Source organism: Allomuricauda ruestringensis DSM 13258 (genome assembly GCF_000224085.1).
Lineage (GTDB): Bacteria > Bacteroidota > Bacteroidia > Flavobacteriales > Flavobacteriaceae > Flagellimonas > Flagellimonas ruestringensis.
In genome coordinates, this window is the sequence record NC_015945.1 from 2,373,910 (window position 1) to 2,431,580 (window position 57,671).

The 57,671-nt window shown below is 41.3% G+C and carries 53 protein-coding genes (1 of these 53 running past the window's edge); 37 read left to right on the forward strand and 16 right to left on the reverse strand.

Annotated features, from left to right (window positions below; all coding sequences use genetic code 11):
* Together rpoC and MURRU_RS10715 are read left to right on the forward strand one after the other, a co-directional pair.
* Positions 1-1,477, forward strand: partial view of a DNA-directed RNA polymerase subunit beta' gene (rpoC, locus tag MURRU_RS10710; protein ID WP_014033485.1) — the final stretch only. It extends 2,822 nt beyond the left edge of the window; only the last 1,477 of its 4,299 coding nucleotides appear in the window; its start codon lies off the left edge, out of view; the stop codon is at positions 1,475-1,477.
* Between the two features lie 53 nt (positions 1,478-1,530).
* Positions 1,531-1,842, forward strand: a complete 312-nt coding sequence (locus tag MURRU_RS10715) for a DUF3467 domain-containing protein (protein ID WP_014033486.1) — start codon at positions 1,531-1,533, stop codon at positions 1,840-1,842.
* Between the two features lie 153 nt (positions 1,843-1,995).
* Here MURRU_RS10715 and MURRU_RS10720 read toward each other — a convergent pair whose 3' ends face one another.
* Both MURRU_RS10720 and MURRU_RS10725 read right to left on the reverse strand, forming a co-directional pair.
* Positions 1,996-2,427 carry a hypothetical protein gene (locus tag MURRU_RS10720; protein WP_014033487.1) on the reverse strand — a complete coding sequence of 144 codons (432 nt, stop codon included), beginning with the start codon at positions 2,425-2,427 and terminating at the stop codon, positions 1,996-1,998.
* Between the two features lie 107 nt (positions 2,428-2,534).
* A complete protein-coding gene (locus MURRU_RS10725; RefSeq protein ID WP_041801466.1) occupies positions 2,535-4,124 on the reverse strand; it encodes a peptide chain release factor 3 in 1,590 nt (529 codons plus the stop codon).
* Between the two features lie 396 nt (positions 4,125-4,520).
* Here MURRU_RS10725 and MURRU_RS10730 point away from each other — a divergent pair, with 396 nt between their 5' ends.
* The 10 genes from MURRU_RS10730 to MURRU_RS10775 all read left to right on the forward strand — a co-directional run bounded on the left by MURRU_RS10730 (position 4,521) and on the right by MURRU_RS10775 (position 18,534).
* On the forward strand, positions 4,521-8,309 hold the full coding sequence (locus MURRU_RS10730; RefSeq protein WP_014033489.1) for a gliding motility-associated C-terminal domain-containing protein: 3,789 nt from the start codon (positions 4,521-4,523) through the stop codon (positions 8,307-8,309).
* A gap of 12 nt (positions 8,310-8,321) precedes the next feature.
* On the forward strand, positions 8,322-9,269 hold the full coding sequence (locus MURRU_RS10735; protein WP_014033490.1) for a PorP/SprF family type IX secretion system membrane protein: 948 nt from the start codon (positions 8,322-8,324) through the stop codon (positions 9,267-9,269).
* Between the two features lie 11 nt (positions 9,270-9,280).
* A complete protein-coding gene (locus MURRU_RS10740) occupies positions 9,281-11,230 on the forward strand; it encodes an OmpA family protein (RefSeq protein WP_014033491.1) in 1,950 nt (649 codons plus the stop codon).
* 414 nt (positions 11,231-11,644) lie between these two features.
* The gene (locus MURRU_RS18155) at positions 11,645-13,261 is read left to right on the forward strand and encodes a DUF7151 family protein (RefSeq protein WP_014033493.1); all 1,617 of its coding nucleotides are present in this window, start codon (positions 11,645-11,647) and stop codon (positions 13,259-13,261) included.
* Positions 13,262-13,284: 23 nt separating this feature from the next.
* Positions 13,285-15,312, forward strand: a complete 2,028-nt coding sequence (locus MURRU_RS10750; protein WP_014033494.1) for a T9SS type B sorting domain-containing protein — start codon at positions 13,285-13,287, stop codon at positions 15,310-15,312.
* Positions 15,313-15,336: 24 nt separating this feature from the next.
* A complete protein-coding gene (locus tag MURRU_RS10755; RefSeq protein WP_417870658.1) occupies positions 15,337-16,269 on the forward strand; it encodes a PorP/SprF family type IX secretion system membrane protein in 933 nt (310 codons plus the stop codon).
* Between the two features lie 56 nt (positions 16,270-16,325).
* Positions 16,326-16,859, forward strand: a complete 534-nt coding sequence (gene idi / locus MURRU_RS10760) for an isopentenyl-diphosphate Delta-isomerase (protein ID WP_014033496.1) — start codon at positions 16,326-16,328, stop codon at positions 16,857-16,859.
* Entirely contained in the window at positions 16,856-17,263 is a 408-nt protein-coding gene (locus tag MURRU_RS10765; protein WP_014033497.1) for a 6-pyruvoyl trahydropterin synthase family protein, read from the forward strand. Before idi ends, MURRU_RS10765 begins: the two co-directional genes overlap by 4 nt.
* Before the next feature lies 1 nt (position 17,264).
* Positions 17,265-18,233, forward strand: coding sequence for a type I phosphomannose isomerase catalytic subunit (locus tag MURRU_RS10770; protein ID WP_014033498.1), 969 nt, complete (start codon positions 17,265-17,267; stop codon positions 18,231-18,233).
* Between the two features lie 28 nt (positions 18,234-18,261).
* Positions 18,262-18,534 carry a hypothetical protein gene (locus MURRU_RS10775; protein ID WP_014033499.1) on the forward strand — a complete coding sequence of 91 codons (273 nt, stop codon included), beginning with the start codon at positions 18,262-18,264 and terminating at the stop codon, positions 18,532-18,534.
* Here the strand turns inward: MURRU_RS10775 and MURRU_RS10780 are convergent.
* From MURRU_RS10780 to MURRU_RS10790, 3 genes are all read right to left on the reverse strand, one after another.
* Entirely contained in the window at positions 18,531-19,232 is a 702-nt protein-coding gene (locus MURRU_RS10780) for a DUF4369 domain-containing protein (protein WP_014033500.1), read from the reverse strand. The genes MURRU_RS10775 and MURRU_RS10780 overlap by 4 nt on opposite strands.
* A 42-nt stretch (positions 19,233-19,274) precedes the next feature.
* Positions 19,275-20,537 carry a DUF819 family protein gene (locus MURRU_RS10785; RefSeq protein ID WP_014033501.1) on the reverse strand — a complete coding sequence of 421 codons (1,263 nt, stop codon included), beginning with the start codon at positions 20,535-20,537 and terminating at the stop codon, positions 19,275-19,277.
* Between the two features lie 155 nt (positions 20,538-20,692).
* Positions 20,693-22,891 carry a DUF5916 domain-containing protein gene (locus MURRU_RS10790; protein WP_014033502.1) on the reverse strand — a complete coding sequence of 733 codons (2,199 nt, stop codon included), beginning with the start codon at positions 22,889-22,891 and terminating at the stop codon, positions 20,693-20,695.
* A 152-nt stretch (positions 22,892-23,043) separates the two neighbouring features.
* On the opposite strand from MURRU_RS10790, the gene MURRU_RS10795 reads away from it, so the two are divergent.
* On the forward strand, positions 23,044-23,814 hold the full coding sequence (locus MURRU_RS10795) for a S1/P1 nuclease (protein WP_014033503.1): 771 nt from the start codon (positions 23,044-23,046) through the stop codon (positions 23,812-23,814).
* Positions 23,815-23,819: 5 nt separating this feature from the next.
* On the opposite strand, the gene MURRU_RS10800 is transcribed toward MURRU_RS10795, so the two are convergent.
* Complete coding sequence (locus MURRU_RS10800) at positions 23,820-24,692, reverse strand: AraC family transcriptional regulator (protein ID WP_014033504.1); 873 nt, start codon at positions 24,690-24,692, stop codon at positions 23,820-23,822.
* A 215-nt stretch (positions 24,693-24,907) separates the two neighbouring features.
* On the opposite strand from MURRU_RS10800, the gene MURRU_RS10805 reads away from it, so the two are divergent.
* Complete coding sequence (locus MURRU_RS10805; protein ID WP_014033505.1) at positions 24,908-25,285, forward strand: hypothetical protein; 378 nt, start codon at positions 24,908-24,910, stop codon at positions 25,283-25,285.
* A 49-nt stretch (positions 25,286-25,334) separates the two neighbouring features.
* Here MURRU_RS10805 and MURRU_RS10810 read toward each other — a convergent pair whose 3' ends face one another.
* Positions 25,335-25,967 carry an MOSC domain-containing protein gene (locus MURRU_RS10810; protein ID WP_014033506.1) on the reverse strand — a complete coding sequence of 211 codons (633 nt, stop codon included), beginning with the start codon at positions 25,965-25,967 and terminating at the stop codon, positions 25,335-25,337.
* Positions 25,968-26,035: 68 nt separating this feature from the next.
* Positions 26,036-26,389 (reverse strand): DUF6249 domain-containing protein, encoded by a 354-nt coding sequence (locus MURRU_RS10815; protein WP_014033507.1) that lies wholly within the window; start codon positions 26,387-26,389, stop codon positions 26,036-26,038.
* Between the two features lie 134 nt (positions 26,390-26,523).
* Between MURRU_RS10815 and MURRU_RS10820 the strand changes: the two genes are divergently transcribed.
* Both MURRU_RS10820 and MURRU_RS10825 read left to right on the forward strand, forming a co-directional pair.
* The gene (locus MURRU_RS10820; RefSeq protein WP_014033508.1) at positions 26,524-27,102 is read left to right on the forward strand and encodes an RNA polymerase sigma factor; all 579 of its coding nucleotides are present in this window, start codon (positions 26,524-26,526) and stop codon (positions 27,100-27,102) included.
* Positions 27,095-27,505 (forward strand): hypothetical protein, encoded by a 411-nt coding sequence (locus MURRU_RS10825; RefSeq protein ID WP_014033509.1) that lies wholly within the window; start codon positions 27,095-27,097, stop codon positions 27,503-27,505. Before MURRU_RS10820 ends, MURRU_RS10825 begins: the two co-directional genes overlap by 8 nt.
* 164 nt (positions 27,506-27,669) lie before the next feature.
* Here MURRU_RS10825 and MURRU_RS17395 read toward each other — a convergent pair whose 3' ends face one another.
* The 3 genes from MURRU_RS17395 to htpG form a co-directional block, all read right to left on the reverse strand.
* Positions 27,670-29,169: an Ig-like domain-containing protein gene (locus MURRU_RS17395; protein ID WP_014033510.1), complete on the reverse strand. Its 1,500-nt coding sequence runs from the start codon at positions 29,167-29,169 to the stop codon at positions 27,670-27,672.
* A gap of 99 nt (positions 29,170-29,268) precedes the next feature.
* Positions 29,269-29,628: a DoxX family protein gene (locus MURRU_RS10835; RefSeq protein WP_014033511.1), complete on the reverse strand. Its 360-nt coding sequence runs from the start codon at positions 29,626-29,628 to the stop codon at positions 29,269-29,271.
* 62 nt (positions 29,629-29,690) lie between these two features.
* Positions 29,691-31,577: a molecular chaperone HtpG gene (gene htpG, locus MURRU_RS10840; RefSeq protein WP_014033512.1), complete on the reverse strand. Its 1,887-nt coding sequence runs from the start codon at positions 31,575-31,577 to the stop codon at positions 29,691-29,693.
* Positions 31,578-31,912: 335 nt separating this feature from the next.
* Here htpG and MURRU_RS10845 point away from each other — a divergent pair, with 335 nt between their 5' ends.
* The 3 genes from MURRU_RS10845 (at position 31,913) to MURRU_RS10855 (ending at position 34,991) form a co-directional block, all read left to right on the forward strand.
* The gene (locus MURRU_RS10845; RefSeq protein ID WP_014033513.1) at positions 31,913-32,569 is read left to right on the forward strand and encodes a TetR family transcriptional regulator C-terminal domain-containing protein; all 657 of its coding nucleotides are present in this window, start codon (positions 31,913-31,915) and stop codon (positions 32,567-32,569) included.
* Positions 32,570-32,574: 5 nt separating this feature from the next.
* The gene (locus tag MURRU_RS10850) at positions 32,575-33,885 is read left to right on the forward strand and encodes an ABC1 kinase family protein (protein WP_014033514.1); all 1,311 of its coding nucleotides are present in this window, start codon (positions 32,575-32,577) and stop codon (positions 33,883-33,885) included.
* A 95-nt stretch (positions 33,886-33,980) separates the two neighbouring features.
* Positions 33,981-34,991, forward strand: a complete 1,011-nt coding sequence (locus MURRU_RS10855) for a 3-oxoacyl-ACP synthase III family protein (protein ID WP_014033515.1) — start codon at positions 33,981-33,983, stop codon at positions 34,989-34,991.
* 121 nt (positions 34,992-35,112) lie between these two features.
* On the opposite strand, the gene MURRU_RS10860 is transcribed toward MURRU_RS10855, so the two are convergent.
* Positions 35,113-37,563, reverse strand: coding sequence for a TonB-dependent receptor (locus tag MURRU_RS10860; RefSeq protein WP_014033516.1), 2,451 nt, complete (start codon positions 37,561-37,563; stop codon positions 35,113-35,115).
* Positions 37,564-37,912: 349 nt separating this feature from the next.
* Here MURRU_RS10860 and MURRU_RS10865 point away from each other — a divergent pair, with 349 nt between their 5' ends.
* A complete protein-coding gene (locus tag MURRU_RS10865; protein WP_014033517.1) occupies positions 37,913-38,272 on the forward strand; it encodes a CoA-binding protein in 360 nt (119 codons plus the stop codon).
* Here MURRU_RS10865 and MURRU_RS10870 read toward each other — a convergent pair.
* Positions 38,256-39,743: a sodium:solute symporter gene (locus MURRU_RS10870; RefSeq protein WP_014033518.1), complete on the reverse strand. Its 1,488-nt coding sequence runs from the start codon at positions 39,741-39,743 to the stop codon at positions 38,256-38,258. The two genes, MURRU_RS10865 and MURRU_RS10870, sit on opposite strands and share 17 nt — an antisense overlap.
* Before the next feature lie 76 nt (positions 39,744-39,819).
* Here MURRU_RS10870 and recR point away from each other — a divergent pair, with 76 nt between their 5' ends.
* From recR to MURRU_RS10935, 14 genes are all read left to right on the forward strand, one after another.
* Positions 39,820-40,440 (forward strand): recombination mediator RecR, encoded by a 621-nt coding sequence (recR, locus tag MURRU_RS10875; protein ID WP_014033519.1) that lies wholly within the window; start codon positions 39,820-39,822, stop codon positions 40,438-40,440.
* Positions 40,441-40,519: 79 nt separating this feature from the next.
* A complete protein-coding gene (locus tag MURRU_RS10880) occupies positions 40,520-41,881 on the forward strand; it encodes a dihydrolipoamide acetyltransferase family protein (RefSeq protein WP_014033520.1) in 1,362 nt (453 codons plus the stop codon).
* Between the two features lie 72 nt (positions 41,882-41,953).
* The gene (locus MURRU_RS10885; protein WP_014033521.1) at positions 41,954-42,727 is read left to right on the forward strand and encodes a 3'-5' exonuclease; all 774 of its coding nucleotides are present in this window, start codon (positions 41,954-41,956) and stop codon (positions 42,725-42,727) included.
* A gap of 29 nt (positions 42,728-42,756) precedes the next feature.
* A complete protein-coding gene (locus tag MURRU_RS10890) occupies positions 42,757-43,368 on the forward strand; it encodes a fumarylacetoacetate hydrolase family protein (protein WP_014033522.1) in 612 nt (203 codons plus the stop codon).
* On the forward strand, positions 43,368-43,706 hold the full coding sequence (locus tag MURRU_RS10895; RefSeq protein WP_014033523.1) for an Hpt domain-containing protein: 339 nt from the start codon (positions 43,368-43,370) through the stop codon (positions 43,704-43,706). Before MURRU_RS10890 ends, MURRU_RS10895 begins: the two co-directional genes overlap by 1 nt.
* Positions 43,707-44,957, forward strand: a complete 1,251-nt coding sequence (locus MURRU_RS10900) for a competence/damage-inducible protein A (protein ID WP_014033524.1) — start codon at positions 43,707-43,709, stop codon at positions 44,955-44,957.
* 74 nt (positions 44,958-45,031) lie between these two features.
* Positions 45,032-45,259 (forward strand): 50S ribosomal protein L28, encoded by a 228-nt coding sequence (gene rpmB, locus MURRU_RS10905; RefSeq protein WP_014033525.1) that lies wholly within the window; start codon positions 45,032-45,034, stop codon positions 45,257-45,259.
* A 28-nt stretch (positions 45,260-45,287) separates the two neighbouring features.
* The gene (gene rpmG / locus MURRU_RS10910; protein ID WP_014033526.1) at positions 45,288-45,470 is read left to right on the forward strand and encodes a 50S ribosomal protein L33; all 183 of its coding nucleotides are present in this window, start codon (positions 45,288-45,290) and stop codon (positions 45,468-45,470) included.
* Between the two features lie 38 nt (positions 45,471-45,508).
* Complete coding sequence (locus MURRU_RS17625) at positions 45,509-45,661, forward strand: DUF4295 domain-containing protein (protein ID WP_014033527.1); 153 nt, start codon at positions 45,509-45,511, stop codon at positions 45,659-45,661.
* Positions 45,662-45,834: 173 nt separating this feature from the next.
* Positions 45,835-46,791 carry a signal recognition particle-docking protein FtsY gene (ftsY, locus tag MURRU_RS10915; RefSeq protein ID WP_014033528.1) on the forward strand — a complete coding sequence of 319 codons (957 nt, stop codon included), beginning with the start codon at positions 45,835-45,837 and terminating at the stop codon, positions 46,789-46,791.
* A 5-nt stretch (positions 46,792-46,796) separates the two neighbouring features.
* Complete coding sequence (locus MURRU_RS10920; RefSeq protein ID WP_014033529.1) at positions 46,797-48,458, forward strand: amidase family protein; 1,662 nt, start codon at positions 46,797-46,799, stop codon at positions 48,456-48,458.
* A 116-nt stretch (positions 48,459-48,574) separates the two neighbouring features.
* Entirely contained in the window at positions 48,575-49,876 is a 1,302-nt protein-coding gene (gene rimO / locus MURRU_RS10925; protein ID WP_014033530.1) for a 30S ribosomal protein S12 methylthiotransferase RimO, read from the forward strand.
* Between the two features lie 322 nt (positions 49,877-50,198).
* Positions 50,199-50,678, forward strand: coding sequence for a DoxX family protein (locus MURRU_RS10930; protein WP_014033532.1), 480 nt, complete (start codon positions 50,199-50,201; stop codon positions 50,676-50,678).
* A complete protein-coding gene (locus tag MURRU_RS10935) occupies positions 50,675-52,291 on the forward strand; it encodes a Gfo/Idh/MocA family protein (protein ID WP_014033533.1) in 1,617 nt (538 codons plus the stop codon). Before MURRU_RS10930 ends, MURRU_RS10935 begins: the two co-directional genes overlap by 4 nt.
* Before the next feature lie 117 nt (positions 52,292-52,408).
* Here MURRU_RS10935 and MURRU_RS10940 read toward each other — a convergent pair whose 3' ends face one another.
* From MURRU_RS10940 to MURRU_RS10950, 3 genes are read right to left on the reverse strand one after another with little or no spacing between them, the layout of a single operon-like run.
* Complete coding sequence (locus MURRU_RS10940) at positions 52,409-53,542, reverse strand: serine hydrolase (protein ID WP_014033534.1); 1,134 nt, start codon at positions 53,540-53,542, stop codon at positions 52,409-52,411.
* A 10-nt stretch (positions 53,543-53,552) separates the two neighbouring features.
* Positions 53,553-53,810 (reverse strand): hypothetical protein, encoded by a 258-nt coding sequence (locus tag MURRU_RS10945; protein WP_014033535.1) that lies wholly within the window; start codon positions 53,808-53,810, stop codon positions 53,553-53,555.
* 4 nt (positions 53,811-53,814) lie between these two features.
* Positions 53,815-54,267 (reverse strand): SRPBCC family protein, encoded by a 453-nt coding sequence (locus MURRU_RS10950; RefSeq protein WP_014033536.1) that lies wholly within the window; start codon positions 54,265-54,267, stop codon positions 53,815-53,817.
* 117 nt (positions 54,268-54,384) lie between these two features.
* Between MURRU_RS10950 and MURRU_RS10955 the strand changes: the two genes are divergently transcribed.
* The 3 genes from MURRU_RS10955 to MURRU_RS10965 are packed head-to-tail and all read left to right on the forward strand — an operon-like array spanning position 54,385 to position 57,608.
* Positions 54,385-55,266 (forward strand): hypothetical protein, encoded by an 882-nt coding sequence (locus MURRU_RS10955; RefSeq protein ID WP_041801470.1) that lies wholly within the window; start codon positions 54,385-54,387, stop codon positions 55,264-55,266.
* Complete coding sequence (locus MURRU_RS10960; protein ID WP_245545034.1) at positions 55,250-56,650, forward strand: peptidylprolyl isomerase; 1,401 nt, start codon at positions 55,250-55,252, stop codon at positions 56,648-56,650. Before MURRU_RS10955 ends, MURRU_RS10960 begins: the two co-directional genes overlap by 17 nt.
* Positions 56,651-56,654: 4 nt before the next feature.
* Positions 56,655-57,608: an AAA family ATPase gene (locus tag MURRU_RS10965; protein WP_014033539.1), complete on the forward strand. Its 954-nt coding sequence runs from the start codon at positions 56,655-56,657 to the stop codon at positions 57,606-57,608.
* Positions 57,609-57,671 lie beyond the last annotated feature (63 nt).

Consider the following 57,671-nt stretch of genomic DNA (forward strand, 5'->3'; position numbering starts at 1 on the left):
GACCTTGCGTACCTTCCACGTGGGTGGTATTGCAGGTAACATTTCCGAGGACAACAAGTTGGAGTCCAAGTTTGATGGTATTGCAGAGATTGAAGACTTGAGACTTGTAAAAGGTGAAAACAGTGAAGGTGGTAAAACCGACATTGTAATTTCCAGAACGTCCGAGGTTAAGATAGTTGATCCAAAAACAGGAATCACATTAAGCACAAACAACATTCCTTACGGTTCTAAATTGTTCATCAAAAACGGTGAGAAAATTACAAAAGGAACCGTGATTTGTGAATGGGATCCATATAACGGTGTAATTGTTTCTGAGTTCTCTGGACAGATTGCCTACGAGAACCTTGATCAAGGTGTTACTTACCAAGTTGAAATCGATGAACAAACAGGTTTCCAAGAAAAAGTAATTTCTGAGACCAGAAACAAAAAGTTGATTCCAACCTTGTTGATCAAGGACAGTAAAGGCGAAACATTACGTTCTTACAATTTGCCTGTTGGTTCCCACTTGATGGTTGATGACGGCGAGAAAGTAAAAGAAGGAAAAACATTGGTTAAAATTCCACGTAAATCTGCCAAGGCAGGGGATATTACCGGTGGTCTTCCAAGGGTAACCGAGCTTTTCGAAGCACGTAACCCATCCAACCCAGCCGTTGTTTCCGAGATTGATGGAGTAGTATCCTTCGGTAAGATCAAGCGTGGTAACCGAGAGATTATTATCGAGTCCAAGACCGGAGATATCAAAAAGTACTTGGTTAAATTGTCCAACCAGATTTTGGTTCAGGAAAATGACTACGTACGTGCAGGTATGCCATTGTCCGACGGTTCCATTACACCAGAAGACATCTTGGCCATTAAAGGACCATCTGCCGTACAGCAATATTTGGTAAACGAAGTACAAGAAGTTTACCGTTTACAAGGTGTGAAAATTAACGATAAGCACTTTGAAGTTGTTGTAAGACAAATGATGCGTAAAGTTAAAATCCAAGATCCAGGAGATACCATCTTCCTAGAGAATCAATTGGTACACAAAGACGACTTTATCAACGAGAATGATGAAATTTTCGGCAAAAAAGTTGTTGAGGATGCTGGGGATTCCGAAAGATTGAAACCAGGACAGATTTTGACTGTACGAGAGCTGAGGGACGAGAACTCAATTCTAAGAAGAGAGGACAAGACCTTGGTAACCGCAAGAGATGCTGTGGCAGCAACTGCGACACCAATCCTGCAAGGTATTACAAGAGCATCGTTGCAGACCAAGTCCTTTATCTCGGCAGCATCGTTCCAGGAAACCACCAAAGTGTTGAATGAGGCCGCAGTAAGTGGTAAAATCGATACCTTGGAAGGATTGAAGGAAAATGTAATTGTAGGACATAAAATTCCAGCCGGTACCGGCATGAGGGATTATGACAGCATCATTGTAGGTTCCAAAGAGGAGTACGATGAAATCATGGCCCGAAAAGAGGAATTCAAATTCTAAATAAAAACAAACCCTGGCCTTTAGGTCGGGGTTTTCTTTTTAATATAAGTAACATGGCTGAAGAAAAGAAAAAGCAGAAGCAGATCAATATAGAGTTGGATGAAAAAACAGCAGAGGGAATATATTCCAATCTGGCGATCATCAACCATTCCGTATCCGAATTTGTAGTGGACTTTATTAGTTTGATGCCTGGCGCTCCAAAGGCAAAAGTAAAGAGCAGAATCATCTTAACACCACAGCATGCTAAAAAGCTGCTAAAGGCATTGAACGATAATGTGAGTAGGTTTGAAGCGGCCCACGGAACAATCCAAGATTACGAACAACCTGCGATTCCATTAAATTTTGGCCCCACTGGCGAAGCATAAAACTACTTTTGCAAAATTATGTGTGTCAGTCCGAGCTGTCATCCTGAGCGCAGTCGAAGGGGCAGACGATAACTTTATAATACACCACTTTATCTTCCATCTCGACTGCGCTCGACATTGACATAAAAACTTTCTTGTATAGGTCTTTAATTTTTACTTCAACCACCCTTTCTCAATCCCCTTTTTTGAAAAGAAAATGAGGTAGATGCCTATTATTATAATGATAGCTGGCATGGCGTAAGTAGAAGGTCCAAAAGCCTCAACAGCATTGGAAATAAACAGCCAATAGATAAATTGTGCCAGGGCCGCAATTAGTGAAATGACAAAAAGCGGACGAGACCATTTTTTTCGGAGCAACAGACCAATCGATGCCAAGGCTCCGGAAAAAACAGCGATAGCAAATGCGGCGGTTGCCCAAGCTGGGATTCCTTCAAAAACTTCTCGCTGTGCTTGATCCATACTTTCCAAAAGTGCCATTTGGTTAAAAGCTTGGTTCAGATAATTGGCAACGCCCATCAAATTCCATAGAAGAGCAATAACACTCACCACCCAGAACCAAGTAGTTGGTTTTACTGAAGTCGTCATAATATTTTATTTAATTGGTTATACTATCCAATGTACAAAAAAAATGACACGTGAAACTTGCAAAGTTCTAATATTCAGAATACTGTAGGATTCGGGTTGGTGGATTTTTACTCAAACTCCGAAGTGTAGTGCAGCTTTACCGAAGGGTATTTTTGTTGGGTCATTTGCAGGGAGAAAGGCGAATCTGCCAAAAACACCAACTGCCCTTTTTTGTCCGTCGCCAAAAACTTTTGCTTTACACGTTTAAACTCTTTGAACTCTTCGTTGTTTTCATCCTCCGCCTCTACCCAGCAAGCTTTGTGCACAGGAAAGTTCTCATAGGTGCATTTAGCGCCGTATTCGTGTTCCAATCGATACTGGATTACTTCATATTGCAATGCTCCAACCGTACCAATTACCTTTCTTCCGTTCATTTCCAAAGTAAAAAGCTGTGCTACCCCTTCGTCCATGAGCTGATCAATGCCCTTGTACAATTGTTTGGCCTTCATTGGGTCTGCGTTGTTGATGTACCTAAAATGTTCCGGCGAAAAGCTTGGAATGCCTTTATAGTGCAGTTCTTCACCACTGGTCAAAGTATCCCCAATTTTAAAATTTCCAGTATCGTGCAGACCAACAATGTCTCCTGGATAAGAAATATCCACAATCTCTTTTTTCTCCGCAAAAAAAGCATTTGGACTGGAGAATTTCAGTTTTTTGCCGTGTCGTACATGCAAATAGGGGGTATTTCTTTCAAACGTTCCCGATACGATTTTAACAAATGCCAAACGATCTCGGTGTTTGGGATCCATATTCGCATGGATTTTAAAAACAAAACCGGAAAAATCCTTTTCATCGGCCTTTACCAAGCGCTCCTCAGCTTTTTTGGGTCTAGGTGACGGTGCTATGTTCACAAAGCAATCCAACAACTCCCGCACTCCAAAATTGTTCAAGGCCGAACCAAAAAAGACAGGTTGAAGCTCACCTTTTAAATAAGCGTCCTTGTCAAAATCGGGGTAAACACCCTCAACTAGTTCTAAATTGTCGCGCAGTTCTTCAGCAGCATCGGCACCTATGATTTTCTCAAGTTCTGGATTGTCCAGATTGTCAAAAGCAATGGTTTCTTCGATGTTCTTTTTGCTGTTGCCGCTAAAAAGGTTGATGTTTTTTTCGTAGATGTTGTAAATACCTTTAAAATCGTACCCCATTCCTATTGGAAAACTTAGTGGGGTCACCGTTAAACCTAATTTTTGTTCCACTTCGTCCAAAAGGTCAAAGGCATCCTTGCCCTCACGATCTAATTTATTGATGAATACAATCATGGGGATGTTGCGCATACGGCAAACCTCCACCAATTTTTCGGTCTGTTCCTCAACACCCTTGGCAACGTCAATTACCACAATTACGCTGTCAACTGCGGTTAGGGTACGGAAGGTATCTTCAGCAAAATCCTTGTGCCCAGGGGTATCCAAAATGTTGATTTTTTTATCCTTATAAATAAAGGCCAAAACGGAAGTAGCTACGGAAATACCCCTTTGGCGCTCAATTTCCATAAAGTCACTGGTAGCCGATTTTTTTATCTTATTACTTTTTACCGCTCCAGCTTCTTGGATTGCACCTCCGAACAACAGTAACTTTTCGGTCAAGGTTGTTTTTCCGGCATCAGGGTGGGAGATAATGCCAAAAGTTCTTCGTTTCGCTATTTCCTTTTCAAATTCCATCAACAAAAATTTCGGCAAAAATAGGGGAATTATATGTTTTCCCACTCATTTTTAGTGTGATTCGAGATTGTTAATATAATTGGAAAAAAATAAGGAATTTAAACAAGCCAAAACCAAAAAGAAAGGTAATTTTCGCCGGTTTTAAATTTACGAGTCCTCCATAATAAGGATTATTCTTTTGTAAAACACACAATGAGGTAACTAATGATGAGGAAATCGCCTTTTATCGATAAAAATAGGAGGTAAATGTTAAATGGGTTAATTATGTGACCTGATTGTATCGAAGTGTGTCGAAAGGACCGGAGATATTAAAACCAATAAGAAAACCCCAATTTTCTTACAATTGAGAGAGCCACTTGTTGCCATGGTGATTAGTTGACCAAAACTTAATCATTTATGGAAAAAATTACTTTCTTGAATTTCAAGAAGAGCACACTACTATTGTTACTTCTATTTTTGGGATTGCCTATATATTCTTCTACCATTGTCCCGGCAATCAATCCAATGAAGAGTATAGCTGACTCCTATTTAATGAGTGGCAATACCGACTCTGATGGTGATGGCGTACCTGATAGTATCGATATCGACAGTGATAACGATGGTATATTGGACGTTGTGGAAGATGCAAACCTGGATGGCGATAACAATCCCGCTACCAACCCGACCGATTCCGATCGCGACGGTATCCCGAATTATCTGGATTTGGATTCCGATGGTGACGGACTGTTGGATAATTATGAAGCCCAAAACTTTGCAGACTTTCGGTTACCTTCCGGTGTGGATTCCGATGGAAATGGGTTGGATGATATTTATGAGGATTCCCCAGGTGCAGGAAATGGATTGACACCTATAGATACCGATAGTGATGATGTACCGGATTATTTGGATATGGATTCGGATAATGATGGGATACTTGATCAGAACGAATCCAGTGTGGTAAGTACAGATTTTGATTGCAGTACGGTTCCGAAACTAAATTTTGGAATGGAACCAACCCTGGAATCGGGCGATGCACTTTCCGAAGGCGCCGTTTATCGTTATCAAGGAGTTGAAGAAAGTTTGGATGCACTGGTTACGATTGAAAAAGTAGTGAATGGTGAGATTTTATATTTTGACCAGAATGAGACCGACGCAGAATTTTTTAAACCAGAAATTTATTTCACCACAACATCAGAAGAAAGAAGACCTTACGTAGATTTTAGGATCTCTTTTGTGGAACAGGGCACAAATACACCCGTTGTTTTAGAAGAATTCAGCGCAAATTTTATTGATGTTGATGGGAACGGGGACTATCAAGAATATAATCGATTCAATACACCGGCAAGTTATACCCTCGATGCCGATAATGAAATAACGGTTCAAAATACCACAGGTGGGTTTTTAGTGAATGGAGGTACCCGGGAATATGATGGTATCTCAAATGAACATCCCTCAGTAAACGTTGCTGTTGAGTTTATAAACATTGACTCTTTTGTCTTCCGTTTTGGAATTCAGGCAGATGTGGATGACAATTTTAAAACGAACGTGGCAAGACAGGCTGGTATACAATTTACATGTTTAGATAATTTTAATGACCCACAAACGGTCAATTTTAGCGAAGATATCGATAGCGACGGCGATGGATATCCCGATAGATTGGATATCGACAGTGATGACGATGGAATTCTGGACAACGTAGAGGCGCAACCTACTTTTGAGTATATTCCTCCATCGGGAGAGGACCTTAACGGAAACGGACTTGACGATGCCTACGAAAGTGGCGATACAATGGGGCTTTCATTAGAAGATACTGATGCTGATGGAACTCCAGATTATTTGGATGACGACAGTGATAATGACTGGGTGCCGGATAATAATGAAGGGAACGATTTCAATTTCGATGGAATACCCGATTGGGCTTATACGGGTGTAGATTCGGATGGTGATGGTCTTGACGATGGTTATGAAGGCAGTGATGTAAATGACGGCTTTGATGTGAACGATGAAATTGAAAACCCTGCAACTGATCTACCAGATAGAGATGGTACTGAGGATGTTAACTATCGAGATATTGATGATGACGGTGATGGAATAGATACTCCGGATGAAGATGCCAATGGTGATGGCGACCCCACCAATGATGATACCGATGAAGACGGCACGCCAGACTATTTGGATAATGATACAGATACAGATGGTGATGGAGTTACCGATGAGGATGAAGAGGAAGATGGAACCGACCCGACCGATCCTTGCGATTTTATTGAAGAGCATATCACTCAGCCACAAACTGGGGATTATTTAATTGCCGATTGTGACGGAGATGGGGTAACTAACGAAGATGAAAAAGAAGATGGTACTGATCCATTTGATCCCTGCGACTATAACCCAGAAAGTGTGACCTTACCACAAACAGGTGACTACCTTGAGGCAGATTGTGATGGTGACGGTGTTACCAATGGTGATGAAAAAGAGGACGGAACGGATCCCCAGGACCCATGCGATTTTGTGCTCGACAGTCAAACAGTTGATCCAGATTCAACATGGAACAGCTCTGATTGTGATGGGGATGGGGTAACCAACGAAGATGAAAAAGAAGATGGCACGGATCCATTAGATCCATGTGACTATAACCCAGAAAGTATAACCTTGCCACAATCTGCAGATTGGGAAGCTTTGGATTGTGATGGTGATGGTAATCCAAATGAAACAGACCCCGATCCATTAACGGCCAATGCTAACGATGACTATGGTTCAACACCGGCACTTACTGAGGTTGCAATAAATGTTTTGGAGAACGATGATTATCTCCCTAACAACGATCCTATCAACGTAGGGGTGACAAATTTGTCAAGAATTGGAGGAGATGCAAGTGGTACGGTCACTTTTGATGATGAGACCGGCTTTGTAAACTATACTCCGGTAGCGTCCGAATCCAATTCAACGGTTACCATAATTTATCAAGTATGTAATATTTTGCCCGACCCAAGTGTTTGCGCTTCAGCAACCATATATATTGAGGTTGGTGCAAATGTATTGGATGCAGTGGATGATAACTATACAGCAAATGTAGGTGAAGATAGTGTGATTGCAGATAGCAACGTACTGTCCAATGATACGTATAACGATGGGTCTGTAACCTTGGCCGATGTAATATTGACCTCCACATCAACCAACGAACTTATCATCAACGAAGATGGAAGTGTAAGTGTTGTGCCCGGAACCGAAGCAGGTACGTATACCATTGGTTACACTATCTGTGATGTTTTGGATGTAAACAATTGTGATTCCGCTACGGTAACCGTTGAGGTATTGCAAGGAACAGGCACTATGATTGATGCAGTGGATGATAACTATACAGCAAGTGTGGGAGAAGATGGTGTGATTGCAGATAGCAACGTACTGTCCAATGATACGTATAACGGTGAGCCTGTAACCTTGGCGGATGTTATATTGACCTCTACACCAACAGAAGAACTTATCATCAACGAAGATGGAAGTATAAGTGTTGTACCCGGAACCGAAGCAGGTACGTATACCATCGGTTACACTATCTGTGATGTTTTGGATGTAAACAATTGTGATTCCGCTACGGTAACCATTGAGGTATTGCAAGGTGAGGATAATGTTATAGATGCCATCGATGATGCATATAATGCAGGTGCTGGAGGTGGATTGATTGCCAATAGCGATGTACTGTTCAACGACACTTTGAACGGTGAGATAGTGTCTTTGATTGATGTAATATTAACTTCTACCCCAACAAATGGGCTTACTATTAACGAAAATGGGAGTGTATCCGTTGCACCGGGAACACAACCCGGTACTTACACTATTAAATATACCATTTGTGAGGCGGCCAACCCAAACAATTGTGATACAGCCACGGTTAGGGTGGAAGTGGACAATATCGAAGTAAACCAGATGTTGACACCGAATGGGGATTTAAAAAATGATTTTCTCTTCATTCGAGGTGTCGAGTATATCAAATCAAGCTCCATCAAAATATTTAACCGTTGGGGAACCCTTGTATTTGAAGGCAACAACTACGACAATGTAAACAATGTTTTTGATGGGCGCGTTAGAGGGAAATCAGCCTTGAGCGTAAACGATTACCTTCCGGCAGGGGTGTATTTTTACATATTTAATTACGAAACCGTGCAGGGAAGCTTCACAGACTCCGAATACATTTATATAAGCAGATAAGATATTGATAGAATGGTAAAAAAACATTTTTTAACTACGTTGTTGTTTATTGGAATTGTATCCACGGGTGCAATCGCCCAACAGGATGCCCAATATACTCAATACATGTATAATACCTTGAGTGTCAACCCTGCTTACGCCGGGTCTAGGGGGCAGCTTAGTTTTGCCGGACTGTACCGATCACAATGGGTAGGTTTGGACGGTGCTCCGGAAACTTTCACCTTAAACTTACATTCACCCATACGCAACAGTAGGTTGGGATACGGTATTTCCATTGTTAACGATAATATTGGTGACGGTGTGGTACAGGAAACCTATTTGGATGCCGTTGTATCCTACACTATTGATGTTTCCATGGACGCCAAGTTATCTTTTGGGTTGAAAGCAGGTGGAAATATGTTGAGTTTGGATTTCAACAGACTTCGGAATTTTGACCAAGAAGTGGTCAACCAAAATAATATAGACAACAGGTTCACTCCTAATTTTGGGCTTGGGATCTATTATCACACAGATAAGTTTTATGTAGGGGTTTCCGCTCCAAACGTTCTGGAATCAGAGTATTTTGATAATGACAACTCGGACGATGGAGTAAATTTTCTCTCCGCAGAACGCATGAATATTTATTTGATTACCGGATATGTTTTTGATTTGGGGGCAGACCTTCAATTTAAACCAGCATTGCTTACAAAAGCGGTAGGGGGGGCACCATTGCAGGTAGACCTTTCCGCAAGCTTCCTGTTTGCCAATAAATTCAGTTTTGGAGCAGCTTACCGTTGGGATGCTGCAGTGAGTGGCTTGGTAGGTTTTCAAGTAACGGACCAGATTATGTTGGGATTGGCCTATGATCGCGAAACAACGGAATTGGGGGGAACACAGTTCAACGACGGATCTTTTGAAGTATTCTTAAGATTGGAATTGTTAAAATCCTTCCAAAGAACCATATCACCTAGATTCTTTTAATAATGTTTAGAATGCTGAAAAGAATACTCACATTATTTATCATCGTTTGTGGATGTCTGGTCAACGTAAATGCGCAACAGGACAGTATTCCCGATAAGCAGACTGCCAGGGTTATGGAAAAGGCCGACGAGCGGTACAGGCAATACTCCTTTAGTCCGGCAATAGATATTTACAAAAAAGTGTTGGACAAGGGATATAGCTCTCCAGATTTGTTAAAAAGGCTGGGAAACGCTTACTATTTTAACGCTAAGTACAAAGAAGCAGCAGATACCTATAAAAAGTTGGAAGAAACTTACCCAAATGAGATGTCTGTGGAAGATATTTTCCGATATGCACAAAGTTTAAAGTCGGTAGGGAACTATGATAAGGCTGCCCAAGTTATGCAGAGTTTTAAGGAAATGACCTCTTCCATGGTAGATTTTGATGAAGACTACATGGCCAAAATTGAGGAGAACTCCGGCAGGTATACCATAAAATCATTCCCCTACAACAGCAAGTATTCAGATTTTGCCGCTGCCTATTACGAAAAAGGCCTCATTTTCGCTTCCGATCGCGATACGGGCAACTTTGCGAGGTACAGGCACACATGGAACGCCAGAGATTTTTTAGACCTTTACAAGGTAAATGCCGATAGTGTTTCCAACGATAAGGTAGTAAAACTGGAAGGTGATGTAAATACACGATTGCATGAATCCACATCGGTGGTCACTAAAGATGGTACCACCATGTACTTTACCCGAAACAATTTCTTCGATGGAAGAAAGAAGAAGGATGAAGAAGGAATCATACGCTTAAAAATCTTTAGTGCAGAATATATTGATGGAAAGTGGACCAATATTGTGGAACTCCCATTCAATAGCGATTCTTATTCCGTGGCCCACCCCATGTTGAGTCCAGATGGCAAGAAACTCTATTTCGTTTCCGATATGCCTGGGAGTTTGGGGGAGTCGGATATTTTTGTGACAGAGATTATAGGAGATGGTACCTATGGTCCGATCCAAAATTTAGGCGACAATATCAATACCATGGCCAGGGAAACATTCCCGTACATAACCCAAGAAGGAGTACTATACTTTTCGTCCGATGGGCACCAAGGATTGGGCGGATTGGATGTTTTTGCCACTAAAATCGCGTACAACGATTATACCCAGCCAGTGGTTAACGTAGGAAAACCAGTCAATACTCCCAAAGATGACTTTTCCTTTATCTACAACACCGAAGATAAAACAGGATATTTCGCTTCAAACAGGGATGGAGGCATGGGAGATGATGACATTTACGAGTTTGTGGAGAATGAGCCACTTACATTGGACTGTATCCAAGAAGTCTCAGGAACTGTTAGAGATCGCATTTCTAACGAGGTTCTGGCCGGAGCAACCGTAAAAGTCATCGATGAGGAAAATAATGAAATTTCTTCTACTATTACTGATTCTGATGGTAACTACATACTACAATTGGATTGTTCCAAAGGTAATTTTGTAAGAGCATCAAGGGATGGTTATGTACCTGCAGAAGAATATTTGCCAATATCTGATGGAAAACCCCGAATCGTGGATTTTTATTTGGAGCGCGATTTGGTCACCGGAGGATTTGGCGACGACTTGGCAAAGTTACTACAGTTGAGCACCATATACTTTGATTTGAACAAGTATAATATCCGACCAGATGCTGAAATTGAGATCCAGAAAGTAATTGTGGCCATGGAAAAATACCCAAGTCTGAAAATTAAGGTAAACTCACATACCGATAGCCGGGGTGTTGACGCCTATAACCTTTGGTTATCACAAAAAAGAGCAGAATCCACTGTTGATTATATGATTTCCAAAGGAATTTCCCCTTCCAGATTAGAGGGTGAAGGATTTGGCGAAACCCGATTGGTAAATGACTGTATAAATGGCTCAAAATGCTCCGAAGAGGAACATCAACTTAATAGAAGATCGGAGTTCATCATTTTTGAATAAAGACTTTTTATCAAAAAATATTCAAGCGGTCTCATTATGGGGCCGTTTTTTTATGGATCCTACTTCAATTTATTCCTACTATTTTATTGGATAATTCACTTCTTCATAGTGAAGCCTGATACTTTCCCGTTTCCGTAAACTTGTAAGATTCAACCTACTAAACCCACTGTTCTATTTAGGTCTTATCGATGAACAGTCTTTAAAAAAGCATGAAAAAATATTGGGGTCACCTCAAAATTTACGGACTATACAGTTCTATTCCATCTGTTCACAACAATTATTTTCAGCCCCTAAAAGTGGGGGTAAATTTGTATCAGGTTGAAAATTCGGTAAGTAGAACTACATAAGAACTAGTAGACCAAAAATACAAAATCAACAAGACAACAAACACAATCCTCAACTAATAGTAACCTCATGAAAAAGAGCATTCTAGCCCTATTTTTTCTTTTTTTTACAGGAATTGCCTTTTCTCAAACCACAGTAACCCTTCAGGATCAATGCAATTGTGAGGTCCTTAAGGGTACGGATGTTTCCAGTTCTGGTGCGATAACACCAGTTGGTGCAGATTTGGGCGATATCTACGTAAATACCAATACAGGAACCATATATTTTTGGGATGGTGATTCATGGGAGTTGACATTTATCGATACTAATACGGTAAATAGTAGAATGGAGGTGGTCGGAACAGACTTGGTGCTAACAGACTCGGACGATAATATCGTTTCGATTCCTCTTACGGATGTTGCAGCAGGAGGAGCCGTTGGTCCTCAAGGCCCACAAGGCGACCCCGGCGTGCAAGGTCCGCAAGGCCCAACTGGTGAACAAGGCCTAGTCGGAGATAAAGGAGATAAAGGTGATAAGGGTGAGACCGGGGACAAAGGCCCACAGGGCGACCCCGGCATACAGGGTCCGCAAGGCCCAACTGGTGAACAAGGTCCGCAAGGTCCAGTAGGTGAGCAGGGTCCCGTTGGTGCACAAGGCCCACAGGGCGACCCCGGCGTGCAAGGTCCGCAAGGCCCAACGGGAGAACAAGGTCCGGTCGGCGATAAAGGAGAAACAGGCGATAAGGGTGAGACCGGGGACAAAGGCCCACAGGGCGACCCCGGCATACAAGGTCCGCAAGGCCCAGTAGGAGAACAAGGCCTAGTCGGAGATAAAGGAGAAACAGGCGATAAGGGAGAGACCGGGGACAAAGGCCCACAGGGCGACCCCGGCGTGCAAGGTCCGCAAGGTCCAGTAGGATTGCAAGGCCCAACTGGTGAACAAGGCCTAGTCGGCGATAAAGGAGATACAGGCGATAAGGGAGAGACCGGGGACAAGGGTCCACAGGGCGACCCCGGCGTACAAGGTCCGCAAGGCCCGGTAGGATTGCAAGGTCCTACTGGTGAACAAGGCCCACAGGGCCCAATAGGAGAGCAAGGCCCAATTGGCGAACAAGGCCCTGATGGACTTGCTAATTTAGTTGTGACAACTGCAGAACCTGCAGGGCTTAACTGTACAGTTGGAGGAGTAAAAGTCGAAACTGGAATTGACGACAATAATAATGGTACATTAGATATTAGTGAAGTTGATTACACAGAATATGTTTGTAATGGTGATCCTTCAACAGATGATCAAAAAGCATCAGAAGTGGATTCAGATACTCCGGTAGATGTAGACGGAGATGGAAACACGGAAGCTACGGTAGAAGACGTAATTCAGGATATAGCGCCAATTACATCCAAAGCGGCAAGAATCTTTTATCCACCATCAATTGCAATTGATGCTTCAACCAATGGCACTTTTAGTCTTGATCTCTACCAAGAATACATCAACCAGTATGGTTCGCCAACAGTCGGAAGTACGGGTGCACCTGCTGCAATTCCAACTTATAGTCGTACTGATTTGTATTACTACGTAACCTATGCAGACCCTACAGTGTTCGACACTGGAAGTATGACAATCGATGCAAATGGTAATTTGAATTATACTGTTCAGGCACAACCTGCCGACTACAATGCATTGATCAACGTGGTTTTTGTAGTAAAATAATAAGGACTAAAGACGGATAGAATTTGAAATCAAATACCTCATATAAGTCTTTACTCATAGGACTGATTGTTCTCTTTGCAGGAGTAAATCTTGCAAGTGCTCAGTTTCTGTTGCAAGCGCCAGATACTGGCGATGAGCATAACTATCAATGGTTTGAGGCATCGGATACTGGAACTGTTTTGGGAACCAATTCATTTTATGAAGCTACCCAACCCGGTGTCTATTTTGCCACTTATGATGGAACACTCTGTGGGTCCAATGCGACGGGTTATTTTATATTGACCGATTGCGAAGCACCCAACAATGAGGTGGTCTTGGATATTTCAGCTAGTGTTCCTTCGGGGGCTACCGTAAGCTGGAGCCCTGCTCTAAGTGGAGATCAAACCAGACCTACCGTTACAAGTACCCAAACTGTAATGAGGTATGTAGCCACCATAACAAAAATCGGTAATAGTACAGAACTGCCACGTTTTACGGTGGTATGCATGAGTCAAGCAGCAAACATGATGAATGACATGATTGCTGTCAATGAAGACGAATCGGTTGTCGTACCCATATTTGATAATGATTCAGATGTACCGACCGAAGGTACATTGACGATTACTGACCCATCTAACGGAACAGTGAACGTTGATGACAATGGAACCCCCAATGATCCATCTGATAATCTGGTGACCTATATGCCCAACCTAGATTTTAATGGCAACGATGGTTTTGAATATACCATTTGTAATGCTTTTGGGGATTGTAGTACAGCGACAGTTACGATTGATGTACTTCCAATTGTGGATGCCAACGACGATTCGGTATCTACTAATATAGGTGTGGAAGCGGTTGTTTCTTGGCGAGCCAATGATAACGATATACCTACTACGGGTTCTATCACAGCTACAGACCCATCCAACGGAACCGTTGTTTTAAATGATAATGGTACGGTCAATAATCCATCCGATGATGATATAACCTACGTGCCAAATTCTGGATTTACGGGTACGGATTCTTTCGAATATACAGTATGTGACGCAAATGGAAATTGTAGTACCGCAACGATTACGGTAATCGTTAATCCTTCAGGAATTGATTTGGATAGTGACAATGATGGTATTGTGGACAGTTTTGAAGACCTGAACACTGATAACGATAATGACCCATCAACCAACCCTACGGATACAGATGGCGATGGTATACCCGATTATTTGGACATTGATAGTGATAATGATGGTATTCCTGATAATATTGAGGCACAACCTGTCTTGGGCTACATTGCCCCAAGTTTAGTGGATGAAAACGGTAACGGTTTGGACGATGCGTATGAAAATGATGGAAATGTAGGATTGATCCCTATTGATTCCGATAATGATGGTATTCCAGATTATGTGGATGATGACAGTGACAATGATAATGTCCCTGATGCCATTGAAGGGCACGACCATGACCATAACGGTATTGCAGATGTGGAGCTGATCGGTTCCGATAAGGATAATGACGGTTTGGACGATGGTTATGAAAGGGAAACAGTAATCGACATTAATGTAAACGATGAAATGGATGATCCAAGTACAGCCTTACCGGATAACGATTCTGACGGTATCCCAGATTTTAGGGATTCTGATGATGACGATGACGGCATCCAAACCATGGACGAAGATTTGGATATGGATGGAAACTATGCCAACGATGATTCCAACGAAAATGGTATCCCAAATTACCTAGATGAAGATTTGGGTGAGTTGACCGCTACAGAAGAGGAGCCCGACCCAATCAATGTAATTACACCAAATGGTGATACGGTACATGATGTGTTTACCATAAAATATATAGAAAACTACCCAAACAACACCGTACGAATTTACAATAGATGGGGGGTAATGGTTTTCCAGACCAAGTCCTATAATACGAGCGGTAATGTCTTTGATGGTACTTCCCAAGGAAGGGTTACCGTGGATAAGGATAACAAATTACCAGTTGGTACCTATTTCTACGTAATAGATTATGAGGATCAAAATGGAAACATGAAACAAATTTCAGGTTATCTATACATAAACAGATAAAGAATGGTTACTGTGGAGAAAAAGATGTTTAAAGGAAAAATGCAATGGTTGTTTGTGCTGTTTCTTTTTGGTGTGGCGAGCATACATGCACAACAAGATGCACAGTACACCCAATATATGTACAACACGGTAAGTGTTAACCCTGCCTATGCAGGTTCGCGGGGTCATTTGAGCATTGCAGGCTTGTACCGTAACCAATGGTTGGGGCTCGATGGGGCACCAGAGACCCAAACATTGAATGTTCACACACCGGTTGGTTATCGCGGTGTTGGTTTGGGATTATCCATTGTAAACGATAAGATCGGACCTACTTCCGAGACCTATTTTGATGTAGATTTTTCCTATACCATACAAACTTCAGATGAAGGTAAATTGAGTTTTGGTCTTAAGGGAAGTGCCCATATGTTGGACATACGCTATTCCGAACTCGATGAGTTTGAGGTGGATCCACAACTGCAATCGCAACAAGACATTCAGAATAAATTTTCACCGAACATTGGAGCAGGTGTATATTATCATACCGATAAATTTTATGCTGGTATTTCGGCTCCAAGAATGTTGGAGACCACCCATTTTGATTCATCCTCGGCTTCTACAGCCAAGGAACAGATGAACCTTTACCTAATTACTGGATATGTTTGGGACTTAAACCCATCTTTAAAGTTTAAGCCCACACTTTTGACCAAAACGGTACAAGGAGCGCCGTTACAAGTGGATCTCTCCGCCAACTTTATGTTGAACGAAAAATTTATTGGTGGAGTGGCCTATCGCTGGGATGCCGCGTTTAGTGGCCTTATGGGCTTCATGTTGTCCGACCAATTTATGATCGGTCTCGCCTATGACCGTGAAATATCGGAACTTGGAGCAGCCACCTTTAACGATGGCTCCTTTGAAATCATTTTAAGATATGATTTTATCAGAAATATCGGAAACATGAAATCCCCGCGTTTCTTTTAGGAAGAATTTAAATACCTATTCCCGTTATTTTATTGCAAAGGTCATATTTTTACCAAATGAGAGAGGAAAATGTGATACTTGTAAATGAAAAGGACGAGCCCATTGGTTTAATGCCCAAAATGGAAGCCCATGAAAAGGCATTGCTGCACCGGGCATTCTCGGTTTTTGTGATGAATGCAAAGGGAGAGACCATGCTTCAGCAAAGGGCCAAGGATAAATACCATTCCCCATTGTTATGGACCAACACATGCTGTAGCCATCAACGGGAAGGAGAAAGCAATATTGATGCCGGTAAACGAAGGCTCATGGAAGAGATGGGCTTTACCACAGAACTCAAGGAACTTTTCAATTTTGTGTACAAGGCCCCTTTTGACAATGGCCTTACCGAACACGAGTTCGACCACGTGATGGTGGGATATTTTGAAAACGAGCCCAACATCAATCCCGATGAAGTTGCCGATTGGAAATGGATGCATCCTGAAGATATCAAAAGAGATGTCGCAGAAAACCCCGAAGAATACACCGCATGGTTCAAAATTATTTTTGAACGTTTCTACGATCATCTTATGCAAAACACTCCGGCACAATGAAAGTAAAAGCAAGTAGAAAGGCCAGTTTTAATGCAGCCCATAGATTGTACAGACCAGATTGGGACGACGAAAAAAACAATGCGGTCTTTGGAAAATGCAACAACCCAAAGTTTCACGGACATAATTACGACCTAATAGTCAGTGTTACAGGGGAAATTGATCAGGAAACCGGCTTTGTTATGGATTTAAAAGTCCTCAAGGAGTTGATTAAGGAACATGTTGAGGAAGCATTGGACCATAAAAACCTAAACCTGGATGTTCCAGAATTCGAGAATTTAAACCCTACCGCCGAAAACATAGCAGTAGTGATATGGAACAAGTTGAGGCCCCATATAAGTAAAGATAAGGAGTTGGAAGTTGTACTCTATGAAACTCCCCGAAATTTTGTAACCTATACAGGATAAGATGAACCTATATCCATTAAAATTCAAACCGATCCTTAAAGAAAGACTTTGGGGGGGCACCAAATTAAAAGATGTTTTAAACAAGCCCCTTGAAAGCGAAATCACTGGCGAAAGCTGGGAACTCTCCGGAGTCTATGGCGATATTTCTGAAGTATCCAATGGGGACTTGGCGGGAACTTCGCTTCAACATTTGATGAACGAACAAGGAGAAGCACTTTTGGGAAAGAGTGTTGTGGAACGTTTTGGGAACGAATTCCCCATACTCATCAAATTTATTGATGCCAAGCAAGACCTTTCCATACAATTGCATCCCAACGACGAGTTAGCCAAAGAACGGCACAATTCCTTTGGAAAAACGGAGATGTGGTACATTATGGATGCCGACCCTGGCGCTAAACTGATTGTGGGCTTCAATAAAGATGTAGAAAAACAAGAGTACATTAAAAGTATTGAAGAAGGCACTTTAACCGATTTGATGAACTATGAAGAAGTAGGGGAAGGGGATACGTTCTTTATCAATACGGGGAAAATCCATGCTATTGGTGAAGGTGTGCTTTTGGCCGAGATTCAGCAGACCTCCGATATCACCTATAGAGTTTTCGATTTCAACAGAAAGGATAAGGACGGAAATCTAAGGGAATTACACACCTGCTTGGCCGTTGATGCCATCGACTATGAAAAAAAGGATGATTTTAAGATAGATTATCCGAAACTGCCAGATGCTGTCAACCCCATGGTGGATTGCCCATACTTTAAAACCAATTTTATGGAGTTGGCCCAACCTTTAAAGCAAGATATAACAGATAGGGACTCTTTTACTATTTATATGTGCGTTGGTGGAGAAGCAACCATTAACAACGATTGGGGAAGCGCATCCATTAAAAAAGGGGAAACTGTTCTTGTGGCTGCATCAAGCAGTTATATAGATATTGATACCCAAGGAACTAAACTTTTAGAAGTTACCATTTAATGGTATCTTTAAACAAAACTGCCGCATTATGCCAAGTATTCGTGATTTAAAAAAAGATGTCAATTTTGTCTTGGGAGACATTATTGAGGCTGTCTACATTTGGGAAGCCGGTTCAGGTAACAAAGAATCTGAAGAAGGAACCGTAATCATAGACGAAGCCATTGAGGTGTACGACAACCTCATGGATAAAATCAATCAAAAAAAGATAGAGGACACTAAAGCCCACTTTAAGTCCATACGGACCGAATTGGAGGAAAAGGCCACTAAATTGGTCGAACAGCTCAATAGCCTTGAAGCTTAATTCTTTTTATCCAAAAATTCTTTGAATTCCTTTCCGTATTTGGATGCAGCCACCTTAGGGGTCAATCCTCTGTAAATGGAGTCCAAGTACTTTGGATTTGCCTCGCTGGCCTCTGTCATCATAATATAGGGAGTGGCATATGAACCCCCATTGTTGAGACCAAAATTTAAGGCATATCGGTATCGGCTGATCGTGTTTTGGTTCATCAGTCGTTGAATGGAGTCCAAAGCAACGGAATCTTCCTGTAATTCGGGTGTAGAGGCTTGTTGCGCCAGTGTTAGTTGTTTGATGTTGAATTTGGAAGCCATTTCGTAGAACTCCAAGAGCTTTTCATGGGATTTGGAACCAGAAATTTCAACATTGGTATCAAAAGTGTTCCAAGCAGTATTGATTAGGATGTTCCCCGACTCTCCAAAAAAGGTAATTCTATCGTTGATGTCGTTATTGTCTTCCTTCTTTAGGTAGAGATAAAATATTTCTGGTTCATCCACCTCGGCCGAAAAACTAAATGCCCCGTCTCCTTTTATTTCCAAAGAATCCAAAACAGCCAAGGTGGAATCCTTGAATTGTTGCAAATAGAGGGTCCCTTTTTTGAGTCCTTTAATGTTTCCACTAACGATCATGGTGTTTTCCGTAGGCTGTTCACAGGACAGTACGGTCAATCCAACTAGCAATACAAACAAAATCCGCTTCATCATATAATTTTAGCTGGGCAAATATGCATAATCTTCTGAAAATATTTAAACATTTGAGGCGACTTCCATCAACAAAGCACATAAATAGGCTCCTGCCGTACCCACAACATAGCCAAAAACGGCCAAAAGAATGCCCACAGAGGTCAAGGAAGGATGGAACTCAGCGGCAACAACGGGAGCAGAAGCAGCTCCTCCTACATTAGCCTGACTGCCCACGGCCAAGAAAAAGAAAGGTGCTTTTATGATTTTTGCCATCAAAATAAGCAGTCCGGCATGGATAGTAATCCAAATTAGTCCAATGGCAATAAGCCCCGGATTGTCCAGCACTTTGCCCAAATCCATTTTCATTCCGATGGTCGCCACTAAAATATAAATGAACATGCCGCCAATTTTACTGGCCCCGGCACCTTCATAATTTTTGGCCTTGGTAAACGAGAGACCGATTCCGATAGCGGTGGCAAAAACAACCATCCAAAGAAATTCAGACCCAAGGGAGGACAATATTTTTTGCGGATTTCGGATGACCTCAAAATTATCCTGTAAAAAACCGGCAAAATGATGTCCAGTTAAATGGGCAACACCTACCCCCACAAATGCAAAGAACAACAACATGATGAAATCCTTGAGTGTAGTGACCCTTGCAATTTTTTCAGTGTGGGTAGATACTTTTACCTTGAGCGCTTCTATGGATGAGGTGTCGGCCTTGAGCCAACGGTCAATTTTGTCCGTTTTGCCCACTCCCAAAAGTATGATGGCCAACCATAGATTGGCGACCACAATGTCTATAAGTACCATGCCTCCGTAACTTTCTTGATTGTATTTAAACACTTCGAGCATGGCTGCTTGGTTGGCGCCACCCCCGATCCAGCTTCCTGCAATGGTGGCAAGTCCTCTCCAAACAGCATCTGGTCCAACACCACCCACTGTTTCAGGAGAAAATATGGAAACAATCAATATGGCGATAGGTCCACCGATTACTATACCCACGGTTCCGGTCAAGAACATGATCAATGCTTTGGAACCTAGATTCAAGATAGCTTTGAGGTCAATGCTTAAGGTCATTAATATTAATGCAGCGGGTAAGAGGTAGCGACTAGCTACATAATAGGTGTTGGACGATGATTCATCCACAATGCCCACGCTGGCCAAAATGGCGGGCAATAGATAGCACATGAGCACGGTGGGGACCACACGATAAAATTTCCCCCAGAAACCGGTTTTTATGGATGAGGTATAAAAAACAAAACCTAAACAGAGGCAAAGCAGCCCAAATATGACGGTGTCTTGGGTAAAAGGTAGTTGGTCCATAGAATTTGTAAGCTAATTGCCCAAATATAGGAAAATCGTCGGGGTGGTGGTTTAGCTGTTTAAGGTTTTGAAATGTTACTGACCCCTTTCCTTCTTGTTCTGATAGCTTAAAAAGCAGAGCCGATGAACAGTATACCATTACTACGGACTGTTCACTAGATATTCAACCAATACGTAAACTTTAAATTAATGGAACGATTTCGGGGCACAAAGGAATTAACGAAGTAATTGTCGTTGTACACCAAAAATAGGTCGGACAGGGGAGCAAAACGCCATTGTAAACGCGAGTTGAACCCTAAATTGTCCAGTTGGTTGCTATATTGGATCAGTGTGGACCAAAAAACAGACTTGTTGAAAGTTATATCTATTTTGGGACTCACCAACCAAAGGTCCTCGCTCTCGTAGGGTTGTGGTAGTTTAATGCTGTTATAGTTTAGGCCCAAGGAGAGCAGCATTGTAGGTTGGAGTCTAAGGCTCATGTCCCCTTCCAAAACAAACCGCGTACCGTTATAAAAATCTCCATACCCTGGTTGTACCGAATAAGAAAATACCCGTCTCCTGTCGCTTTGAAACCCCATTTCATAACTGGTGTAATAATACCCTACATTGGCAGGTAGTTCGGTGCCCCCGTCCGTACCCGTTGGATCAAAAGTCTCGGTAAGGTATGTATAACGATTGAATAGCCTGACAGCAATTTCTTCTTGTGATTTAAATTTGGCTTGCCAACTGGAAAAAATTGCATAATCCGTGTTCATATAATCTAGGGTTGGTCTCCAAATTACATTGGGACTGAACCGGAACCCGTGAGAATTTAGTTTTCCTTTTTGTGGCCAAAAATTAAATTCCACAAAAGGTCTTGCGGCCACAATATCTTGTCTGCGAACATATCCCAAATCTGAGCGGAAGTCGTTGCCCACAAAATTTCCTCGAACCCCAAAGTTTAAGAACCTGGAATTATATCGCAGATCTAGCCCTCCCGAAGCATCGCGGTCTTCGATATCGTGGGCAAAGGATTTATGGTAGAAAAACTTGCCCGTCCATGTATTGTTGACCGATGCCAGATTGTAGTCCATCCCAACCACTCGGTTGTACCTGTCGGTTTCCTCCAAAAAATCGTAATCCCCAAAACTTTGACGGTTTACAAAAATGAAACTGAGGTTGGAACGGGAAAACATTTTTTTCTGAAGTGCAAAAACCGTATTGTTGTTGCTGGGGATTTCGTTTTCCTTATCTTCTTCGGTTTGAAGGTTTAATAGCCCAAGCCGCCAATTTTTATTTAACTTTCCACTTAGTCTTATCCCGCCCACGATACCATTTTCTATGGTTTCATCGTCCGCATTTTGTGCAATTCCTATTCTTCGAGAGAAAAAGGGGTTGGAATCCCTTTCGTTTCCAAAAGAACCAAAAAGGTCGCTATTGTCTATAAAGAACTGGCGTTTTTCGGGCAGCGAAACTTCAAAACGGGAAACGTTGGTAATCAAATTGTCCACTTCCACATTGGAAAAATCCGGGTTTAGGGTGACGTCCAAGTTCATACCATTGCCTATGGAAATTTTTGCATCCCCACCAAAATCGAATTTGCTCAGATCTTCATTGTTGTCATAGTCCTTTCCGACAATTCCGTTTACATAAGGAATAAGGGCCATAGGGGTTCTGGATTTTCCTAAAGGCTTTTCAAATACCATATCGCCCATAAACGCCAAGCTGTACACGAGCTGATTTTGGGGTATCTTCATCCAAGTACTGGTTTCGTTGGTCTGCATATCAAACCTATAGCTGTTGAAACGCCACTTTGTTTCTCCTTGCTTAAACTTGAAAGATGTTAAAGGAATTGCGATTTCGCAGATGTAGTATCCATCAAATACTTTTGCCTCTCCTTGCCACTTTACGTCCCATGATGTGGTAAAACCGCTTGGACCGGACCCGCCATTGGAAATCAAAGCTTCTCTCCGAACACCATAGGGGTTCATACCAAAAAGGAAAGCATTGGTACCATCATTAAAGGTATCGAACATTAAACTGATGTTGTCATTGCCACCTGCTCTGTAATCTCTTTTTAAAGACGGAATCACATAATCGTCACCTTCGGTATCCAATCTGATACCAACATAGAGTGTAGTGCTGTTGTACACCATCTTAATGTCGGTCTGCTGTCCTGCAAGTGTGGTGTCCGAAGGAAAGTATTGATGAAAATTGTTGGCACTTTCTGAAGTTTCCCAGGCACTTTCATCCAAGACACCATCTACTTTAATGACATCGTTTATGAACTTAACTGTAAAGGTTTTAGGATCGGATTGGGAAAAGAGGGCAATAGGGAGCAAGATTGTAACGAATACAAAAAGTTTTCTTAACATTGGTTTAGTTTAGTTGGTTTAACAAAATTACAGGATTGGTAGTTAAAAAAATCCCAAAATCCTGAATTAGATTGTCCTCTGGTAAAACATTCTGAAAATTAGCCGTGATTTGTTTTATAATCACCTCCTTCTATTCTAAAAGACGTTAAAAAATGAAAAAAACCTTATTGCTACTGTTTTTATTTCCCTTTATAGTTTTTGGCAATACTATTTGGGGGAAAACTGGGCACCGTGTTACCGGACAAATTGCACAAGAATATTTAACAGGAAAGACCAAAAGAGCTTTGAACGATTTGTTGGATGGTCATAGCCTAGCTTTTATTTCCACATTTGCAGATGATATAAAAGCTGACAGGGCCTATTCAAAATATTCGGCATGGCATTATGTCAACTACCCATTGGGTATGCGTTATAGGGATTCGGAGAAAAGTGAATATGGTGATATTGTTACTGCAATTGAGGAATGTATATTTAAAGTAAAGGATAAGAAAAATACGCGGGAGGACCGTATTTTCCATTTAAAAATGTTGGTTCACCTTATTGGGGACCTACACCAACCCATGCATGCGAGTAGGGCAAAGGACAAAGGAGGGAACGACATTCAAGTACAGTGGTTTGGAGAGGGAAGCAATTTACACCGGGTATGGGACAAAAACCTTATCGAATCTTATGGGATGACCTATACGGAACTGGCATCTGAATTGGACGGGGTGAACCGTAAGGAACGTAAAAAAATCCAAGAGGGAACCATTTATGATTGGGTCGATGAATCCCACGAAATATGTGCAGAACTATACGAATCTGTTGAAGTGGGCGATAAACTGGGATACCGTTACTCCTACGATTATAACGATCTATTGTTCCAACAGCTCCAAAAAGGAGGATTGCGGCTGGCCAAGGTCTTGAACGATGTATTCGGGTAAAAGTTTTAGGACTGCAATACCGTTTTCAATTGATTTCTATATTCCGAAGGGTTTTGCCCAGTAAATGCCTTAAAGGACTTATTAAAGTGTGAGAAGTTGTTAAAACCACTGTCATAACACACCTGGGTAATGCTCATGGGCTGCTCTGCCAACAGTTTGGAGGCGTGCACCAATCTATACTCGTTAACAAACTGGGTAAACGTTTTGTGGGTAATTTTTTTAAAGTATCTACAAAAAGAAGGTACCGTCATACTCACTATATCCGCAATTTGTTCCAAGCTAATATCTTCCTTAAAGTTTGCCTTTACATAATTGAAGACAATATTGATACGATCATTGTCCTTTACCTCGGTCTCAATGGAAAATCCTTCGGCGTTCAAAACATTCATTTCGGTGGAGGTGGCTAAAATGTTCAATATATTAAGGATGGACAATAACCTTTGGAAATCTGTCTGGTATTCCAAAATTTCCATTTTCTCACCAACTTTCATTTTGGTCTTTCCAGAAAAGGCGATGCCCCCTTTGGCAACCTCGAACAATTTCTGAATATTTTTCATCTCTGGAATATTGAAAAAATCACTTCCCAGAAAATCCACCTTCATCTGCACCAAAGTCTCACTCTTGTTACCGGTAAGCTTATCGGTAAAGCCACAATGTGGCAAATTGGAACCAATAAGGATGAGGTCACCGTTCCTATAATAAGATACGTGACTGCCTATTTGCCTTTTGCCAGACCCCCCATTCACATAAACCAACTCCAATTCTGGGTGGTAATGCCAACCATTGTTCTTGTTCTCATTGTTTGCATTGAATTTTTGAAACGCGAACGAGTGGCCAAAACTTGGGGCTATTGCTTCAAATGCAGGTTTTTGGATCATTTAGCGCAATTTTTCTCTTTTTATACCATAAAGGTAAAAAACTAATTACCGTGCAAATATCTACAATGTTAACTTAAAGTTATGCTATTTTATCATTAATACTATGTTAAAACACATACCATGTTAATATAGCACATAAACTGGAAAAGATGGTGGTATTTCTGTGCGCCAATGCGACATACATTTGTACTGTAATCTTAAAAAAACGAAGTGTTATGAACGTAGTAAAAAATTTAACAGTAGCAGCAGTCCTTTTGATATCCTCTTTGGGAATGGCTAACGGAAACACAACCGATTTTGGCAAAAAAGTAGTGGCCAAGTACGAGGTTGAAAAGAATTTGGTAAAAGTAAACCTTGACCCTGTATTTGTAAAGAAAGGTCAAAAAATTATGATGAACCTTTTGAACATTTCTAAAGGAAAGGTGCTTTTAAAGGTATACGATAGCGAAGGCAGACTTGTTTTTGATGAAGCTATCGACGGTGACATCGTTGTTGAAAAAGCATTCAACTTCGAAAAAGCCTTTAAGGATGAATATACCATAGTTGTAGTGGACAAATTTGGAACCTACAAGAAAACTATGGAGGTAAGATAGTTTGTTTAGTTAATTTTTATGTGCATTGGGGGGCGAGAGCCCCCTTTTTTTATGCCCATTTTTTAAGTTTTTCTCTTTTGTTGGGTGGGAGTGCTTCATTTTTTAAGGCCAACTCCAAAACGTCTTGGTCTTTTTCTTTAGAAAAAATCAACATATAGAATTCCTGAACGGTCAAAAGGTTTTTAGACTCCTCTGCCAGTTGCATGGAATCACCAACACGTACTGTACCCGGTTGCAAAACACGAACATAGGTTCCAGGAAAACCATGGTTTATAAATTGTTTCAGTATATTTTGGTCTTCAAATCGAATGCCCAGTTTATAGCAAGGCTCCCTGGGTTGTGTTATCTGGACTAGTGCAGAACCTAGTTTATAAATACTACCTATCCGTATTTGGGATTCATTCAAGCTGTCAAGAGTCAAATTTTCACCGAACATGCCCCAATCCCATTCCAAATGGGGGTATTTTGCTTTCCAATGTGGATAGTTGCGGGCAGAAAACAAATAACAGGCCTTGTAAATACCACCATGGTATTTTCGGTCAACAACGGTGTCGCCATGCACATCTTCAGAATCTAAAAAGAGCGGTTCTTTAACAGGGAATTTGTAAATTCCGGTTGTGGTTTCCTTGCCGTTCCAAACAATTTTTGTGGGTTTTCCGAGGTTTGTAGAGATAACTTTCATAATGGCAAGTTATAAAAAACCACCGCTTGTGGCGGTGGTCCTTCATTTAAATTTGATATAAAAAATGTTTAATCCTCTTTTTCCAATTTCTTGGTCATGTTAAACCCTACCATGAGTCCAACACCGGCCAATAAGAAGATAGTGCCTGGGTAAGCTACTTCATCATCGACCCCTAAACTATATACCAAAATGGAGGCTACAAAAATGGCTGCTCCAATACCGATAAGTAGTAGAGAAAGGTTAAGGATGATGATTTTCCAGAAAGGTGCTGCACCTTCTCGTTTTCCCCGGACAAAAATACTGGCATCCGCTCCTTTTTCTATTAAAGCCAATCGTTCTTTGTTTCTTGTTGAAAAATAGAGGTAGGCAATCGCAAAGATGACTCCAAAAATGATTGGTAAAATGATTACTTCTGATCCCATAACGGTTCGTTTTAATGATTATTCGTATTTTTTTGTTCATAACCTATGACGACAGTTTTCTAACTTAGGTTACATAAATTCATAAATATTACTTTTTGTGTAACCTAAACTGCACTTTTGGCGTCCAATGAGCAATGCTGACCAACAAGGAAAAGGAACTGATTTCGGAAATATGCAAGGGGAATACCCGGGCGTTCTCCGATTTTGTGGATAATTATAAGGATTTGGTCTTTACTTTGTCCGTAAGAATGTTGGGCAATAGGGAGGAAGCGGAAGAGGTCTCCCAAGATGTATTTATTAAGGTATATAAATCCCTGCCCAGCTTTAAAGGCGATTCCAAGCTATCGACTTGGATGTATAGAATTGCCTATAATACCTGTTTGGACAGGATTAGAAAAATAAAAAAGAAAAGAACCCATACCGATTTGGAACATATTGAGCAACTTGCCCATTCGGAAATGGATACTGCTCTGGACAAAATGGTCAGGGAGGAAAGAAGCGAAATAATTGGTCAATGTCTATCACAATTATCGGCGGAAGATGCAGGAATCCTTACATTGTTTTATTTTGAGGAAAAGAATTTGCAGGAAATAGGGGTAACAACCAATCTTTCCGTAAATACGTTGAAGGTTAGGTTGTTCAGGGCCAGAAAAAAATTGGCCGGGATTATGGAAAAAAATATGAACAAAGAAATATTGGAGAGCAATGGATAAGAACGAGGACAAAAAACTGGAAGCTTTTATTGATAAACTCATGGAAGATGCCCCATTGGAGTCACCTTCTGTTGATTTTACCCAAAATGTGGTACAAAAAATCGAAGCGGAAGTACACCGTGAGGTTTTTGAATATAAGCCTTTGTTGTCGGGAAAGCTTTTGACCTTTTTATCCGTGACCTTTATTGCTTTGCTCGTTTACATTGGGTCTCAAGTAGGGGTCGATAATGGTCAGGGGTGGTTTAAAAACCTGAATATGGAAGCTTGGTTCCAAACTGATTGGGGGTGGATGCAACATTACGCTTCTTCCAAAATAATGCTGTACGGCTTCCTGTTTTTGGGGCTTATGTTTTTTGCCCAAATCCCTTGGTTGAAAAGGCAAATGGACAAAACAGCTTATTAAAGATTGAATTAAAAGAGGCCGTCTAAAAAGCTTGTTACCTGTCAGTTCGAGCGCAGTCGAGAACTTAAATTAATTTGATTATCAATGGGTTTCGACTGCGCTCAACCTGACAAAATCAAAGTTTTGTTGCTTTTTAGACGGCCCCATACGAACAAAAATGATTGTTATTTAACGACTACTGAAACCGCATAAGTGCTATAGTCTGTTCCTGCTAAAATGGTAGGGGTGCCATTTACCCAAAGTTTTGCCACATTGATTTCTTCATCATTTACAATTGTATTTTCATATCCAACAGCGTAAATGTCTCCATTATAGACAAAGACTGAATTAACCTTGGCATTGAAAGTACCATCCGTTAAATCGATAGGAACTCCATTTTTCCAGATTTTAGCAATATATTTTCCTTCTTCACCATATTCTGATCCACCAACATACACATCAGTTCCATCTACGAAAACGGAATAGGCGAAAGACATACTTCCTTCTTCTGTTAAAGGTGTTGGAGTGCCACTTTTCCATAGTGTTGCAATGTTATTGTCATAACCGGTAGCGTATATGTAATCGCCCGTAACAAAAATTGATGTTGCTCTGGCATAATTTGTTCCATCGGTTAGTAAATGTGGAACATCATTGACCCATATTTTGGCAATGCTCTTGTTATCGGTGCTTTCATATCCAGCAATAAAAGCATTGCCATTATTTATGACTAGGTCAAGTGCCAAGTTGGTATTGATGCCGTCCGATAAATCTTGGACATTACCATTTTTCCATAACTTGGCGGTATAAGCATTTTCGTCAGTCCCATAACCTACTGCATAGATATCATCATCATAAACTTTTACCGAAGATAGCCTTGTGTCGGATGAATTATCGGTCAAATTATTGACTTCGCCATTCTTCCAATATTTCGCAATATAGTTTTCTGACTCCTTGTCCAATTCAGAACCTGATATGAATACATCACCTTTATAAATATCCATAGAATTTGCATAGGCATTGCTAGATCCATCCGTAAGTTCGGTTATAGAGCCATTTGTCCAGATGCTTGCTGTATAATCTGTAGTTTTATAATGGTTAACCGTAACAAAAACACTGGGTTCTACTGTGATTTCTGCGGAAGCTTGGGATTCATTAACAGAAACGGTAATATTTGCCGTACCCGCTCCTACGGCCTTTACATTTCCGCTTTCATCAACAATGGCCACATCTTCATTATCACTGCTCCATGTGACCTGATTTTCTCCTGCTCCGGATACGGTTAATTGTTCAGCGTCTGAGGTGTGAAGCTCTAAAGATGATTTATTAAGTTCAAGATTAATTGGGGCATTGACAATAAAACTATCTGTACTGGTAGTTGCATTCCCATTTACCGTAACCGATATTTTTGAAGTGGAAGCACCATCAGGAACCGAAGTTTTTAATTCCGTTTCGGAAGCTTGGGTTACTATTGCTGTAACATTACCAAATTTAACTACGTTCTCGGAAGTTATAGTGCTGAAATTTTTCCCTGTAATGGTCACTTCAGTGCCAACAGTTCCAGATTTTGGCGTAAACGCTGTTATCGAAGGTAATGCTTCGGACGAAGGACCATCATCCTTGCTACAGTTCACAATGATTGAAAGGGTGCAAAGAAGTAGTATTGCATTCGAAAGAATTTTTTTCATGATAAAAATTTTGATTCGAGTGCAAGTAATTGCAAAAAGAGCGGAATCCGTCTGCCCAATTGATGGATGCCTTATATGAATTGACGAAAGGGGATTTTTCTAGAAATAAGCATAGTAATACGCCCAATACATCAAAAAGAACTGAAGGGGAATCCGAAGAATCAAAATCCATTTGGGAATACCAGCGGATGCTTTTTCGCCGGAAAGCATGTAAAAATGCACGGACAGAAATGCTGCCAGCATCAAAATTATTCCAAATGTGCTCAGTTTTCGGGTAGCTTCAAAGCATACTCCAATACCCAATAGGATTTCAGCAATACCACTTATATATACCAAAAGTTTATGGTTGGGCAAGTACAGCGGCATAATGCGCATGTACATTTTTGGCTTTATAAAGTGCATTAAACCTGCAACTATATACATTCCGGCCATTAGGTAAAGGTGCCACGGAGTTTCCATAAGGCCAAAAATAAAAAAGGCAGACCATAAGGCCTGCCTTTACCGTATATATTTTTTTGAATTTATTTAATCATATCATAGCTTCTCGCAATAAAATTGGTAAGCTCTTCGCCTTTTAGCAAACCTTTGGAGAGGCGAGCCAAATCCAAAGATTGATTGATCAACCTTTCCCGTTTTTTTGCGGTCTTGGTATTCAAGATCTCGCTGACCAACTCGTGATTGGTGTTTACGATAAGATTGTACATATCCGGCATATTGCCCATACCGAACATACCGCCGCCGCCAGTTTGTTGCATTTCCTTCATTCTACGCATAAACTCTGGCTCGGTAATAATGAAGGGCGATGCACTACTTTCCATGGCCTCCATTTGAATAGTATACCCCTTATCGGAAACTACTTTTTCCAAATCCGCCTTGAGGCGGTCTTTTTCTTCATCGGACAATTTGGAAATGGCCGTGTCCTCTTTTTTGATGAGGTTGTCCACATGATCGGCATCTACCCTAACAAACGATAGGTCTTCTTTAGAAGTTTCCAATTTTTGCATCAAGTGCGGTACAATTGGGGAATCCAATAGGAGCACTTCGTATCCCTTTTTCTTGGCCGCTTCAATATAACTATGTTGCGCTTCTTTGTTGGAAGCATACAACACCACCAATTTATCATCCTTATCGGTTTGGTTGTCCTTAATTTTGGCTTCCAATTCTTCGAAAGTGTAGAAGTCGCCATCAACCGATGGGTAAAGCGCAAACTTATCCGCCTTGTCAAAGAATTTATCTTCGGAAAGCATCCCGTACTCTATCACCACTTTAATGTCGTTCCACTTCTGTTCAAAATCCTCGCGGTTGTTTTTAAAGAGCGAAGTCAATTTATCGGCCACTTTTCTGGTGATGTAGGAAGAAATTTTCTTCACCGCACCATCAGCCTGTAAATAGGACCTGGATACGTTCAAAGGAATGTCGGGAGAATCGATTACACCTTTTAACATCGTCAAGAATTCAGGAACAATGCCTTCCACATTATCGGTAACGAACACTTGGTTCTGGTACAACTGAATTTTATCCTTTTGTATGCTAAGGTCGTTCGTCAACTTTGGGAAATATAGGATACCCGTTAAGTTGAACGGATAATCCACGTTCAAGTGAATATGGAACAAGGGTTCCTCGAATTGCATGGGGTACAACTCCCTATAAAAGCTTTTGTAATCTTCCTCCTTTAAATCCGTAGGTTGCTTGGTCCACGCTGGGTTTGGGTTGTTGATGATGTCATCTACCTCTTTGGTAGGCGCCGGTTCTTCTTCTTTGGCACCTTCTGGTTTGGGAAGGGTTTCCGTTTTTGTTCCAAATTTGATTGGAATGGGCATGAACTTGTTGTATTTGGTCAAAAGTTCACGGATTCTCGCATCTTCCAAAAATTCTGTGGAATCCTCAGCTATGTGAAGTATAATCTCGGTACCTCTTTCTGTCTTGTTGCTAGGTTCAATGGAAAATTCGGGAGATCCGTCACAGCTCCAATGCACCGCAGGTGCTTTTTGGTGACTTTTTGTAATGATTTCCACTTTCTCCGCAACCATAAAGGCGGAATAGAAACCAAGACCAAAATGCCCAATGATACCAGCATCTTTACCGGCATCCTTGTATTTGTCCAAAAATTCCTCGGCGCCGGAAAAAGCCACTTCGTTAATGTACTTTTTCACTTCCTCCTCGGTCATACCAATACCTTGGTCTATAATATGGATGCGTTTGTTGTCCTTGTCCACCTTAACCTCGATTATAGGGTTCCCGTATTCCACTTTCGTTTCCCCAATGGATGTAAGGTGCTTTAGTTTTAAGGTTGCATCTGTAGCATTGGAAATAAGTTCCCTCAAGAAAATTTCGTGGTCACTATACAGAAATTTTTTGATCAAAGGAAAAATGTTCTCTACTGAAACATTGATTTTACCTGTAGCCATCGTTTTGTTTTTTATTCTTCTTTACCCCCTTTTCCAGTCAAAAAAAATACCAGAACGTTAAATATGACAAACTGACATTTAACTACCATGTTAATGTCAATAGATGAATTTTAACATAATTTTGTTTATTTTTAATGCAAAAAGATTAAACAAAAATTGTATATTTACAGAGTTATAGGGTAAGAATTGCTATGAACTAGTAACAGTAACACTATAACAAGTTTGTTTATTTATTGGTTAGGTTGTGAAAATGCACTTTCGAACGAAAGTGCATTTTCTTTAAAAGTTTGATTGTGCGACCTCGCCATTTTTTAATCTTTCAAAAAAATACCAAAATGGCAAATACTAGTAAATCCAAGATTACCGAAGATAAAATTATAAGCTTGTTCATGGACTCTGTACTGGAACACGAAAAGGTGCCAAGCTCAGTATTCAAATTCTGTAAAGAGCATAAAATAAAAGAAGAGGAGTTTTATGGATTATTTGGCTCGTTTGAATCGCTTAAGCAATCCATTTGGAACAAATTTTTTGACAACAGTTACGGAGTAATGCAGAAGAATAAACAATATGCTTCCATGACAAATGAGGAGAAGATGCTTACTTTTTTCTTCACCTTTTTTGAGAATTTGACCTTGAACAGGAGTTATGTGCTATTTATAATGAAAGAAAACAAGTACTCCTTGGAAGGATTGGGCCAATTAAAAGAATTACGGAAAAAATTCAAAGATTTTGCGTCCACACTTATTGAAGAGCGAAACGAGGAAAGAAACTTCAAAGTCCTTAAATATAATGCACCGCTGTTCTCGGAAGGTGCTTGGTTGCAGTTTTTGTTCATTTTAAAATTCTGGATGGAAGACGGTTCCCCTGGCTTGGAAAAAACGGACATCGCCATCGAAAAGTCAGTAACCACCATTTTTCAAATATTTGAAAGTACGCCACTGGAAAAAATAGTGGACTTTGGAAAATTCCTCTACAAGGAAAAATTTGTATAAGACCCATGAAAAGATTGGATACCATTCCCACTGGAAAAATAGAACGAGCTGGAAAACTCGTCAAAACTGGCGTTAAGATAGGCGGCAATTACGTTAAATACTATGGCAAAAAACTGGTCGACCCACAGACCAACCGTGATACATTGAATCAAGACAATGCAGAGGATATTTATGATGGCCTAAAGAGTTTGAAGGGAAGTGCCCTAAAGGTGGCACAAATGCTCAGTATGGAAAAGAACTTGCTTCCCCGTGCCTACGTGGAAAAATTCTCCCTGTCCCAATTTTCGGTTCCGCCGTTGTCCGCTCCCTTGGTTCGTAAAACTTTCAAAAAGTATTTGGGGAAGTATCCAGAGGATGTTTTTGATGGGTTTGAAAAGGACTCCGTCAACGCAGCTAGCATAGGACAGGTGCACCGTGCCAACAAGGATGGTAAAAAACTGGCAGTAAAAATTCAATATCCAGGAGTTGCCGAAAGCATTAGCAGCGATTTGGCCTTGGTAAAGCCAGTGGCCATTAAAATGTTCAATTTAAAAGGGAAGGATTCCGAAAAATATTTCAAGGAAGTAGAGCACAAATTAGTGGAAGAGACCAACTATATTTTGGAACTGGAGCAAAGTGATGAAATTACCACCGCTTGCACGGTTATTCCGAACATGCAGTTTCCAAAATACTACCGAGAGCTATCCAGTGAGCGCATCTTGACCATGGATTGGATGGAAGGAATCCATTTGGGGGAATTTACCCAAACTGATTTCGATGCCGATTTGGGCAACAAATTAGGGCAGGCTCTTTGGGATTTTTATATGTTCCAAATCCATAAATTGAGAAGGGTACATGCCGACCCACATCCGGGAAACTTTTTGGTGAGCTCCGAAGGCAGTTTGATTGCCATTGATTTTGGTTGCATAAAAGAAATACCTGAAGAATTCTATGTGCCTTATTTTGAACTGGCCAAAGAGGAAAACATCAATAATGATGAGGTGTTTATGGAGAAACTGTACGAACTGGAAATCCTGACATCCACCGATTCTGAAGAAGAACTGCAATTTTTTAAGGCCTTGTTCAAAGAAATGCTCACCATTTTTACCTCACCCTTTCATAGAGAAACATTTGATTTTGGCCATGAAGGTTTTTGGGCCAAGATTGCGAACCTTAGCGAACGGTATTCTAAAGATGAACAAATTCGAAAAATGAACGGAAATCGTGGTTCCAAACACTTTTTGTACATAAATCGCACGTTTTTTGGACTTTATAACTTGTTGCACGATTTAAGGGCCAAGGTAGAGGTGAACCATTTTGAAAAGTATATGAACTAATTTCCTTAATAAATATCCAGTTCTTGGGATATATTTTTTACTTTTCCATTAATTAGCCAAGGATTTTTTAAAGATTCAATATTAAGCACTTTATAATGTATAACTCAAGAATATCAGGATTGGGATTTTACGTCCCTGAAAATGTGGTCACTAACGACGATTTGTCCAAAGTGATGGACACGAATGACGAATGGATTCAAGAACGGACCGGTATAAAGGAAAGGCGCCATGTTGTAAAAGGTACCGATACCACCACATCCATGGGGGTAAAAGCGGCCAAAAAAGCAATTGAACGTGCCGGCATTGATAAGGATGAAATAGATTTCATTGTTTTTGCCACACTGAGCCCCGATTATTACTTTCCTGGCCCCGGGGTTTTGGTACAACGCGATTTGGGATTAAAAAGAACTATAGGGGCACTCGATGTTCGAAACCAATGTTCTGGTTTTGTCTACGGAATTTCCGTTGCTGATCAATACATAAAAAGTGGTATGTACAAAAATGTACTTGTTATCGGTTCCGAACTACATTCTCATGGTTTGGATATGACAACAAGAGGTAGGGGCGTATCCGTAATTTTTGGAGATGGTGCAGGAGCTGCCGTATTGACCCGCGAAGAAGATGCTTCAAAAGGAATTCTTTCCACCCATTTACATTCCGAAGGGCAACATGCCGAAGAACTTTCCTTGATTGCGCCCGGAATGGGCAAAAGATGGGTGAACGATATTATTGCAGATGCAGACCCCGAGGATACTTCGTATTACCCTTATATGAACGGGCAATTTGTGTTTAAAAATGCTGTGGTCCGCTTTAGTGAGGTAATTATGGAGGGTTTAAGCAAGAATAATTTATCTCCAACAGATATTGATATGCTGATTCCGCATCAGGCCAACTTGCGGATTTCACAATTCATCCAAAAGAAATTTGGGTTGAAGGACGACCAAGTGTACAACAACATTATGAAATACGGAAACACCACGGCCGCATCCATACCCATTGCTTTAACAGAGGCATGGGAAGCTGAAAAAATCAAAGAAGGAGATTTGGTAGTGCTTGCCGCCTTTGGTAGTGGCTTTACTTGGGGCAGCGTGATTATTCGGTGGTAGACGATATCGTTACAATAAAAAATAAGTATAAAATAAAACCCCGATCCTTTAGGATCGGGGTTTTTGATCAATGCCCCCACAAGATAACCAACCAACACTCAATATGAGGCATCAATACATTTTATAAGATTCCACCACCGCCTTGTTTGGTGTTGCTATCCCTTCTTTTACGTGACTTAGCACGGTTTTTTCCACTTCCAAATCGGTACGATAGTCCAACATATACATTATTGCTCTCCCAGTTAAAAGCACCTTCTTGCGCATAGGGATAATCACCTTCAAAGGCGAAGCGCATTGTGTTGAAAATATCGTTGTAGTTAAAGCTAAGGGTGCCTTTGCCTTCGGCAAAGCTGTAGCGTGCGCCCAAATTCACAAAATACATGGGTTGTGCATCAAACTGTATGCTTTTGTTTCGTCCGCGGTAAAAACCAAAAGCTTGCAGCGTCAATTTTTTGGTTACGGTGAAGCTATTGTTCATCCTAAGGTTCCAAGCCGTGTTGTCGACCTCCACTCTTTCTTCAACAATATCGTCCTCGCTTGGGTTGGGGTCCGTGGAATTCAACGTTTCCGTAATACCTCTTTGCGTCTGCGAAAAAAGGTCAAAACTGCCGTTAATGTTCCACCATTTAATGGGCTTGTAGTTTGTGGATAACTCTACCCCGTAGGCGGAGGTTTTATCAAAGTTGTCAAAAGTCAGGATGGTCTTGTTTAGATCCAAACGGTCGATATAAATGGCCCTATTGATTTCGTCGGAAATACTTCTGTAAAAAACACCGCCCGTAACACTACCATTTTTGATTCTTTTGGTGTAATTGGCTTCATAAGAGCTTGTAAACTGGGGAACCAAATTTGGGTTACCAAAGGAAGATATCAAAGGGGTGGCAAACTCTCGAATTGGGTTTACTTGTTGCAGTCCCGGTCTGTCCACACGTCTGCTATAACTAATTTGTATCTGGTCTTTTTCGTTAGGTTTGTAGGTAACGAATGCGGAGGGATATATTTCGGTATACTTGTCAGTGAAGGAACGTACCGCATTGGTATCCGCTTTTACCTGCACATCCTCTACTCGAACACCCATTTGATAGGACCATTTCTCATAGGACTGTCCAAAAGTGGCGTAAGCGGAATAGATATCCATGTCGTATACAAATTTGGTGGATGGTGTCGGCACCAAGTTTCCTTCGGAATTGAAAGTTTGACCCGTGGAGGAATAATCCACCTTGGTCTCAAAATTTCTGGATTGCAATCCCACTTCCAACTTGGAAATACTGTCCAGCGGATTCACGTAATCTAAATTGGCCGTTGTTTGGGTACGTTCAGTATCCACAAAATCCATATAATCCGGATAGGTAGATGCTCCTATGGAGCTAAAATCGGCATCTTGTTCGCTTTCAAACTGGTTGTGGTCCACTTCCAGCTCTATGTTGTGCCCTTCCTTGTTAAAGTCCAGTTTATAGTCAAAATTGTATTGCTCGCTACGGTTGTTGGAGTCGTCAAAGAACAATTGGGTCACATTTCTGGATGGATTGTTGAAATACGAAACCTGAGTTTTACCATCTCCTTCTCCTTCATAAATATTTTGATTGGTAAAGAAGGATATGGTGTTTTTGTCATTCAGATAGAAATCGACCCCCACTTTATAGAGATGGGATTTGTTGTTATTGAAGAAGTCAAACTTTTGACGGGAGTTTTCCCTGATTCGAAGAATGCTTCCGTCGTTGACCCATTTACCGATATTGTTTCCGTAATTTCCATAAAAGTTGAATTTTCCATTGCGGTAGTTCAAATCGATAGAGCTATTGAATTTGGCCTCGATACCTTTGGTAAGACCCATGTTCACATTTCCGTTGAAGCCAATATTTGCATTCTTGTGCAAAACAATATTGATGATGCCGCTCATCCCTTCGGGATTATACTTGGCAGACGGATTGGTGATCAGTTCTATGGATTTTATGGATGTGGACGGAATTTGCTTGAGCAATTGTGCTACGGGCACGTTGGACAACTTTCCATCGACCATGACCCGCACATTGGAATTTCCACGTAGCGTAATATCGCCAGTTTGGGAATCCACATTTACGGACGGAATGTTGTTCATAATATCCGATGCCGAAGCACCTGCGGTCGTAAGGTCTTTTCCTACATTGATTACCTTTCGGTCCACACGTTGTTCTATGGTGGTTCGTTCGGCCACCACCTCAACGCCTTCCAGTTCCTTGGTCTCTTCCTCCAAGGTTACGGTTCCCAAGTTCAGGTTCCGTTTTCCTTTGGCTATCTCTAGTTTTTGGGAGTAGGTTTTGTAGCCGATAAACTGTACTTCAAAAGTAAAAGTACCGTCGGGGAGCTTTTTAATTTCAAACTCACCCTCTTCGGTAGTAATGCTACCGGTAATGGTCTCGGTGCCATCTTCGGATTTGATGACCACTGCTGCATAAGCTACCGGTTGGTTGGAAATGTTGTCCACAACCTTTCCGTTAACGGAGCCTAAAGCCGTGCCGGGGTCGTTTGCTAAAGAAATTGAAGGAAATACAGTGCACAAGAATAGTGCAAAAAGAATGCTCACATGTCTCATGAGTTGTTCGTTTTTTGATTGATGATTCGATTGATTGATGTTACTTTTAAGACGCTCGATACTGAAGAATGTTACAGAAGAAAATTATTTTAACATTCCTTAACATAAAATATGGTGGCTTTGCCCATTTTTGTAAGGTATTCTGGATTGTAGGGTCAATTGTGGCAAGTCTATAAAAGAAGAAACCCCGGCAAAAATACCGGGGTTATACATTGATAAGCTATACTAAACACTAACCATTAACTATAAAAATACAGTCTTACCAATGACAATATAATATATGAATAATAGACGAGTTTTCCTTTTAAAAGTTACAGTCTATATTAAAGTTTAACACAAAAATTAACAAATGTCAAAAACACTTGTCGTAGGGGCTTCTACAAACCCAGGAAGATACAGCAACACAGCAATTCGTAGGCTGGTTGACAATAATATTGAAACAACCGCATTTGGGATACGTGGGGGAACTGTATCTGGAGTGCAAATTAAAGACAACTTGGTTGATTTTCAAAATATTGATACCGTAACTTTATATTTAAGCCCCAAAAACCAAAAGGAATATTATCAACAGGTAGTGGACCTTAAACCAAAACGGGTGATTTTTAATCCGGGCACCGAAAACCCCGAGTTCTACAAAATCCTTGAAAATGCTGGGATAGCCGTGGAGGTTTCCTGTACTTTGGTGTTGCTCGCTACTGGGCAATACTAGTTTTAGGTTCAGATTTCTTGGTCCTGATGAGCCAAAGACCGATAAATGTCAATAAACCGTTGAGTGGTAACAATTCATAGCCAACTTGATACCCGCCCAAATAATCTGCGGGTACACTGGCAACCAAAACTATGGTGCCCACCGAAGCTAGTGCAACTATCCAAACATAACTATCCTTGATCTTATGCTTGGTTAAGATGCCAAAGGCAAAAAGACCCAATAAAGGGCCGTAGGTATAACCGGCTACAGTAAGCAGACTATCAATAACATTGCTGCTAAGGATGTATTTAAAGGCGATAATAACAATCACCAATACTACGCTCATTACAATATGGGTGCGTTTTCTGATACGCTTTTGCTCTTTATCCTCTTTTTCTTCAACATTTAAAAAGTCCACACAAAAAGATGTGGTCAGGGAAGTAAGTGCACTGTCAGCACTACTATAAGCGGCGGCAATCAATCCAAGCATAAAAGTAATGGCCAAGGCCAATCCCAAACCGCCATTTAGGGCAATTTCAGGGAATAACAAGTCGGTTTTAGGAGTACCGTCCATCAAAGGAATTCCAATGCCCTCCCTTTTTGCATAGATAAAAAGCAAGGCGCCCAATAGCATAAATAAAAATGTGACGCCTACCAGTACAAAACTGAAAGAAACCATGTTCTTTTGGGCATCTTTCAAGGATTTGCAGGTGAGGTTTTTTTGCATCATATCCTGATCTAGGCCCGTCATGCAAATAGTCACGAACATTCCCCCTACAAAGGATTTAATAAAATAACTTTTGTTCAAAAAACTATCCGTTATTAAAAAGTCATTGTAATTCTTTAATTCTTCCGAAGCCAAGAACTCACCAAAACTCCATCCCAATTCCTTGTTTATCATTACAATGGAAAGGATTACGGCCAAAATCATAAAAAGTGTCTGCAAGGTATCGGTCCAAACAATGGTTTTTATTCCCCCTTTGTTTGTGTAGAGCCAAATCAATAAAATAGAAATGACCACCGTAAACTCGAAACGAACCCCAAGGTCATCAAAAACAAATTGCTGCAAAACAATGGCGACCAAGTACAATCTAAAAGCGGCACCCAAAACCCGGGATATAAAAAAGAAAAAGGCTCCGGTGCGGTGGCTTACTTTTCCAAAACGATCAAGCAAATACTCGTAAATAGAGGTGAGGTTCAGCTTGTAATACAGGGGCAACAATATAAATGCCACTACAAAATAGCCAAAAAGATATCCAAGAACCACTTGCATATAGGTCAATTGGCTATCTCCCACCCATCCGGGAACCGATATAAAGGTTACACCCGATAGCGAAGCACCCACCATACCAAAGGCAACAACGTACCATGGGGATTGCTTACCGGCCTTAAAAAAATCGGCGTTGGAATCGTTTTTACCAGTAAAGTATGAGATAAGGATGAGCACCAAGAAATAGGCACCTATAAGCAACAGAATTTGTGTGGCTGACATATTTGCAATTTGATTTGCAAAGTACGAAAGTAAATTGGTAACAGTAAAATCGTAATTTTGTAGTAGAATTGATGCTATGGAATTTTCATCGAAGCTATTGGAAAATGCAGTTTACGAAATGTCGCAATTGCCGGGAATCGGTAAGCGAACGGCATTACGGCTGGTATTGCACCTGCTAAAACAGCCCGAAGAAAGGACCGAACTGTTGGCACATGCCCTGCTAAAATTGAAGAGCGAGGTCAATTTTTGTAAAAACTGCCACAATATTTCCGATACCGAACTGTGCGAAATTTGCGCCAATCCCAAACGGGATGAAACCATCGTTTGTGTGGTGGAGGACATTAGGGATGTAATGGCCATTGAGAATACATCGCAGTACAATGGATTGTACCATGTACTGGGAGGTAAAATATCCCCCATGGAAGGCGTGGGTCCCCAAGACCTAAATATAGCATCGTTGGTCAATAAGGTGAAGAATGGAGTTGTAAAAGAATTGATTTTGGCCCTGAGTTCCACCATGGAAGGCGATACCACTAATTTTTATATTTATAAACAATTGGACGGACTGGAGGTTACAACTTCCACGATTGCCAGAGGTATCTCGGTCGGGGATGAATTGGAATATGCGGATGAGGTAACTTTGGGAAGAAGTATCATCAATAGAGTGCCTTTTGAAAGCTCTATAAAAGCGAATTAATGAATATAAATCAAAAATAAGTCGATTTCTTTAGTATTTTTGTAAAATACAAATCAAAATCACTTTGATAAATACGAATATGTCAAAATTTGAATTGAAATTACCGCAAATGGGAGAAAGTGTCGCAGAAGCTACCTTGACCAACTGGTTGAAGGAAGTGGGCGATACCATTGAGATGGACGAGGCCATCTTTGAAATTGCCACCGATAAAGTGGATTCCGAAGTTCCCAGTGAAGTAGATGGAGTATTGTTGGAAAAGCGGTTCAATGTAGATGATGTCATAAAAGTTGGTGAAGTGGTCGCCGTAATCCAAATAGAAGGTGAAGTTGATCATGTAGCGGATGACAGCTCCGATGAAGAAATGGTAGAGGAACCAGCAGAAGTACCAGCGAGGGAATTGGAAGCCCAAATGGCGGGAGTGAAAGAGTCTGTTTCCGCCCCAGCGCCCGATTTTTCAAGTTCGGAACGATTCTATTCACCTTTGGTGAAGAATATTGCCAAGGAAGAAAATGTTTCCATGGACGAATTGGAAGCCATTGTAGGAACGGGAAAAAAAGGCAGGGTCACAAAAAATGATATCATGGCCTATTTGGAAAACCGTTCCAATGGAAACGAAACCAAAGTAGAAGCAGCACCACAGCAAGAGGTCAAGACTGAAAAAGCATCCACACCCATAGCACCAAAAGAAACGGTTGCGGATAAACCAAAAGAATCCAAAGTTCAAGTGGGAGCAGGGGATGAGGTGATTCCGCTGACTCGAATGGGCAAATTGATCGCCCATCACATGATCGAGAGTGTATCTACATCGGCACATGTACAAAGTTTTGTGGAAGTGGATGTGACCAATGTGGTGAACTGGAGAAACAAGGTGAAGAATGCTTTCCAACAGCGAGAAGGTGAAAAATTGACCTTTACACCCATATTTATGGAAGCTGTGGCCATGGCCTTGAAAAAGTATCCGTTGATGAACATATCGTTGGATGGGGACAAGGTCATTAAAAAGAAAAACATCAACTTAGGTATGGCAGCAGCCCTGCCCGATGGTAATTTAATAGTTCCCGTGATTAAAAATGCCGATCAATTGAACTTGGTAGGCATGGCTAAAACAGTGAACGACCTTGCCAGTAGAGCGAGAAATAATCAGTTAAAGCCCGACGAGGTAAAAGATGGTACATACACGGTAACCAATGTCGGTTCCTTCGGAAGCGTATTCGGAACGCCGATCATCAATCAACCACAAGTGGGAATCCTTGCGTTGGGGGCCATTAGAAAAATGCCATCGGTCATAGAAACCGATCAAGGAGAATATATCGGTATCCGAAGTAAAATGTACCTATCGCACAGTTACGATCACCGCGTGGTAAACGGCGCATTGGGCGGAATGTTCGTTAAAGCCGTGGCCGATTATTTGGAAGCTTGGGACATAAACAGGGAAATATAACGGAAAACCGTTCATATTCTTTTCACTATTCTTAATTTAGAAGCCCAGTGAATTTTATTTAAAAAGTCCCACATGCAATTACAATTGACCAAACCTATCTGCTTTTTCGATTTGGAGACCACGGGAACCAACGTTGCAAAAGACAGAATAGTTGAAATATCCATCCTAAAGGTTTTTCCCAATGGAAACAAGGAAAGCAAGACATGGTTGGTGAACCCAGAAATGCCAATTCCTGCAGAATCTGAGGCCATTCATGGAATTTCCGATGAAAAGGTTGCTAACGAACCTACTTTTAAGCAATTGTCCAAAGATATCTATGCCATGATTCGCGATAGTGATTTGGCGGGTTTCAACTCCGACAGGTTTGATATTCCCCTGTTGGCGGAGGAAATGCTTCGGGCCGACGTGGATTTTGATATGAAGAGTATGGTCTCAGTAGATGTGCAGACCATTTTCCATAAAATGGAAAAGCGAACTTTGGAAGCGGCTTATAAATTCTATTGTGATAAGAATTTGGACGACGCCCATAGTGCCGAAGCTGATACCCTAGCAACCTATGAAGTATTGTTGGCACAGTTGGAACGGTATCCGGAACTTGAAAATGATATAAAAAAGCTGTCAGAGTTCACCACCAGAAGGCAAAATCTCGATTTTGCCGGTTTTATTGGATTGGATGAAGAGGAGAACCCTATTTTTTCCTTCGGAAAACACAAAGGGAAAACAGTGGACGAGGTCATGGAAAAAGAGCCCGGTTATTTTGGTTGGATTCTGAATGCCGATTTCCCGTTGTACACCAAAAAAGTACTTACCCAAATAAAGTTGAGCAAGCTCAACAATAAATTTTAAGATAAGAAGCGTTAACCCCATAACAGATTATGAAGCTGATTTGTATAGGACGTAATTATGTTGATCATATCGATGAATTAAATAACGAGCGTCCGGATGAACCGGTGGTTTTTATAAAACCCGATTCTGCCATTTTGCCCAAAGAACAAGATTTTTATATCCCCGAGTTTTCTCAAGATGTACATTATGAAGTAGAGGTCTTGGTGAAAATCAAAAAAGTGGGAAAACATATATCCAAAGCTTTTGCACACAAGTATTATGATGAAATAGGGTTGGGCATAGATTTTACGGCAAGAGACCTTCAATCCAAATTAAAATCCAAAGGATTGCCCTGGGAAAAGGCCAAAGGATTTGATGGAGCGGCCGTGGTTGGCAAGTGGTTGTCCAAAAATAAATTTAAAGATTTGGACAATCTAAATTTTTCACTGTCAAAAAATGGAGAAAAAATGCAAGAAGGGAATACCTCTTTGATGCTGTGGAAGATAGATGAAATTATAGCGTATGTATCTACTTATTTTATGCTAAAAAAGGGCGACATTATCTTTACCGGTACGCCTGCCGGTGTTGGTAAAGTAAGCCCAAATGACTACCTTGTCGGTACATTGGAAGGTGAGCAACTGTTTGATATTAATGTAAAATAATGATTTACAACCTCGATAAAATAAATGAAATGGCTGATGGTGATGAGGATTTCATTACCTCTGTAATTTCTGTGTTTTTGGAAGAAGTCCCAGAAGATTTGGAAAGCCTTGAAAAGGCGATCAGCTGTAAGGACTACGAAAACATATACAAGCTAGCGCACAAAATTAAACCCAACGTGGATATTTTGGGCATGGAGCAAACAAGGGCCAAGGCACTCGAAATAGAGACCTTGGGCAAAACTACAGGTAGTATGGAGGAGATTGAAGAAAAATTTCCTATCCTTAAAAAAGATGTACTCCAAGTGGTCGCCGAACTAAAAAACGACTTTAATTTATAGATGCAAGCCGAGATAATCACCATTGGGGACGAAATTCTCATTGGGCAGATTGTAGATTCCAATTCAGCGTTTATTTCCAAAGAGCTGAACAAAATTGGAGTCTCGGTCTATCAAATTACTTCCGTGCAAGACGATAGGGAGCATATACTTAAATCTCTAAAAGAAGCAGGGGAACGCTCTTCGGTGGTCATCATTACGGGGGGGTTGGGCCCCACAAAAGATGACGTGACCAAGCATGCTCTTTGTGAGTTCTTTGAGGACGAACTTGTTCGGGACGATTCGGTTTTGGGTCATATTGAAGAACTCTTCAGAAAATATATCACCACCCCTATTTCTGATTTGAATAGGGAGCAAGCCATGGTTCCATCCAATGCTACGGTGTTGCACAACGAATTTGGCACCGCCCCTGGATTATGGATGAAAAAAGGAAAAACTGCCTATGCTTCACTTCCGGGCGTTCCTTACGAGATGAGAAATCTGATCATCAAATCCGTATTGCCCAAAATTATTGAAGATTACGAACGCCCCCATATAGTTCATAAAACCATTATGACCTATGGTATGGGAGAGAGTGCCGTGGCGGAAAAACTGGAGGATTGGGAGAATAATCTACCATCTTTTATAAAGTTTGCCTACTTGCCCAACCTTGGGAGCGTAAGGTTACGGCTTTCAGCTAAAGGAACAGATAAAGAAGCATTAATGGCCGGTATAGAGGAACAGGTTAAAAAGTTGTATCCTTTGATTGGCGACATAATTTATGGTGAAGAGGAGGAAGATGGAAGAGTGGAGAAACAGATCGGTACTTTATTGACCGATAAAAAAATGAGCTTGGCCACCGCCGAAAGTTTTACGGGCGGCAGTATTGCAGAAAGAATTACGGCGGTGCCGGGAGCATCCAATTATTTTAAGGGAAGTATAGTGTGCTATGCCACCGAGATGAAAGTGAAATTGTTGGACGTGCCACAAGAGCTTATAGACAAACATTCCGTGGTCAGCGAAGAAGTTGCCGTAGCCATGGCCAATAATGTGAAGAAAAAGTTGGAAACCGATTTTGCGATTGCCACTACAGGTAACGCGGGACCCACCAAAGGTGATTCCGATGCCGAGGTGGGAACGGTATATATAGGTATAAGTACGCCAAAGGCTACTTTTGCCCAAAAATTCGTGATGGGCAAGCATCGGGAAAGGGTCGTGAAAAAGTCTGTAAACAAGGCTTTTGAACTCTTGTACAAAGAAATTTTAAATTTCTGAAAAAGAATTTTGTACGTCCCATTAAAATGGTATAAATTTGCAGCCTCAATAAAATCACTCAAATAGTTAGGGAGATGTCTAAAGTTTGTGAAGTAACAGGAAAAAAGGTGATGTTTGGAAACAACGTTTCCTTTTCTATCAATAAGACCAAAAGGAGGTTCGATGCGAATATCTCCAAGAAGAGATTTTATATTCCAGAGGAAGATCGTTGGATAACCTTGAACGTTTCTGCCCGTGGGTTGAAAATCATCAACAAAAAAGGAATCTCTGCTGTCTTGAAGGAAATCAATTCCAAAAAGTAAGTTGTAAAAGCATTATAAGTACAATACAATGGCAAAGAAAGGAAATAGGGTTCAGGTAATTTTAGAGTGTACAGAGCACAAAGAATCTGGTATGCCAGGTACTTCTAGATACATTACCACAAAGAACAAAAAGAACACGCCAGATAGGATGGAAATCAAAAAATTCAACCCTATCCTTAAGCGTATGACGGTTCATAAAGAAATTAAGTAATAGCTTTTTACAAAGTAAAAGGCAGAAAAACATAAGCCATGGCAAAGAAAACAGTAGCAACGCTTCAGTCATCATCCAAAAGATTGACAAAGGCCATCAAAATGGTTAAATCTCCAAAAACTGGGGCTTACACTTTTGTAGAGTCTGTAATGCCACCAGAAATGGTAAATGACTGGTTGAACAGCAAATAAGGAAAACTTCCTTGCACAATATAGAAGCCGCTTTTTAGCGGCTTTTTTATTTTTATGACTTTGTATTTTACTAACTTCGACTACAATCATAAGCGTAATCCGTCCCGATCAAATTTTGTATTAACAAAACTCCCCTTACTTTCCTATCTTTGACCATTAGCAAAGAACACAGGATGAGTCTATTCAAAAATATATTTTCAAAGGATAAAAAAGAGACCTTGGACAAGGGGCTCGAAAAATCCAAAACCACTTTTTTCGGTAAATTAGGAAAGGCCGTAGCGGGCAAATCCAAAGTTGATGATGAGGTACTTGATAGTCTGGAAGAAATCTTGGTAACTTCCGATGTGGGCGTGAACACCACCCTTAAAATCATTGATCGTATTGAAGAACGAGTGTCACGGGATAAGTACATGGGCACCGACGAACTCAACACTATCTTACGTGAAGAAATTGCAGGTTTGCTTTCTGAAACAAATTCAGGGGAGGATACCGAAATTACTGTCCCTAAAGATAAAAAGCCCTACGTAATTATGGTGGTAGGTGTAAATGGTGTGGGTAAAACAACCACCATTGGTAAATTGGCCCATAAGTTTAAAAGTAAAGGGATGAAAGTGGTGCTGGGAGCAGCCGACACCTTCCGTGCTGCCGCCATTGACCAATTGGAAGTATGGGCAAAACGGGTAGATGTCCCTATCGTGAAGCAAAAAATGGGCAGCGACCCCGCTTCCGTGGCATTTGATACCTTGAGTTCGGCGGTGGCAGAAAATGCAGACGTGGTTTTGGTGGATACCGCAGGCCGTTTGCACAACAAAGTGAATTTAATGAACGAACTATCCAAGGTTAAGCGAGTGATGCAAAAAGTAGTTCCCGACGCGCCCCACGAAGTACTTTTGGTACTCGATGGTTCTACGGGGCAGAACGCATTTGAACAGGCCAAACAATTTACCAAGGCTACCGAAGTGACCAGTTTGGCCGTCACCAAGTTGGATGGAACCGCTAAAGGTGGTGTTGTTATCGGTATTTCCGACCAATTCCAGATTCCCGTAAAATACATCGGAGTGGGTGAGGGCATCGAGGATTTACAGGTATTCAACAAATTCGAGTTTGTGGATTCATTCTTTAAATTATAAAAATTATGCTCAGATATTTCCTGTGTGCTTTTTTACTCATCGGATTCACCTCCTGTAAAGACAAAAATGCAGAACCCAGGGAAGAAGTTGTTCTTTGGACACCCTATAACGATTCCGCTGAGGTTGCTGCCAATGCAGAGCACGAGAACAAGAGGATGCGTTACAAGTTCATCCAAAGTAAAGTGCTGGACAAGAATGCGGTGTTTTTGCCCCTGTATGATGAAGTATCCCAGTTCACCGAAGCGCAATACGAAAGGATGAAACCTTTGGTCTTGGAACAGGATATTCCAACCATCCAAAACCATATTGATGAGGGAACTTTTACCTACGAAGATTTGGTATTGTTCTACCTACACCGAATTTATACATACGAACTGCCCAACACCACCACCCTCAACACGGTAATTGCATTGAATCCCAATGTGCTGGAAGAAGCCCGTCAATTGGATGAAAGCAAGGAGGCGCATCATCCCATTTATGGTATGCCCATTTTATTGAAAGATAATATTGGGACTGCTGAAATGAAGACAACGGCTGGTGCCATCGCACTAAAGGAAAACCAGACTGATGATGCTTTTATCGTAAAGCGCTTAAAACAGAAGGGCGCTCTTATTTTGGGTAAGGTAAACCTTAGCGAGTGGGCCAATTTTCTATGTGATGGTTGTCCCAATGGTCAAAGCGCCATAGGCGGACAAACCTTGAACCCCTACGGAAGAAGGGTTTTTGATACGGGAGGTTCCAGTGCGGGCAGTGGAACATCCACAGCGGCCAATTATGCCGTAGGTGCTGTAGGAACAGAAACTTCAGGGAGCATACTTTCGCCATCTAGCCAGAGTTCCGTAGTGGGATTAAAACCGACTATTGGTCTTTTGAGCAGGACGGGAATCGTACCTATTTCTAGTACCTTGGATACCCCCGGTCCCATGACCAAAAATGTAACCGATAACGCCATTCTCCTGGATGCGATGTTGGGCGAGGACGAAGCAGATTATAAATCAGTTAGTGCGGAACCTGGGATTTTATCCGCTTGGATGAACCCTGAACCTCTTCAACAAATTCGACTTGGTGTGATGACGAGCCTTGTAGAAAGAGATTCGATTTACGCTGCCAATGTAGAGGCCCTACGAGAGGCAGGTGCTCAAATCGTTGAATTTGAATCCGAAAATATTCCTTTGGAAGGCTTCACAACCCTATTGAATTTGGATATGGAACAGGATTTAACTGCTTATTTGAACGCTGAGGTGAAAGATAGGGATGCCGTAAAAGTGGAGTCCGTTGAGGATGTAGTAACGTTCAACAATAAAGATTCCTTGGTAAGAATACCTTATGGTCAAGCTCGTTTTGACGGTATTTTGGCTGATTCGACCACGTCAGCACAGTTTGAAAAAATAAAAAAAGACTTAAAAGCATCGGGAAGAGCCTTCTTCAACATAATGGAAGAAGAGCAGCTTGATGCCGTGTTGAGCATCAACAACTACCACGCCGGTTATGCGGCCGTAGCTGAGTATCCAGCCTTGACCGTTCCCATGGGATACAAAACCGATGGCGAGCCGGAAAGCTTGACCTTTATCGGGAAACCTTTTTCCGAAGCCCATTTATTGCGTATAGGAAAAGCCTTTGAAGCGTTGACCAAAGCTCGAAAAATACCAGAGGGCTATCAGGAGTAAAAAGCTTCGTATTGCTTTTATCTAATTACTACAAGAGTTACTACCTCTAAAATTATACACTAAAGTGATTGTAATGCTTTGTGTTATTGTATTTTTGCACTCCATTTTAAGGAACTATGCGCACAAAATCGCTCAAAAAAAATAAAATCAATGTGGTAACCTTGGGTTGTAGCAAGAATGTCTACGATTCCGAAGTGTTGATGGGACAACTGCGTGCCAACAATAAAGAGGTGGCCCACGAGGAGGAAGGCAATGTTGTGGTGATCAATACCTGTGGATTTATTGCAAATGCCAAGGAAGAAAGTGTCAACACCATTTTGGACTATGTACAGCGCAAGGAAGCTGGCGATGTGGACAAGGTTTTTGTAACGGGTTGTTTGAGCGAGCGTTACAAACCAGATTTAGAGAAAGAAATTCCAAATGTGGATGAATATTTCGGGACAAGCGATCTTCCCAATTTATTGAAAGCATTGGGTGCCGATTACAAGCACGAGTTGATCGGCGAGCGTTTGACAACTACACCAAAGAACTACGCCTATCTTAAAATTGCCGAAGGTTGTGATCGACCTTGTTCGTTTTGTGCCATTCCATTAATGCGAGGCAAGCACAGGAGCACACCTATTGAAGATTTGGTGGCCGAGGCTGAAAAGTTGGCCGCAAACGGCGTAAAAGAACTTATTTTGATAGCCCAAGACCTTACCTACTACGGTCTTGATCTTTACAAGAAAAGAAACTTGGCAGAATTGCTTCGAGCATTGGCCAAAGTCGAAGGGATTGAATGGATTCGTTTGCATTATGCATTCCCTACGGGTTTCCCGATGGATGTTTTGGAAGTGATGCGCAACGAACCTAAAATCTGTAACTATATCGATATCCCGCTTCAGCACATAGCGGATGCCATACTCAAAAGTATGCGTCGCGGTACCACGCAGGCCAAGACAACCAAGTTGCTGAGAGACTTTAGGGAAGCCGTACCCAAAATGGCCATTAGAACCACATTGATCGTTGGCTACCCAGGAGAAACAGAGGAAGACTTTGAGACCTTGAAGAAATGGGTGCAAGAAATGCGCTTTGAGCGTTTGGGTTGCTTCACTTACAGTCATGAGGAGAATACCCACGCCTACAATTTGGAGGACGATGTTCCCGAAGAGGTAAAACAAGAGCGCGCCAATATTATCATGGAAATCCAATCCCAAATTTCTTGGGAGCTCAACCAAGAGAAAATCGGGGAAACCTTCCGTTGTATCATCGATAGAAAAGAGGGGAACCATTTTGTGGGCCGTACGGAATTTGATTCCCCCGATGTGGACAACGAAGTGCTTATCGATGCCACAAAACACTACGTAAAAATCGGCGACTTTGTGAACATCAAGATTACGGACGCATCTGACTACGATTTGTTCGGTGAACCAGCCTAAGGGTTTTACTTAGGGCAATACTCTTCTTCTTATCATCAGGTGTATAATTTTTTAATGCACATGCCATGCCATGCGTAGCTTGTTGTGTCGTCCCAACATGCTTTCTTTTGTTGCCAGCCACTTATTAAAAGTCACGATTTTGATGTATATAAACAGAGACAATATGATCAACCCTTGAAAATGACATTCGTCATGGTATTTGGTGGTGGTGTTAGGTACTTTTAGTATTTCAAAATAAAAGAAGGTCAGATGTGTCATATCCCAATTCTTGATTTCTAAAACATTTAAGAAGCAACGATTATTTGCAATTAACTATATAACTATGAACCAAAATCAAAATAAGCTAAAAACAAGTGTTGCCCTGCTTCGCATTTTTATAGGGTGGCACTTTTTATTTGAAGGTGTGGTGAAGATGTACAATCCCGAATGGACATCGTTTGGGTATTTGGCAACCGCGCAAGGACCTTTTGAGTGGTTTTTTACCATGTTGATCGGCGATGCAACCATAGGTTGGGTGGATACTTTGAACATTATTGCCCTTATGGTAGTCGGGGTCACCTTTACCCTTGGAATTTTTGAAAGAATCGGGGCCATTGTGGGCATTGGTCTGCTGGCATTGTATTTCTTGGCCCATCCGCCATTTCCCGGTTTAACACAAATGAACGCAGAGGGAAACTACTGGTTGATCAATAAAAACTTGATTGAACTGGTGGCATGCATCGTAATCTATCAACTACCTACGGGCGCATATTTTGGCCTCGATTACCTTAGAAAAAACAAACTTAAAACTCAGGAACAATGAAATGGACTAGAAGAGACCTTTTACTAGGATTGGGAGGCCTGCCCATACTCGGAGCTGTATGGTGGGCAGGAGCGGCGACCTCCGTCGGGTCGAGAAATAAACGCTCGGAAATATTGGAACAACTCAATATAAAACCATCATTGCCAAATGCAGTTCCCGGAATCGGGGGAGATCCGGTTCGAATCGGAGTAATCGGTTTTGGTATCCGAGGGGAACAACTGACCAGGGCATTGGGCTTTGCCACGGACGAATGGAAAGAAGAAATGCGTTTGGAAGCCGAAGAAGACCCGAACAACAAAAGATTGGAAGATTTTGAAGCACAAGAAACACTTAATGTAAAACTGGTGGGTATTTGTGATGTGTTCGATGTGCGAGCTGAACAATTTATCAATTCATTTTCTACGGATGATAACCAAATAAAAAGATATTTGACCTACAAGGATATGATCCAAAGCGGCGATGTGGATGCCGTGGTAATTGCCACGCCAGACCACTGGCATGCCCCCATGTCCATCGAAGCATTGAACAATAATGTGCATGTGTATGTAGAAAAGCCCATGACACATACCGTTGGTGAGACCTATGCCTTGCGCGAGGCTGCAGAGAAATCCGATGCAATTTTTGCGGTAGGACACCAGCATCGGCAAACCTTGAGTTTTGGCACTGCCCGCGACATTGTGGAAAAAGGAACGCTAGGGCATGTGTCCTTGATCCAGACAAACACAAACAGGAACGACGACAACGGAGCTTGGAACTACGATATTCACGAAAAAGCCAGTCCCGAAACCATTGATTGGGAACAATTCTTGGGGTCGGCACCGAAGGTGCCGTTCAACAAAAATCATTTTTTTAGATGGCGTAAATGGTGGGCCTATGGTTCTGGCCTCTCTGGAGATTTGTTGACCCACGATTACGACCGCTTGAACTGCGTCCTCAATATGGGGATTCCTGCTTCGGTAAGTGCTTCAGGTGGAATTTATACTCATAATGATGGCCGAAATGTTCCCGATGTGATCCAAGTGAACATGGAGTTTCCCGATTTCAGTACAGGAAGCAGTCAAACCAAGGGCAAGGAAAAAGGAATGACCTTCTGCTACAGTGCAACTTTGGGCAATGGGTTTAACAGACCTACCATTTTAATGGGGCACGATGCCACTATGGAACTGGGCAATAGATTAACGGTTTGGCCCGATGGGGCGTCTACCCGATATGCCGATATGCTGAAAATGGAAAAAATGAGGCCTGACGTACCTATCTATCAATATGACCCGGCAGCGAATGCAACAGATGCCGTATCATCGGCTACATCGCAGTACTTTGCCGATAAAGGCCTAATGTGGACTTATATTGATGGGGTTCGTGTAGATTCTACCTTTTTGCACATGAGGGAATGGTTAAGTGTTATTAAAAACGGTGGAAACGTAAGCTGTGGCATCAAAGAAGGTTTTGATGAGGCTATTTCTGCCCACATGGCAGGTTTGTCCTGGAAATTGGGAAGGAAAATAGAATGGGATGCAGCAAGCCAAACCTTAAAACCGATTGAAGATATAGATTTTGACCAAGTACTCTTGGGTAACGAAAATTGGAACATGCAACCAGAAATGGTTGGATGAGGTTTCTTGATTTTTATGGATTCTAGTCCCGAAAGTGGGATATTGCCGAAAAGAATCTGATTCTTGGGTCAATGTCCCACTTTTTTTTAAGGCTCAAAGAGGGGTGAATTTTTCCAATCAACGTTTCCGACTTAGCTCATACTCGTAAAGTTCCCGGCCCAATTGTGCCAAAAATGGTATCCCTACTTCGTCGTATTCGTAGGCATCATCATTAAAAATACCGTCACTATTGACCAATATCGTTGCCGTGAGCATAAAATCAACATTGTTTTTGGTGTCCTTGATATAGGCGCAATCCGTTAGGGTGCCATAGGCGTATCCTACTTTATTGTATATTTTAATGTGTTTGGGCATGGGCTCGGTGCTATCGCCAAACATAAAAAACTTTACATAGCTGTCATAAAATTCATCGGGGTCATAACCTAATTGGGGCGGAAGCGTGTGCATGGCAGCCAACACAAACTCTTGTTGGCTTTCACTTAGGTTAAAACGTTGTTCCCTTGGGAATGCTTCAGGAAAGATGATGCGTTTTAAAAGCGCGGTTTGCGCCTCGATGGGATAGTAGTTTTTCAACGAAAAATCAAAAGGTCCCATTTGCAAAGATTCATCCGAAATAAAACCTTTTCCTTTTTTAACCCTATTCAGTACAAGTGGTTTTATGGGCGAATTTATAATGGGTTTACTCAATGAGGTAGTGGAATCGTTTAGGTAAAAAACCAATGGTTTTGTGGTTACGTCATCAGCATTGTCCGTAGATAAACGATGGGTTATTCGAATGGGCGAAACGCCTCCCCTTTGTATCCTTTCATTCAAGTCGTCTTGCCCTAAAAACTCTATCAATCGGTTGTTGGCGGCATTGTCCGAGACGGCAAAAATTTCTGAAATGGCCTTTGCGAATGTTGTGTTTACGGAATCACCTTCAACAAAAAACTGGGTGTTTAGGGAAAGTGAGTCAAGTTCGTTGAGTTTTTCCAGAGTGGCCACCGCTGCGGGGAATTTAACCGTGCTTGCAGGATAAAAATAGTTGCTTTTGTCAACCTGAAAATCGTAATCTGTAAAAATGATGCTGTCGTTCCTTCGGTCTATTTGGGTGTATCTTATTTGGACTTCATGTGCCTCCAGATTGTCCATTACCCTGCTAATTTTGGCATTCTCGGAAGAAAGCACTTGAATTAAAGGGTCGGTAGGTAAATTTTTGGAGCAGGAGGTTCCCAATACAAGCAAACTCAATATCCCAAGTCTGGATCTCATGAAAAAAAGATTAAATTTCTCCTGAATATACCTGGCCCCTGTGGGGTTTCAGAATTTCCCTTGCCTCCTTTAATTCAAATTCGGCCACGACCAAAAAAGCAATACTGTGGGTGGGACTATAATGTTCTACTCCGGAAAGGTCATGTTTTAATTCCTCTGCCTCTACGAATTCTTTGAGGTGTTTTAAATAGTGCTCGGCAACATGGGCCGCATTGGGGCCTCTAAAGTCCCAAATAATCTTGATTTTTCTGTCCAAAAGCTTTTCCATGGTTTTATGAGTCGGTTACGGATTTGCCAGTTTCGGCAAAGGATTTAAAATCTTGCATGTATTTTAGGGATTGTTTTTTAAACGCCCCAGGCATTAAAAGGCCCATAAGTTTCATGCCAAATCCCGAAAATTGGAATTCAGACTCGGAAATCCAACGTGTTTTATCCCCTTCTTCCTTAAAATAATTTTTTTGGATGTTGTGCACACCTTTGGTGTCGTAAATGGTGTGCAGTTCTTCGGGAAGGTTTCTTTTGATGATGGTCTCTACCATAGTAATTTCCCGTTTGCCCATTTTGTAACTGAGGCTCATTTGGGCACCTTCCTGTCCTGGGTTTTGGGATAGTTGTTCATAGTTGACAAGACCTCTTTGCCAATGCCTCATGTTTTCGGGCTCGTCCATCTTTTTGATGAATTCTTCCCTTGGGACATCAACAACAATTTCGGTAGTGTACTTCATGTTTGGTTTGGTTTTGCACTAATGTAGCAATTTCTGGCATCTATCTCCAACTAAAAAAATCTGTTAATGAAATTAGAACCTTCTTGTAAGGGATTTTGTAATTGTTATTTTTGCGAAATGCTTAAGCACCAAAAAAATACGCCTTTCCTTCTTTGCACTTTTATTGCAATCCTCGTTTCTTCTTGCGAGGGCATGTTCAACAAGGAAGAAAAAAAGGAACCTTTGGCAAGGGTGGACGATACTTTTTTGTACAAAGAGGACATTGCTTCCTTGATCAGGGACGATATGACAGCGGAGGACAGCACCATATTTGTGACCAATTACATCAACAATTGGGCATCGAAGCAATTATTGTTGTCCAAATCAAAAATAAATCTGCCCGAAGAAAAGTTGGCCGAATTTGACCGTTTGGTGGCCGATTACCGAGCCGACCTCTATACAAGGGCTTACATAGAGGCATTGGTGAACCAATCTCAGGACACCTCCGTTACCAAGGCACAGCTACAGGAGTTTTACGAGCGGGAGAAAGAGAACTTTAAACTGAACGAAAAATTGGTGCAGCTCAGGTTTGTGGGCATGTCCGAAAAGTTTTTGGACAGGGACGGTGTAGAGGCCAAAATAAAAAATTGGGACGATTCGGATAAAAGGTATTTGGATTCCATTGCGGTACAGTTCAAGAAAATTCATTTTAACGATTCTATTTGGATAAGTGCATCGCGAGTAATCGAGGAGATTCCGCCATTGACACAGGCAAATGAGGAAACCCACTTAAAAAAATCACAATTTTTTGAGTTACAAGATTCGTTAGAGGTATATTTGGGCTTGGTGACCAATGTGTTGGAAGTCAACGAAACAGCTCCTTTTAATTATGTGGAGCCGGACATCAAACAATTGATATTGAACAGGAGACGGTTGAACTACGTAAAAAAACTGGAAACCGAAATTATAGATGAAGCTATTAAGAAGAATGAATTTGAGGTTTATGACAAAGAAAATTAAAGGACTTTTTATTGCATTTTTTGCATTGTTAGGAGTGGTCCAAGCGCAGGAAGCCGATGAAGCATTGGGTGTAAAAGATTCCACAAGTAACACCAAAAAAGTAAAATTGGATGGTATTGCCGCCGTGGTCGGGGATTACGTAATTTTGGAATCGGATATCGATAAAACATTGATCGATCTTCAAAACCAAGGGGCATCCACCCAAGATGTTACCCGTTGCGGGCTATTGGGCAAGCTTATGGAAGACCGTTTGTATGCGCACCAAGCCGTACAGGATAGTTTGTTGGTGTCCGATGATATGGTAAATGCCCAAAGTGATCGACAGATACAACAGCTTACCCAACAAATCGGTAGTGTTGAAAAAATGCTCAGTTATTACAAAAAGCCCGATATGGAAAGTTTCCGTGAAGAACTTTTTGAAATCAACAAACTGCGTATGCTCTCCGAAAAAATGCAAGGCAAAATTGTTGAAGAGATTGAGGTGACCCCGGAAGAAGTTCGCCAATTTTTCTATAAAATTCCAGAAGATGAAAGACCTGTTTTTGGAGCAGAACTGGAAATTGCCCAGATTGTAAAACAGCCCGAAGCACCTGAGGAGGAAAAACAAAAGGTCATTGACCAGTTAAAGGAAATCCGCCAAGATGTTTTGGAAAATGATGCAAGCTTTAACGTAAAGGCAATTTTGTATTCACAGGATCCAGGTTCTAAATCCAAAGGAGGTTTCTATAGCATGACGAAAGAAACTCCGTTTGTCAAAGAATTTAAGGATGTAGCCTTCAGTCTTCAGGAAGGGGAGATATCAGAGCCCTTTGAAACAAGTTTCGGCTATCATATTATCTATATAGAAAAAATCCGGGGACAAGAGTTGGATTTGCGTCACATCCTCATGATTCCGGATATTCCCCAAAGTGCTATTGATAAGGCCGTAAATGAATTGGACACTATCCGTCAACAAATTTTGGACGGCAAATACACTTTTGCCGAAGCAGCCCTGAACTTTTCAGACGAAAAAGAGACCAAGTTCGACGGTGGATTGCTCCGTAACCCGGTAAACTTTGATTCCCGTTTTGAGCTGACTAAAATGGATCCAACACTATACAATCAAGTTAGAGATTTAAAAGATGGGGAAATATCACGTCCCATTCGTGAAGATGATCAAAGGGGAGGAGCTCCCAAGTTCAAAATTATGAAGATCTCCAACCGTTATGATGAGCACGAGGCAGATTTCGCAAAAGACTACATGAAAATCCAGGAACTGGCACTAAGGGAAAAGCAGTTCAAGGCCATTAAAGAATGGATGGACGAACATATAGAGGATACTTATATCCATGTAGACTCCGAAAGTAGGGACTGCGATTTTGCAAACAACTGGGTAAAGGAATAATTGTATGTCGGATGTAGTTGCAGTAGAAAATCTGGTAAAAAAACACCAAGATTTAAAAAAAGAGATTGCCAAAGTCATTGTGGGCCAAGATGAAGTGATCGAACAAATACTACTATCCATTTACACAGGAGGCCATTCTTTGTTGATAGGTGTTCCCGGTCTGGCAAAAACCTTAATGGTCAACACCATTGCACAAACGCTGGGGCTTGACTTCAAAAGGATCCAGTTTACCCCGGATTTGATGCCCAGCGATATTTTGGGCAGCGAGGTACTGGATCAAAACCGAAACTTCAAATTTATAAAGGGACCTGTTTTTGGTAATATCATTCTTGCGGATGAGATCAACCGTACACCGCCAAAGACCCAAGCAGCTTTACTGGAAGCCATGCAGGAGAGAGCGGTGACCATAGCGGGGCAACAGCATAAGTTAAACCTGCCCTACTTTGTTTTGGCTACCCAAAACCCGATAGAGCAAGAAGGTACCTACCCATTGCCCGAAGCCCAATTGGATCGTTTTATGTTTGCCATAGAGCTAAAATATCCGTCCATAGAAGAAGAAATCCAAGTGGTGAAATCCACTACTACGGATGATGAGGTTCAGATAAACACACTTTTCAATGCCGACGAGATAATCGAAGTACAGCATTTGGTAAGACGTATTCCCGTGCCGGACAATGTTGTGGACTATGCCGTAAGGCTGGTCAATAGAACAAGGCCAGATCAAGATGGAGCGTCCGATTATGTAAAAAATTATATTGATTGGGGAGCAGGCCCAAGGGCATCACAGAACTTGGTTTTGGCTGCCAAGGCCCATGCAGCCATCAATGGTAAGTTCTCTCCGGACATCGAAGATGTTAAAGCAGTTTCCTTGGGAATCCTTCGCCACAGGATACTAAAAAACTACAAAGCTGAGGCTGAAGGCATCAATGAAGAAAAAATTATCACGGAATTATTGTAAAAAATAAGAAAGTCAACACTTATTTAGTACGATTCTAATTCCAAATTACTTCTCATTTTAGTA

Bases quoted from the DNA above. Each gene is read 5' to 3' on its own strand.
- MURRU_RS10715 (WP_014033486.1), top strand. From the start codon at position 1,531: ATGGCTGAAGAAAAGAAAAAGCAGAAGCAGATCAATATAGAGTTGGAT.
- MURRU_RS10720 (WP_014033487.1), bottom strand. From the start codon at position 2,427: ATGACGACTTCAGTAAAACCAACTACTTGGTTCTGGGTGGTGAGTGTT.
- MURRU_RS10725 (WP_041801466.1), bottom strand. From the start codon at position 4,124: ATGGAATTTGAAAAGGAAATAGCGAAACGAAGAACTTTTGGCATTATC.
- MURRU_RS10730 (WP_014033489.1), top strand. From the start codon at position 4,521: ATGGAAAAAATTACTTTCTTGAATTTCAAGAAGAGCACACTACTATTG.
- MURRU_RS10735 (WP_014033490.1), top strand. From the start codon at position 8,322: ATGGTAAAAAAACATTTTTTAACTACGTTGTTGTTTATTGGAATTGTA.
- MURRU_RS10740 (WP_014033491.1), top strand. From the start codon at position 9,281: ATGCTGAAAAGAATACTCACATTATTTATCATCGTTTGTGGATGTCTG.
- MURRU_RS18155 (WP_014033493.1), top strand. From the start codon at position 11,645: ATGAAAAAGAGCATTCTAGCCCTATTTTTTCTTTTTTTTACAGGAATT.
- MURRU_RS10755 (WP_417870658.1), top strand. From the start codon at position 15,337: ATGTTTAAAGGAAAAATGCAATGGTTGTTTGTGCTGTTTCTTTTTGGT.
- idi (WP_014033496.1), top strand. From the start codon at position 16,326: ATGAGAGAGGAAAATGTGATACTTGTAAATGAAAAGGACGAGCCCATT.
- MURRU_RS10765 (WP_014033497.1), top strand. From the start codon at position 16,856: ATGAAAGTAAAAGCAAGTAGAAAGGCCAGTTTTAATGCAGCCCATAGA.
- MURRU_RS10770 (WP_014033498.1), top strand. From the start codon at position 17,265: ATGAACCTATATCCATTAAAATTCAAACCGATCCTTAAAGAAAGACTT.
- MURRU_RS10775 (WP_014033499.1), top strand. From the start codon at position 18,262: ATGCCAAGTATTCGTGATTTAAAAAAAGATGTCAATTTTGTCTTGGGA.
- MURRU_RS10780 (WP_014033500.1), bottom strand. From the start codon at position 19,232: ATGATGAAGCGGATTTTGTTTGTATTGCTAGTTGGATTGACCGTACTG.
- MURRU_RS10785 (WP_014033501.1), bottom strand. From the start codon at position 20,537: ATGGACCAACTACCTTTTACCCAAGACACCGTCATATTTGGGCTGCTT.
- MURRU_RS10790 (WP_014033502.1), bottom strand. From the start codon at position 22,891: ATGTTAAGAAAACTTTTTGTATTCGTTACAATCTTGCTCCCTATTGCC.
- MURRU_RS10795 (WP_014033503.1), top strand. From the start codon at position 23,044: ATGAAAAAAACCTTATTGCTACTGTTTTTATTTCCCTTTATAGTTTTT.
- MURRU_RS10800 (WP_014033504.1), bottom strand. From the start codon at position 24,692: ATGATCCAAAAACCTGCATTTGAAGCAATAGCCCCAAGTTTTGGCCAC.
- MURRU_RS10805 (WP_014033505.1), top strand. From the start codon at position 24,908: ATGAACGTAGTAAAAAATTTAACAGTAGCAGCAGTCCTTTTGATATCC.
- MURRU_RS10810 (WP_014033506.1), bottom strand. From the start codon at position 25,967: ATGAAAGTTATCTCTACAAACCTCGGAAAACCCACAAAAATTGTTTGG.
- MURRU_RS10815 (WP_014033507.1), bottom strand. From the start codon at position 26,389: ATGGGATCAGAAGTAATCATTTTACCAATCATTTTTGGAGTCATCTTT.
- MURRU_RS10820 (WP_014033508.1), top strand. From the start codon at position 26,524: ATGCTGACCAACAAGGAAAAGGAACTGATTTCGGAAATATGCAAGGGG.
- MURRU_RS10825 (WP_014033509.1), top strand. From the start codon at position 27,095: ATGGATAAGAACGAGGACAAAAAACTGGAAGCTTTTATTGATAAACTC.
- MURRU_RS17395 (WP_014033510.1), bottom strand. From the start codon at position 29,169: ATGAAAAAAATTCTTTCGAATGCAATACTACTTCTTTGCACCCTTTCA.
- MURRU_RS10835 (WP_014033511.1), bottom strand. From the start codon at position 29,628: ATGGAAACTCCGTGGCACCTTTACCTAATGGCCGGAATGTATATAGTT.
- htpG (WP_014033512.1), bottom strand. From the start codon at position 31,577: ATGGCTACAGGTAAAATCAATGTTTCAGTAGAGAACATTTTTCCTTTG.
- MURRU_RS10845 (WP_014033513.1), top strand. From the start codon at position 31,913: ATGGCAAATACTAGTAAATCCAAGATTACCGAAGATAAAATTATAAGC.
- MURRU_RS10850 (WP_014033514.1), top strand. From the start codon at position 32,575: ATGAAAAGATTGGATACCATTCCCACTGGAAAAATAGAACGAGCTGGA.
- MURRU_RS10855 (WP_014033515.1), top strand. From the start codon at position 33,981: ATGTATAACTCAAGAATATCAGGATTGGGATTTTACGTCCCTGAAAAT.
- MURRU_RS10860 (WP_014033516.1), bottom strand. From the start codon at position 37,563: ATGAGACATGTGAGCATTCTTTTTGCACTATTCTTGTGCACTGTATTT.
- MURRU_RS10865 (WP_014033517.1), top strand. From the start codon at position 37,913: ATGTCAAAAACACTTGTCGTAGGGGCTTCTACAAACCCAGGAAGATAC.
- MURRU_RS10870 (WP_014033518.1), bottom strand. From the start codon at position 39,743: ATGTCAGCCACACAAATTCTGTTGCTTATAGGTGCCTATTTCTTGGTG.
- recR (WP_014033519.1), top strand. From the start codon at position 39,820: ATGGAATTTTCATCGAAGCTATTGGAAAATGCAGTTTACGAAATGTCG.
- MURRU_RS10880 (WP_014033520.1), top strand. From the start codon at position 40,520: ATGTCAAAATTTGAATTGAAATTACCGCAAATGGGAGAAAGTGTCGCA.
- MURRU_RS10885 (WP_014033521.1), top strand. From the start codon at position 41,954: ATGCAATTACAATTGACCAAACCTATCTGCTTTTTCGATTTGGAGACC.
- MURRU_RS10890 (WP_014033522.1), top strand. From the start codon at position 42,757: ATGAAGCTGATTTGTATAGGACGTAATTATGTTGATCATATCGATGAA.
- MURRU_RS10895 (WP_014033523.1), top strand. From the start codon at position 43,368: ATGATTTACAACCTCGATAAAATAAATGAAATGGCTGATGGTGATGAG.
- MURRU_RS10900 (WP_014033524.1), top strand. From the start codon at position 43,707: ATGCAAGCCGAGATAATCACCATTGGGGACGAAATTCTCATTGGGCAG.
- rpmB (WP_014033525.1), top strand. From the start codon at position 45,032: ATGTCTAAAGTTTGTGAAGTAACAGGAAAAAAGGTGATGTTTGGAAAC.
- rpmG (WP_014033526.1), top strand. From the start codon at position 45,288: ATGGCAAAGAAAGGAAATAGGGTTCAGGTAATTTTAGAGTGTACAGAG.
- MURRU_RS17625 (WP_014033527.1), top strand. From the start codon at position 45,509: ATGGCAAAGAAAACAGTAGCAACGCTTCAGTCATCATCCAAAAGATTG.
- ftsY (WP_014033528.1), top strand. From the start codon at position 45,835: ATGAGTCTATTCAAAAATATATTTTCAAAGGATAAAAAAGAGACCTTG.
- MURRU_RS10920 (WP_014033529.1), top strand. From the start codon at position 46,797: ATGCTCAGATATTTCCTGTGTGCTTTTTTACTCATCGGATTCACCTCC.
- rimO (WP_014033530.1), top strand. From the start codon at position 48,575: ATGCGCACAAAATCGCTCAAAAAAAATAAAATCAATGTGGTAACCTTG.
- MURRU_RS10930 (WP_014033532.1), top strand. From the start codon at position 50,199: ATGAACCAAAATCAAAATAAGCTAAAAACAAGTGTTGCCCTGCTTCGC.
- MURRU_RS10935 (WP_014033533.1), top strand. From the start codon at position 50,675: ATGAAATGGACTAGAAGAGACCTTTTACTAGGATTGGGAGGCCTGCCC.
- MURRU_RS10940 (WP_014033534.1), bottom strand. From the start codon at position 53,542: ATGAGATCCAGACTTGGGATATTGAGTTTGCTTGTATTGGGAACCTCC.
- MURRU_RS10945 (WP_014033535.1), bottom strand. From the start codon at position 53,810: ATGGAAAAGCTTTTGGACAGAAAAATCAAGATTATTTGGGACTTTAGA.
- MURRU_RS10950 (WP_014033536.1), bottom strand. From the start codon at position 54,267: ATGAAGTACACTACCGAAATTGTTGTTGATGTCCCAAGGGAAGAATTC.
- MURRU_RS10955 (WP_041801470.1), top strand. From the start codon at position 54,385: ATGCTTAAGCACCAAAAAAATACGCCTTTCCTTCTTTGCACTTTTATT.
- MURRU_RS10960 (WP_245545034.1), top strand. From the start codon at position 55,250: ATGACAAAGAAAATTAAAGGACTTTTTATTGCATTTTTTGCATTGTTA.
- MURRU_RS10965 (WP_014033539.1), top strand. From the start codon at position 56,655: ATGTCGGATGTAGTTGCAGTAGAAAATCTGGTAAAAAAACACCAAGAT.